Genomic DNA, 56,604 nt, shown 5'->3' with positions numbered 1-56,604 from the left:
TATGCCCTTGAACGCTGCATGGCGTAGCTTCCCGTCGTCCCTCCAGGCGCGATTCAAGCTCTGGCTTGATTCTCGGCTTCCGCTTCGAGACGCTCGACTGCCGCGGCAATGCGCTCTGGCTGTTCGTGCTCTAGGCCGACCACCTCGTTCCGAGTTTCACGCATCGAGACGATGATTTCATCGAGCTTGGCGTGAATTGCGCCGTGTCGCGATAGCCTTGGATCAAAACGACGCTGGTGATCACTATTGCAGCGACTGACAGCGCATATGTGATCACGTTTGTCAGACCGAAAGGCACCAAGGCGGTGCTGACAATCATTGCCACGATCATAAAAAAGAAGCCTGGCGGGCGAGAAAGGAAATCAGCCATTCGAAAAGAAATCGGTTCACTGTCAGTTCTCCCGCAAATCGGTGCTCTCCTTAACGCGTCAACAAAGATCTAGTCCGGCCTGAGGTGTTCAATGCCGGATAGCGCCCTCCATGCGCATGAACCAAGGTGATATATGGTCACTTCGTCGGCCGCGCCCTGACGGTCTTGAACGATGCATGCGATCGCTCCGACCCTCCAAATTCCACGCTGGTGTTGGGTTCTTCAATTACAACTTTCGCCGGTAAAACGGCGCGCACTATTAAAACGTAGGGTAGTTTTTATCCACTATCCTGATAGCTTCATGACGTTCGTGAGCGTGACTGAAAGGAATGTCAGGCTCGGTGAATCCATGCAGCAGACGACCACGCCGCACCCTCCTGGACGACCTGACGCCGGCTCAACAGAGAACCCGGGGTTCGCCCGACCCAAATCCAACAACGCGCAACAGTGGAGATCGTCATGACCGAAAACACTAAGACTCCTCCCGCTAAGAAGACAATCCAAGACCCACCCGAATACGCGGTTGCCCCCGGTGAAGCTACTTGGTCTGGCAGGGGAAAGGCTTCCGAGCAGCATAGCGGCGAGACCGAAGCCGGTTATCAACAAAACGGGCAGCAAGCCATAGTGCCCGCCGGAACCGGCAATCAGGCGAAGACGACGGAAGCTACAAAAGATTGGTTGGGCGGACCGCAAAACGGAGCCGAAGCACCTGCCTCCGACAACACCGAGAAGAGTGGTGATTGGCTGGGCGGCCCCCAAAACGGAGCTGAAGCGCCTGCCTCCAAGGAGAGTGGTCCGACAGGCTCGGGGAAAGCGCAGGGCGAAGGAGCAAGAAACCCCCAAACAGGCGAACGAATTGCAAGAAACCCACAAACGGGGGAGTAGCAGCCGATAATGCTGCGACTCATACCGTCGACGGCTCAAGCCGTTAATCGCCGTTTTAGCGTAGCGGCATAACCAAAGGCGGGCCTATGCCGGCCTCGATCAGTATCGCCGTCCCGTCGAGGTGCGCGGCGTCCAGGAACTCGGGAATTGCCGAATCCTTCGGGATCTTTGCAATCTTCGATGTCGAGACGGTGTTGCGGTCTCCGGCGATCGCGCCGTTCGTTACGCAGACGCTCTACCTTCGCCGCGCAAGCAACCCCGCCACCAACATCCCTTGGCTCGTGGCGGGGTCTGCTCTAAATTGCTCCTGAAAAGCTATATCGTTACTTTCGTGCCTTAGCGCGCTGCGAGCACATACAATAATTTGCCAAATGGCTTTCCCCCTCCACCAAGACGTCCGGATTAACTCGAAAGGGCGAAGAGTGCCTGAATCGCTTTACGAACATGAAGGACAGGGGCTGCTCGCAGTTCGGCAACACTGGGAACTTCGGTCGTGGTGGCGTGTTGAGCGACGATTGGCAGGGGTGGCTGGAGGACGATGATGGCGGTGGACGACAGTCCTCATCCTCAACCGCTACCGGAGCCCGCCTGAATGTGGCCAGCCTTGAAAATGGGATTATTCCGGAACATTCCGGCCAACACGGCGTTTGAGAGGCGTTCCCATTTCAGAAGGTTGTTTTCTCCTCTGGATGTCGACTCGCGAACTATCGCAGATGTCGGACAACTGCAGCGCTTCGTATCGCATCTGCCGGAGCGCTGCTTTTCTTTCGGTAAACCCAAAAATCTCGGGAACCATCCGCGGCGGACAGTCTGAACTCGCGTCGCCGGCAACAACGATCATTCTTCCCTCCAGACTTCGCGTCGGCCCCTTCGTTCGTTTCTCCGCAGAAGCCGACCGAGTGGCAGCGTCCTTCCCAGTTCCCGCCCCCCAATGGGACGCTGCCACCTTCAGAATCCAGCAGGAGCTTGCAACGTCATCAACACGAGTTAGGGAATGCCTAGGTCGTACTTTGAGCCCGAGTGTCTTCCCGATTCTTTCGTTAGCGCTGGAGTCCGGTAAGACCGAGAGATGACCTGACACAAACAGAGCTGCAGTGGAGGAGGTGGGTGACCGCTGCAGCTCCGGACGGGACGTGGTCATTTATGTAGATGGGCTCATTGCCCTGTTCCATTCAAGGGAACCGCTTCGTACGTCGCTATGGCTCTATTGTACCATCGACTGAAGCAAGATCAAATCTGCATTCACCTCCAGGCACCGGCCATCTAGACCGGAGACATCGAGCTAGGGATTGGCTACCTGCTTGGTCGGGTTCGTTACCGTACATTCTCCACTTGCGGTCGGCGAAATCCAAGCGCTTTATAGTGAACGCGCACCAATGCGGGGGCCTCGATCATGGATAGGAATGGCGCTTGTGAGCGGCTGCGAGACCTCCTCACAGATCTCAGGAATTATATTGAAGCCGAATTCGGTGAGCGTGGCGCAGGTTCCCGGGAACCAGAGTTGCAACATGAGAGCGTAGCAAAAATTATCTCAAACATTAGTGGCCTCTTTGAGCAGCAAGAAAATCTCTTGTCTAATCACGAATCTACCGCCCAGTACTTCGCGAGCGTTCTCGCGAATAATCGGTCGTTCTTGGAGAGCATAAATAACCAGAAGCTGAAAGAAACAGCACTGAAATTCATTGCCGATTTTGCAGAAAGCAAAGCGGCGGTCGACCAGCACGAGCGAATACGCATCAGGATCGATGTTGACCGTCGGTCGGGGCAATCGCCATTCGTGATAAACTCTTTCAAGGCGATACTCGGGAGCATTTTGATTTCGATGGCAGGCAGCGGGGCCTATGAAGCCTTGAGCCGCACACTGTTTCCGCCGAAGCCGGTGAGCCGCGAGGCAGAAAAAGACCCAAGGTTTCAGGAAATTCCTGACGTACCTGCGTCGATTCCCATAGATTATGCTGTAGTCGACGTGGACAATTTGAGGCTTAGAAGTGAACCGTCGCTAGACGCCAAAGTTCTCAGGCTGCTTGACCGCGGTACGAAATTGCTGAGGCACAGCGTTCGCGACGATTGGGTAATGGTTAGTGTGCTTTTTCCTGATCCAGAGAACGCGGTAGTCCAGATTGGCTGGGTGCACCAGAAATACATCTCCACCGTTCCAATTACGCAGATTCAGGTATTCTCTCTATACAAACCAGGCAGCGAGCCGGACTAAACCGCTGATCTTCCCACTGCACGATTCCACTTAGTTTCTGTCGCATTGCGCGCTGTCCAGCTGGCTGGACGATCGTGGCGGCGATACCTAGCCGCCACGATGTAGCATCAGAGACCGCTTGACGACATCTGCAAAGGTTACGCCCAGTGCCGCCCCGCCGATGCCTATGACGCCAAGCGCGCCGATCCCCATCAACTTCCATTTCTTGACGTCATCGGTGATCGGCTTCATCTCGGTGATGTCCCCTTGCATCGCTACCGTGGATCCTTCGAGCGTGCCGACGCGCTCGACCGCTCGACCAGTTCATCCATGCGCCGATGCATCGAGGCGCGACTGGCATCCGATTTGTCTTCCGACCTCCGGAAGTCTTCGCGGAGGTTCTTCACCTCCGCAAGCAGCGTCCCGAGCTGCTGGTGAACAGTTGCATCGATCATTCCCGCCCTTCCCCGTGTTTCGCGCATTCCGCCCTCGTCCAAACCGCCGCACCGCATATCCCGACGACGGTCCTGTCTATTTTCCGCTGATCCTCAGGCGTCGCGCCGCGGGCCCCGATCAGATCAGTGCCCACGACCCGGCGAAGTCCGCCGACACTTGCCAGCGCCAAAGTCCCACATCCCTGGAGGGCAAAGGTCAAAACGAGAGCCGACATCGCCCGCAGTGCGGCCAGCTTCATTGTTCTGCCCTTCGATGAAGGTCCTGACGTCGTCGCCGCTCTGCGGGTAGATCCAAGCAACAATGGCGGCAACGATGGCGAGAGCGGTGGCGGCCGCGATGAGGCGAGGAGTGGTAAACATTCACGCCATCCCCTCGACCTGCTTCGCCACCGCCTTACGGTCGGCGTTCTTCCGCCAGTAGAGAAAGCCGGCAATGCCTGCGAACGCGACGAGGATCAGGAGGAGGTTCTGCCACGGTATGCCGCCGATCGCGGCAAGCAACGAAGCGCCACCGCCGATGACAGACGGCGTGATCGCCTCTTTCGACTTCCACCACGGCGCATCGAGGCTCGGCGGCGTCACAGGAACCGGTACCGGCTTCTCCTCGGTCACCGGGGCTGCCTTGACTTCGGGCCGGGCCGCCTCGCCCGGGGTAAGCGCCACGAGCGCCGTATGCATCGCAGAGCGCGTTTTCGGTCCGACATCGCCGTCGACCTGTAGGCGCTGGTCAGCCTGGAACTGAAGGACGTTGTCGGCGCGGTAGCCGAGAAGGACGAGAGATATCCTGGCGAGCCGGTCAAACCGATCAGCCAGGCCGTTCTTGCCGCCGTTTATCTTTCTCGTAACGGTCTCATAGTCTTCTTCGTCGGCCCAGCGGTCAAGGCCGCGCGTGTCCCAATAGAACAGAGGCACGAGGCCTCCCAAGGATCGGTGTTGACTGCGTCCGGATCCTTGCGAAGTCCGGGCAGTCGAGGCCGGTGGCGCGGCACCAGTTGCGGAACTGGCGATAGTTGTCCTTGCCGGTAAGCTGCATGCCGGTTCGGCCGCGGTAGAGATAGCCGTCGCCGTCCCTCTCAGGCGTGTTGCCGAGATCGGTGCGAGCGTCGTATCGCTGCTGCGCCGGCGTCGGGCCCCAGATCTCGCGATCATAGCGGAAGTCTCCGCTTTCATGGATGAGCTGGGCGAAATACTGCGCGAGGCGGTGCGGCCGATCCATGCCGAAACGCTCTCCATACTTGTCCAGCGCCACGAGCACGGACGCGAGACTGCTCTCGTTCACCCTGCCCTTCGCGGCAGCGCGAACCTGCTGAGCGGTGATGGCGCTCATTGAAGTCTCCTGGTTGTCGTTGGGGAATATTCGGCGGCTGGTTTGTGGCGGCCGGCAGTGTTCGGGCTTAGACTGACATTGGTCGTCTTTGCCCCTCGCAGGCGGCCGGGAGGCTCGTCACAGGCCCGCGGCCCTTGACGGGCCTCGCCATTGATCCAAATCAATGGAAATGGGACTTGAAGATGGACGATAGCGAAACGAAAAGCGCCGGCCCAATCGAGCCCAAGGATCGCTTTACATACCTCGAAGCAGCTTTCGAAGACGGAGATCCGTCTCTAATCGCCCACGCGCTAGGAGATGTCGCCTGATCAATCGGAATGACGGCCGTCGCAAAGGACGCAGGAGTTACCCGTGAGGCACTCTATAAATCCCTTAGCGAACATGGCGATCCTAAGCTTTCCACCCTGCTCGGAGTAGCTAAGGCTCTTGGCATCAAGCTCACCGTTGAGGCGGTGGACAAAGGAAATAATTGCGCCGAAGCAAGGCTGGGGGCGGAGCGAACAAGACTAATGGATGGGCGGACTAAGCCCGATGGGCGAATGGCTGCAGGAAACTGATTGTGGTTTCCTGATCCCCAGCCGCCAGCACCCATCACTCCCAGGCGGTCAGAGGTCTGCCGTTGCCGGAGAAAGCGGCGGACCTCGGTCTTTTGGCGATCAGCCCCGAAGCAAGGTCCGAGCGCGGCGCCGCTCCCGTTAGCCCTCTCCGTCTCGCCGCCATTAACGGCAAAGATTGACCAGCGGTACTGATTGCCCTTGGTGATAGCCCGTGGCCTGAACTGACGACGTGAGATTGGCGGGGACATCCAGCGTCACGCTATCGACGGTAAGGGGTGGTGACGCAAGGTTACAGTATGTCGGATCATACTCGACCGAAGCCGACCGGCTGACGGCCGCTGTAACCACAAGCCGCCATACGACGCACAACGGCATCACGTCGTTTTTCGGCTTCGATAAGGTCACCATAAATCTCGATGGCGGCGTTTTCGAAGAAAGCATCTTGGCCAAAGGGACGTCGCCGCAAGCACCTGGCATCAATTTCACTGCCGGTCTTTCTCGCGTCAGCGACTCATCGCAGCCATCACGATCAGGCAATAAGTATTACTTAGTTATTTCTTGCTTTATTAGACTTAAGTAGCATAGTCTAACCTCCTTCGCTTTGGGAGGAGCAAGATGGTCGAACGCGTTGAAGTCGATAAGATTTCCAAGCAAACTACTACTAAGGTATGGAACGTACACGTTTTTTGCCAGCGGCAATGCTTGCCTCAAGAGGAGGAGAAGCGCTTGACCAGCCTTTTTGGCGATTTCGCGGAGGCTTCGGAGTTGCTTCACAATGCCAAGCGCGCGCCGAGGTGGCGGTACTGAGACTTAGTGATCACAAGGGGTGCGCATTGGCGGGATTGCCGACCGCTGCAGACAGTACGCAGCCAGCGTATACGTGCTGGCAGGTGGCAAATCCCGAGGGAGGTGCCCATGACGAACGACAGACCACTCGCAGATAAATCACCAGCTTGTTCAGCACCAACTAAAAACCGGTCTCTGCAAACGCGGCGACCGGTCTTTTCTGGGTTTACTCAGGTTTGATTGCAGGCCCGGGAATCGAACCCGGTCTTTCGTGGTTATGAGCCACGCGGCTTACCAGTTGCCCTGCCTGCGGAATTTGTTGCCGGGTGCGTCCACCTCCGGCAGCAGGGCGACAGATTTGGCCACTTGATTTGACTAAACTAACGCGCGAACCTCTCGTCCCCGTCACCATCGGTGGCTGGTACAACACTGTCGAACGCGAGGAGATTGCAATGCGTACCCTATTGATCCCGGCCGTAATGCTTATCAGCTCGTTTGGAGCTGTTGCTGTTGCAGCCGAAGGCGACGAGGCGCTCGCTACGGCTGACAAGGAACTGAATTCGACCTTCAAGGAAATCGAGGCTCGCATTGGCGATGACGCCAAAACGAAAAAGCTGCTTGTCTCCGCCCAAAGATCGTGGATTTCCTTCCGCGACAATGAGTGTGCATTCCAAACATCAGCTAGTGCCGACGGTAGCGCCTATCCTATGCTCGTCGCCGCCTGCAGAACCGAATTGACGACGGAAAGAACGAAGGCACTTAAGGCGTACCTCGATTGCCAGGAGGGTGATCTTTCCTGCCCGGTACCTTCGAGCCAATAAGGGTTTGAAGACGACGCGCATAGACGGTGGTCCCCACTTACCGGGCGAAGCCAACAAAAAGGCCGGGGCTCGTTGGCGGCCCCGGCCCTTTGTCTTTTCGCTCTCAAAACTCGTGCCAGTACCTCCGTGGTCACAAGTCGAAAGCAATGCGCGATTGCCGACGTATCCCCCCGCCGACAAATGCGCTTGTGCAAACTTTATAGAGGGCGGGGGTTTTCTGAACAAGTTGTCCATTCGGAGTATGCGCCGCCTGGGTTACGGGCGCATTTCTTCTACCGCCTATATCGGGCGGTGGCCCGGCGAGTGTTACCTCAGTAGAGGATCGCAACTGAACAGCCACACAAATCACTTGAGGAAACCTATACGGCTTTGCGCAGATTTTCAACCTCTGCGTCAGCGGTGAGCGCGTTCTATTCACTGATAATTTTCTGCACTCGCTCTTTGACCTGCGGGGTTAGAGAATCTATAGCCCTTTCGGCTTGTTCGACCATCGAGGGGCGGACTTTCCGGCCCTTCGGCAGGATCTTGCGGAGCTGGCCGCGCAAGTGATGGATTTGCTCGTGGCGCTCGTTCTCCTTCCGGCAGTGGTGCTCGTAGAGAAAGGCCTCCCGGCGCTCGTTCTCGGCGAAGTACAAGGCCTCTATGGTCCCGTCGGGGAATTCGAGCGGTCACAGTTGGCACCGCGCAAGATCCCCGTTGCGACTACACTGACGGGATCGGCATAGGGGGCGGTCGTTATGACCGCGCCCCTGCCACACCACCCGGCATGCGGGTCCGCACCGGGCGGTTCGAAGAGTTGAGGTCAGGCGAGGCGGGGGATACGGAGGGCATCCATCCACCTGAGGGCTAGGACCGAATTGAGCAACATGCCGCTGTTGCGCCACCATCTGCGGCTGTTGGCCGCGACCTGCCGTGCCACTTCGGGCTTGGCGCCCCTGGCAAGCAGGGCCTTGTAGGTGGTCTTGCCACGCTTCCAGTGCTTGAGCTGGGTCGCTCGCACCCGGTGACGCATCCACTCCTCCGGCGTAGTCGCCTCTGTTTTGAGATCGAGCACAGGATCACGTCGCGACACTTGGCTAGTTAGGCCAGCCTTACGCGATCGACGGGGCGAAGTCGGCGCACCTTCGTTATGACCCATTCAACCAGCCGACCGTAGCGGAACTTCAGGGGGCCAGAGTGCTACGTCCGCCATCCTCGTCCGCTTCCACTACCAGCCCGGCCCCAACGTGGCGAATCCCATCTCTGATGAAGGCAAGAGACGCATCGCTGGCCGCCTTGATCAATTCGCCGAAAGAAGGACGAATCTTTTGTTTATTGTCGTCTGCGCGTCGCGCCAGTTGCTGCTGGGTTTGGGAAGCGCTGCCGCTAACGGCAGCGCGAGATCAGCATGGTTGTCAAATAGCCATCTCAGCGAAGGGAGCGTGCCGCGGTAGCGAAGCTGGCGAGGTTTGCGGGGGCGGCACGCTTTGGGGAATCCGGTAGTCGTTGGTACTTCTGGCGGGGTGCGGCCGTTTCCGGCCGGTCGCAGTTTGCCGGCAACGAATTCATGTCCGGCATATCGGTCCCGGAGGTTCGCAAAGGTGAAGCGTCTTTCGACGAGGGTTGGCCAGAGCGTTTCGTGAATTTTCCTGATGCGCGGCTCACACTGTGACCGGAGCGCTTGGATGTCTCAAGCAATCGCCCCGGATCTCATTCGGCCCGTTCTTCGGCTGAGTTGCCGAAGATCTCTACCCGCAGTATCTCTCACCCGAGGAGTTCAAGCACCTTCGGGAAACGCGGATGATTACGGATGGGGTCGAGATCCGAGTCGTATTTTACCCACCTCTTTGTTTCGTGGGTGGCCTCGGGGAGAAGCTCGACTAGCAAGTCGATCGCTCGATCAGGCTCGCCCTGGAGCGAGTAAAAGCAAGCCACATTATATTTGGCCAGGCGATCGTCGGGATCGGTCGCCAAAGCGCGTCCCGCCCATTCCTTAGCACGATCAAGCTCGCCAAGTGCCGCAAGCCCCACAGCCCCCAAGTAGGCGGGTCTTGGATTTTCCGGACGCATCATGAGCTCACGCTCGGCGCGCGCGACGCCTTCCCGCGCCGCGGTATTCATTTCCTGCTCGCGTCCGAGCGAGCGGAGAACGTTAATGAGCACAAGCAAGGCCTGGTAATCGTCAGGTTTGAGGTCGGCGGCGCGCTGGAAATGCCTTGCCGCTTCGTCAAGTTTACCTTGGGTGAAGCAGGCGCGGGCATAGAAATAATGGGCTTCAAACAGATCGGGATCGAGGGTGATCGCCTGATCGAACTCCGCCATCGCTTCCGAATGTCGCTCGCGAAGCGACAGAGCGAGGCCGAGTGAAGCGTGCGCTTCTGCGAGACCACTCTCAAGATCCAGAGCCTTGGCGCTGGTCGCCAAAATGCCGTCGATCGACACGTCAGCGTTGTAGTGAAGGAAGAGGAAGGAATCGCAATCAGCAATTCCGGCGTAGGCCCGCGCATAACGCGGATCGAGTTCGACCGCCATGGCGAACATACGCTTCGCCAGAACGTAATGCGACTGTGAGTGCCAGTGCAGGAATTGCCGTCCTCGCAGGTAATACGCATAGGCCTCGAAGTTCCCGGTGGGCACCCGACCGATGTCCTTCTTCTCCTCCGGAAGCAGCTTGACCTTCAAGTGGTCCACAATGGTATGGGTGATCTCGTCTTGAAGGGCGAAGATTTCGGTGAGATCCCAGTCGTAGCGATCGGCCCAGAGAGGACCACCGCCCTTGCCCTCGACGAGTTGCGCGGTGACGCGCACACGTGAACCGACCCTACGCACGCTTCCTTCTAGGATATAGCCAACCCTGAGATCCTGGCTCACCTGCTGCACCTTCACCGGCTTATTCTTGTAGGTATATGCCGTATTGCGGGCGACAACGAACAGGCCGGAGATTTTCGAAAGGTCGGTAATTATGTCCTCGGTGATCCCGTCGCTGAAATATTCTTGCTCAGGGTCACCGCTTATATTGTTGAAGGGCAGCACCGCGATGGACGGCTTCTCGATCTCCCAAGGCTCTTGGGTGCCTGCATCCGAGCCGGCCGTTTTTTGGGCCGCCGGAAAATCCAAAGAAATGCTGTAGGCTCGCACCGGCCGGTCGATGTTCTTGAGCGCCTGCTCGCCCATGTCCTCAAATCGAAGATCCAGCCTGTTGCCGACGTTATCGCGGACGGCCGCAGATACCGCGATACCGCCAGGTGCCGCTATTTTTTCAAGTCGCACAGCCACGTTGACGCCGTCCCCGAAGATGTCGTCGCTTTCAACGATCACGTCTCCAAGGTTGATGCCCATGCGAAGCTCGATCCGACTTGGCCGCGGCACATCCACATTGCGCTCTAGCATTCCCCGCTGGACCGTCGCAGCGCAGGTGACCGCATTCACGACGCTTGGAAACTCCGCCAGAAATCCATCGCCGGTGAGCTTCACGATGCGCCCCTCATACTCGACGATCTTGGGGTCGATCAGGTCCTTTCGGTGCGATTTCCATGCCGCATGAGTACCTGCCTCATCCCGGGCCATGAGGCGGCTATAGGTCACTACGTCTGCGGCAAGGATGGCCGTCAGACGTCTGTGCATGGTCGGATCGTCCATGTGACCACCCAGTTTTCGTGTACTGCCACGCTCGGGGTGCCATGTCCCAGGCCAACCCAATAATACTCCAGCGGCTAGTGAATGTCTCTGGCTGGTGTGGCCAAAACGGCCAAACTTGCGCTTCCCTCGACTCCAAAAACACGCAGGGACTCGGAGTCAAGATCGAGAACGGCGAAGAAGGTATTTCGGTTCAGAAAATCTGAACCTCTGCCTTGATCTTTCCATGATTAGCTTTCGATAATACTCTTGCCAACAGGATCGCAGGGAGCGGCCAATGGAAGAGTTCGAGCCGGTTCTCGTCAGAAATGTCCATCACGCTGATTTGGAGAGGCTTTGCAAATCCGTGAAGACCTATGCGGGGTGCTATGTTCTCAAGGATCCAAGCAGCGAAGCGGAAACAGCCGGTCTCGACGCCCACTGCTGGTTCCCTTCACGCGATGACAGCATCCTGTTCCAACTCCAATGGGCTGCGCCTAACCAGGCCTAGGGAGCAAACCTTCTTGGACGATGAAATCGGCGCTCCGTCGTATTTGTTCGGCTCGCCATTTGGGGTAGGCGCAACACATCGACGGAATGATCATTCTCGTCGGTGACATGCGGATTTGCAGCCTCCGGCGAGCCGCCTATGGCGGCTAATCCGGTCGTGACGTCCTAGCCACGCCGGTGCATGTGACCTTGAGCATCTCGTCGGTCGCTCTCCGTTTATCGATCTGTTCGCGGTTGCGCCGATCACGGTCGCCTGCGGCACCTTCATCGCCTCACGGCCGGCCCCCGAATGGAAAGTCACCAGAGCCCGTCGCCCATTCAGTTACGTGCTCCAATGGCGGCTTGGGGCATAGCCTATCTCCGCCGCTTTGAGGTTTGGTGAGCCACCGACTTCATCTGCGACCAGGATCGACATAGCGACGATGAAGACGGCAACCCCGAGACCCGCTGGACTTCGACGTCCATCCCTCTCCCCTTATGCTACACAGGAGCAAGGCCACGGAGCCTAGCCTGGGGCAACGTAGAGCGCTTCGAAGAAAAGCTTTGAAGGCTCTCGTCCTTTAGCTTCAAAGAGGCAGATCGTTTCTCCGTTTCGATGGCACAGAGAAACGATCTAATCGGAAATCCGCTGGCACCGGCCGGTTCAGCCGGCGCGGACCGTGGCCTTGCCTTCGTCGACCAGACGCGTGGCGGCCTCGTCGATCGAAATGCGCTCAAAGGCAAGTTCATCAGCGATAGGGCGCAGCACGCGCTGGTCGAACTCGGTCGATCCGAGCGGCGCCGGCGACGGATAGCCGCCCACCTGATCCTTGAGGGCGTTGATGTATTTCACCGTTTCCGTCTCCGTCGGGTTGAGCGACGGCAGGATGGCTTCGCGAACCGTCGGCGACATGGGTACGCCGCGCTCGACGCCGAGGATCTTGCCGGCCTCGACATCGTTGACGAAGAAGTTGATGAACTTGGCGGCCGCTTCGCCGTGTTCAGTCGATGCACCGATGCTCCAGATCAGCGCCGGGCGATAGTAATGGCCGGAGGGGCCGCCCTTCTCGGCGCGCGGTAGCATGCCGATGCCGAGCTTGCTTTTCATAATGAGTTGGTAGCCGACCATCTGGTTGGAATAGGCCATGCCCATCGCCGAGTAGCCGAGCGCCAGGCAGTTGGTATCGATGGTGTTCTGATCGAGCGTCTGAATGTCTGCGCCGACGGTGCCGCCGCGCTTGCGCAACTCCTCCCAATAGGCGTACCACTCCTTCGCCTCCTCGACCCTGAAGCCGAGACCCGTGTCGGTGTAGAGACTGCTGCCACGCTGGCGGAGCCAGGCATCGAAGACATAGGCATAGCGTGCTCCATAGGGTCCGCCCCAGACATTCTTCTTGCCGGCCGCCTTGGTCATCTCGATGGCGATGTCGGCATATTCCGCCCAGGTGGTGTCGACTCCTGGCGGCGTGATCCCGGCTTTGGCGAAGGCATCGGCGTCATAGAACATCGCGAAGGAATTGAGACCGAGGCCGACACCCCAAAGCTTTCCGTCGACTGTCGTCAGGTTCAGCACGTCCTTGCCGAAGGCGTCGACGTCGAGCGCCGAAGAGATGAAGGGATCGAGCGCCATGCAGGCACCGCGCTTGGAATAGTCCGAAATTGTGCTGGGCTCGAGCTGGAAGATATCGGCAATGGCGCGGCCGGCCATCTGAGTGGCGAGCTTCGTCCAGTACCCGTCGCCGCTCAAGCTCTCGCCGACTATCCTGATATCCGGGTTCTTCTCCTGGAAAAGCTTGGCGACCGCCAAGGTCCGCTTCGAGCGGTCGTTTGATCCCCACCACATCGCGCGCAACTGCACGCTTTCGGCCGCAAGGGCCGAGCGGGAACCGAGGGCGATACCCGTCGCTGCGCCAGCCGCGCCGATCATGAATCCGCGTCTGTTGAGTAGCATGCTAGTCCTCCCCTGTGCTGCCCTGCGCGGCACTCTCCTCCAGCACCTGCAGGTTCCAATTAGCGCAAGAGCTTATGCAAAAATTTTCGTTGCGCAATATTTCTTTTCGGTCTTGCAAATTTGCATTGATTGCGCAATGTTTGCGTCATGATAGAAAGACCCTCCAGAAGACTCCGCCAAGCTGACATTGCCGCACAAGCAGGAGTTTCAGTATCTACCGTCTCACGCGTCCTCGCGAATGAGCCCGGCATCAGCGAGGATGTTCGGGTACAGATCCTCAAGGTCGCAAATGACCTCGGCTACCCCCTCAAAGCAGGTGCTGCGGCAGCACCTCGCGCGCTGGCGCTGATCGCGAGCAACGGCGTCACGGGCAGTCTGAGCGCATTTTATCAGGGCATTGTCGATGGCCTGCGCTCCGAAGCGGCCGAGCAGGGCATGTCTTTCGACATTCGCCTCGTGAACGAGGCGAAGGCTACGCCGCAAGCCGTTGGCGAACATATGCAATCGGTTGGTGCGCAAGGGCTTTTCCTGGTCGGCATAGATCCCTGTCAGGCGCTTGCAGAATGGTTTGTGGAAAGCCGCACCCCCGTCGTCCTCGTCAACGGCGTCGATCCGCAATTACGCTTCGACGGTGTCTCGCCGCCAAACTTCTTCGGCGCCTTCGCGGCGACGCGGATGCTGCTGGACGCCGGTCACCGGCGTATCCTCCACCTGACCGGATCGCATCGGCATACGATCCGCGAGCGCGTGCGCGGCTTCGAAGCGGCTGTCGCCTCCGTGGATAGCGGCCATGCGCGTGTCATCCGCCTGCCGTTCGCGAATAACTCCAGCGCCGAAGCCCATGCGGCAACGCTCGCGGCTCTTGCCGAGGACGAGGGTTTCACCGCTGCCTTCTGCATGAACGACTTCATCGCCGTGGGCGTTCTAGAGGCGGTGACCGAACTCGGCCGGCGCGTACCGGACGATTTCGCGATCATCGGTTTCGACGACCTGCCCTGCGCCGACATGGCCAATCCGCGCCTTTCGACAATGCGTGTCGACCGCGCAGCGCTCGGCCGCGAAGCGGTCGCCATGATGCAGTTCCGCTTCCGCCATCCGGACGTGCCCGCCCGGCATGTCACTCACGCCGTAGTCCCGGTGCCCGGCGGCACCATTGCCACGAAAGACAATCCATGACCTATGATCCCGCTAGCGCCAACCCGCTTGCCGGAAATCCGCTTGAGACACGCGGCGACATGGAGCGCGCGCTGCTCGATCTCTTCGATCCGCTGCTCCCCTACTTCTCTGGAGGAAATGCGCGAGTCCGTCTCGACGCCGCCGCGGCTCATTTCGACCGGGCCGCTGCCGATCTGGAGGGCTTTGCGAGGCCTCTCTGGGGTCTTGCTCCCTTTGCTGCAGGCGGCGGAAATTTCGCGCATTGGGACCGCTATGCGGAAGGGATCGCCAACGGCACCGACCCTGGACATCCCGAATATTGGGGACAAGTGAACGGCCGGGACCAGCGCATGGTCGAGCTGGCGGCCCTCGGCTTCGCGCTGGTGCTGGCGCCGGAGAAGCTGTGGGAACCCTTAAACGGGCGTGAAAGAGACAATCTCGTCTCTTATCTCCTCCATGCCCGCAAGTTCGACTATGCCGACAATAACTGGAAGTTCTTTCGCGTTTTCGTCGACATCGCTCTCGATCGCCTCGGCATCGAGCACGATCGCAGCCTGACGAAGGCCTATCTCACCGAACTTGACGGCTTCTATATCGGTGGCGGCTGGTATCGCGACGGCAATGTGCGGCGCGTCGACCACTACATCGCCTTTGCCATGCACTTCTACGGGCTGATCTATGCGCGCCTTGTCGAAGACGACCATGCGAAACGGTATCGCGAGCGGGCGGTCGCCTTCGCCCAGGATTTTCGCCACTGGTTTGCCGAAGACGGAGCGACCCTCCCCTTCGGCCGCAGTCTCACCTACCGCTTCGCCTGCGCCGGCTTCTGGGCAGCGCTGGCCTTTGCCGACCTCGAGGCTCTACCCTGGGGCGAGATCAAGGGGCTCTGCCTCCGCCACCTCAGATGGTGGGCAGACAAACCGATAGCGGATCGGGACGGCGTTCTTTCTATCGGCTACGGCTATCCGAACCTCTTGATGTCGGAAAACTACAATTCGGCCGGCTCGCCCTATTGGGCCTTCAAGGCTTTCCTGCCGCTAGCCGTCAGCGAAAACCATCCATTCTGGACGAGCTCGGAAGTCCCGCTCCGGCGGCTGGCCGAACCGGTTGCCCTTCGACATCCGGGCATGGTCATGATGCCCGTCAAAGGGGACGTGGTGGCGCTTTCCTCCGGCCAGGAAAACCGCCAGATGCGGTTCGGCTCCGAAAAATATGCGAAATTCGCCTATTCGGCGCGATACGCCTTCAGCGTCGAGAGCGACGAACGGGCATTTGCCGGCGGTGCCTTCGATTCGATGCTGGCATTCAGCGACGACGGCGTTCATTACCGGGTGCGCGAGGCCAATGAGGAGGTGCGGCTTGCGCACAATGTGCTGTTCTCCAAATGGTCCCCCTGGCCGGACGTCGTTGTCGAGACGTGGCTTGTTCCGGCTTCGCCCTGGCATGTGCGCGTGCACCGGATTGCGACGCCGCGGCCTTTGGAGACGGCCGAAGGCGGCTTCGCCATTCCCCGACGGGATTTCGAGACCGACGCGCTCACCGCCGCGGAAGGGACTGCCCACGCAATCGGCGCGGAAGATTTCAGCGGGATCCGCGATCTCGGTTCGACCGTCCCGCGCGAAGGCCGGATCCAAAAGGCGCCGCCCAACACCAATCTGATTGCCGCAAAAACCCTGGTGCCGCAGTTGCGGGCCAAAATCCCTTCTGGGGAAACCATCCTCGCCTGCGCTGTGCTTGCGGCCCGCAACACTTCCGTCGTCACTGAAGACTGGTCCAACCCGCCGGCGATGCCGGACATGGCGGCGCTCGACGCGCTTCGGGCGGAAGGCTTAACCGTCAGCGCAATGCAAGCGCCCGGATCAGCGCCATGACCCTCCCGACCGTCGCCTTTGCGATGCAGCCGGAAAGGACGCGTTATGTTCTGACGCCGGAGCTTCTCGCGCGGCTCGATGCCTTCGCCCGAATCCTGGATCAGCGGCCGATGACGGTGTTCGCCGATGAGCGGTCGCAGCGTTTGTTGGCCGAGGCACAAATTTTGGTGACCGGCTGGGGCGCGCCGTTCATCGATGCGGCCGTCCTCGCCCGGGCGCCGCGCCTTCGCCTCATCGTCCATGCCGCCGGCACGATCAAGGGGCTGGTCGACGAGAGCGTTTTCGATGCGGGGATCCAGGTCAGCCACGCGGCGGAGGCCAATGCCGTACCGGTCGCCGAGTTTACCCTCGCAGCCGTTATTTTTGCGGGCAAGCAGGTGTTCCGCTTCCGCGATGTCTATGCGGCCGACCGTGGACGCGAGCGCACCCAGATCGTGCAGGGCGAAGCGATCGGAAACCATCGCCGCACGGTCGGGATCGTCGGCGCATCGCGGATCGGACGCCGCGTGATCGAACTGCTGCGCCACCTCGACTATCAATTGCTGCTTTATGATCCGTTGGTCAAAGACGCCGAAGCCATTGCCCTCGAGGTAGAGAAGGTCGACCTCGATACGTTGATGGCCCGCTCCGATATCGTGTCGCTGCATGCGCCGCTGCTACCCGAGACCCGGCACATGATCGATAACCGCCAGCTCGCCCTTATGAAGGACGGCGCGACGCTGATCAACACGGCGCGCGGCGCTTTGGTGGATGAGGCGGCACTCATCGAAAAACTGCAGTCGGGCGCGATCAATGCCGTGATCGACGTTACTGACCCCGAAATTCCGGACGAAAATTCACCACTTTACAACCTGCCGAACGTATTTCTGACGCCGCATATCGCAGGCGCCATCGGTCTGGAGCGCATGCGCCTCGGTGAAATGGCGGTTGATGAAGTGGCGCGGTTCCTCGAAGCCAGGCCGCTCCTGTTCGAGGTCCACAAGCAGGATCTGGGGCGCATGGCATGAACGCTTTCGAAGCGGCTCTCTGCACGGTAACCTTCCGCAAGCTGCCCGCCGACGAAATTGTCGCGCTAGCAGCGAAGGCGAGGCTCGCCGCGATCGAGTGGGCGGGAGACGCCCATGTTCCTCCCGGCGACACGTCCACCGCCCGCACGGTCGGACACCTGTGCGAAAGCGCGGGTCTCAAGACTTCCTATGGCTCCTATGTCGCGCCGCCGACCGACGATCTTTCCGCCCTCGCGCCCGCACTGGCAACCGCGGTCGCGCTTGGCGCCTCCAACATCCGCATCTGGCCCGGCACGCGCCAGCGCGCTTCGAGGGATTACAGCGCCGATGAACGGCGCGATGCAGCGGATGCGATTCGCGACATGGGCGCGGAAGCCGCTCGGCATGGCATCACGGTTTCGCTCGAATATCACCCACAGACCCTGACGGACGAGACGAGCTCGGCACTCCGCCTTATCGAGGCGGTCGCGCATCCGAATGTGTATCTCTACTGGCAGCCGAGGCCCGGGCTCCCGCTCGTCGAGGCACTCACGGAGATCGCCAGCATCGGCGCGCATGTCTCCCATGTCCATGTCTTCGCCTGGGACCACGAACGCAAGCGCTTTCCCCTGGCATCCGCCGAAGGCTACTGGCAAACGGCTTTGGCCGCCATGCCGCAATCGCGCTGGACCGGCCGGCGATTTGCCATGCTTGAATTCGTGGCGGGAGACGATCCGGCGGCATTTCTGGCGGATGCGGCGACGCTGAGAAAAATCCTAAAGGCCGAGTTTCCGCCAGGCGCCTCTGCCATTGCAGACGGAAATTGACTGCTTTACCGGCCACCGTCTGTAAAGACGGCGAAACGCTTGAAGCGACGAAGTCCCAGCCTACTCCTTCACGTACCCGAGGCCTTCAACGATCTTTCCGTACCGGACACACATAATGTTTACCGCGGCGGCGCCTGCTCGATACCGCTGCCCGCCTCTTCTCCGCGGCGTGGGCATCGACCGCATCATCGCGGAAGCGTCAGGCCCTTGTTCAATGTCTGGTTCGCCTCCGCGACCAGCTTCGTGCGCCGCAGCTTGATCGTCCCAAAAGAGCCTATTTCTACCGACCAGCGACGTGCTAGGCTTGTTAAATGACGGCGGCCAACCGATACAGTTTTCGCAAAGCGACGGTGGATGATCTGCCGTTGCTTATAGCATGGCAATCGAACCCGCATGTCCGCGCATGGTGGGGCTCAGATGAGTCGTACGATGCAGCAGACTTGGCTGATCCTCGGGTGGCGCGTTGGATTGTTTCAACCGCCGAACGCCCCTTTGCGTTCATGCAGGACTATACCGTCCACGGCTGGGAAGATCACCATTTTGCTAAGCTTCCCAGGGGATCGCGGGGAATCGATCAATACATAGGAGACCCCGAAATGATCGGTCTTGGGCACGGATCAGCATTTATCGGAGCGAGAATGAGGGCTCTCTTCGATGCGGGTGTACCCGTTATCGCGACCGATCCGCACCCGGCCAATGAACGGGCGATTGCTGTCTACAAGAAACTGGGTTTTGAACCGTTCGGATCACCTCAAGAGACGCAGTGGGGCTTGATTTTGCCAATGCTTGCAAGGCGGTAAGCGGCACACCATCTTTCGCCGCTTCGACCGCTGAGACATGGCCGGCCGCGCAGGACCTATCCGCTCGTGGCTGAAACCAAGCGTGACCGTTCATGAATACGCAGCCTAGCGGAGTACGATCGTGGTGCCGCGCGCGGCAATTCGAATGTAAAAAGCTAAGTATGGTCGCAGCTAACGCGGTCCAACCCAGGGCCAATCTGGATTCCAGCCCGCTTGTTGTCTCGTATAGCCCTGCGTGCGATGATATGAGGCCGGGCGATCTAAAATCATGAATCGGCTCTAATAAGTTCAGAAAACCGCACTCACTTTTCCTCATCCAGCTCTGAGCTTCGCAAGCGGCGCCGCAGCCGACCGCAGTAGCGATTTTGAAATTATTGCGCCGGCGCTGGCCCGCTACTCACCAGTGAATTACGCGGCGGGCGGCAAGGGCCCCTGCAATGGCCAAAATTGCCACCGCCATCGTGTACCAGGTTGCGACGAAAAGCGGAGAGTCGTCCGTGCAATGCGAGGCATAGAAGGCCGCCGCAATGCCGCCGGCAGCCAATCCGGCAGCTGCGCCTGAAACCGCGGAATGAGAAGAAGCCCCATAACGCAGCGCAAGGAGCAGCAGAGCGAGGGGCCCGATGCCGATCAGCGGGATGAAGGTCAGGCACACGAGACTGTTCGTTCCGACGAGCCTCGCGGACCATGTGCTCGCCGGCATGGCGATGAGCTCGGCGAGGACCGCCATCGCGATCAGCGCCGGAGCGACGATCAGAGGGGGCAGCAAGTCACGCGGCTCGGTTTCCGGCCGCGACAGCGCACGCAGTGCACTGAGGGAGCTCACGGCAAGCGCGATCGCCACCACAATCTTGAACGGGAAGCGTAGCGTCTGCATTGCGCTTGCAATATCAGGCCTGGGCCCGAGAAGTACGAAGAAGACGCAAGCAGCGGCGGCGATGGCGATGACAGCGGCACCCGTCCAGACGAGAGTCATCGGCATTCCGCTTCGCTGGTTGTCCGCAGCCAAGGCCTTGATGAGTTCCTGCGTTTCCATATCACTTCCGTCCAAATCGCCTGGCGATGGCAGCAAGACCGCGGTGGAGCGCGACGCGAACTGCGGTTTCATTCATGTCGAGGCTTCTTGCAGCCTCGGCGATCGTGCGTCCCTCGACCGATATAGCAGTCACCACCGAGCGTTGGCCGGGCGTCAGCACCTCGAGCGCGCGGCCAATCTCCCAGTCCCGGGCGGTTTCCGCCTCTTCCGTCGCGAGATTGCCCTCAACCTCACTGAGTTGCACGCGAGCATGACGGCCATGTCGTCGTAAGGCGTCGACGAGCTTGTGCCTCGCGATTGCAAAGAGCCAAGGCTTCACGGGTCCGTCGGTCCGCCAAGTATGGCGCTTTAAATGGACCGCCAGCAGTGTCTCCTGGACGATGTCCTCGGGATCGAGACCGACAGACGCCACTCTCCGGCGCGCCCAGATGCGAACAACGGCAGCCGCACTTTGGAGGAACTCGCTGTAGGCCTTCTCGTTGCCACCGAGCGCCGTGCGAAGGAGCCCGGCGAGATCGCCGTCGTCCGCGCCGTTCACCTGCACTTCCTCCCAATTCGCCGAGTTTCGCTACTTGTTACATGCCCGCGCGGCAAATGTTTTGCCGCAGGTGGGCCGTGGGAGCAGAAACATCCGTCTTCCTAGTCTTCCCAAATTCGCCGCAAATTCAAATGGGGCGGCACTCACGAAAGCGTGTAACCGCAGAATGTAACATCGCTCCCGGTGGCTGCGAATGACGGACTGTGCGCCGAAGCGAAGGTGCATGCAGCAACGATGGAGAGAAGGATCATGTCTACCAGAAGTTCGATCAATACCGCCATGCTTGCCGGCGCTGTGGCGACCGCGCTGTCGTCGCTCGCAAGCGCCGCGCCGCTTTCGCAGGCCGAGGTCAAGGCTGCGATGGATGCAGGAAAGGAGAAGTGCTACGGCGTCGCGCTCAAGGGCCAGAATGATTGCGCTGCCGGCCCGGGCACGACCTGCCAGGCCACGTCGACTGTCGACTACCAGGGCAATGCCTGGAAATTCGTCGACGGCGGCACCTGCACGACGATGGAACTGCCGGGTGATCGCAATGGCTCGCCTGAACCGCTGACACGCGACCTGCCGTCTTAATCGCAACGACGAGCCGGAAAGTGGAGGCGACAGTGACGGAACTGACAATTCACGCGGATCGCGCTCAGCTGGGAATTCCTCTCTTTCCGGCGCATCCGGTCGATGGGCTGGCTGGCACCAGCTTTAAGCACCAGCATCTGCCCGCCATTCTCGCTGAAGACGAGTGGACTGGCGGCTTTTTCGAAGTTCATGCGGAAAACTACATGGGAGCAGGCGGCCCGCCGCATGCCGCACTGACGAAAATACGCGAGGACTATCCAGTCTCGCTTCACGGCGTGTGCATGTCCATCGGTGGGCCGCAGTCATTGGACAAAGGTCATCTCGCCCGCTTCGCTGCCCTCGTCAAGCGATACGAGCCGGCGCTCGTCTCGGAACATCTGGCGTGGTCGACGCACGACACGACCTACTACAACGATCTCTTGCCCTTGCCTTATACCGAGGCAAGCTTGCAGCGGGTCGCAGAGCACATCAACGAGGTACAGGAGGTGATCGGACGGCCGCTCTTACTGGAAAATCCCTCGAGCTACCTGCTCTTCAAGGAATCGACGATGAGCGAAACCGCGTTCATCCGGGGACTGGTGAGACGCACAGGATGCGGTCTGTTGCTTGACATCAACAATGTCTTCGTTTCGGCCACCAATCATGGCTTTTCCGCCCTAGACTATCTGTCCGACTTCCCGATGGCCCATGTCGGCGAGATTCACCTCGCCGGTCATACAGAGCAGCAGGATGACGAAGGCGATCTCCTGCTGATCGACAGCCACGACAAGCCGGTAGCCGACGCGGTGTGGAAGCTCTTCGACGTGGTGATCTCCCTATGTGGCCCGATTCCGACGTTAGTCGAATGGGATAGCGCGATACCGGACTGGCCAATATTGAAACGTGAGGCGCAGGCCGCCCAAATGCTCATGGACCGCCATGCTGCTGGCCTCCGACAGGAGACGTTGCATGTGCGAGGTTAGGGACTGTTTCCTAGAGGCAGCCGACGACCTCGACTATCCTGCCGCGTTCGTCGCCGGGCTACTCGATCCCGCTTGCCCAACACCGACGCTCCTTACAGGCCCTCACAGCAAGGCAGGCGACAGGCGTTTCAATGTCTACCGCAACAATGTGACGGTAAGCCTCGTCGAGGCGCTCGCTGCCACGTTCCCAGCGACGAGGCGCATCACCGGCGACGCATTCTTCCGGGCCATGGCCCGGTTCCATATCCGCGAGATGCCACCGAAATCGCCGCTCCTCTTCGAATACGGCCGGGATTTTCCCGATTTCATAGAACGCTACGCCTATGCCAGGCCGATGCCGTGGCTGGCCGACATCGCACGGATCGAGCGGGCCTGGCTCGACGCCTATCATGCGGCAGACGCAGCCGCCCTGCTGCCGCACGTGTTGGCGACGGCAAAGCCCACTGAACTCGCCAACCTGGTCTTCGAACCGCACCCGGCGACCGGCGTCGTCCGCTCCGCCTATCCAGCAGTGACGGTGTTCTTGGCAAATCGCGGGGATGGTCCAGTCGGGCGCATCGAGGCTAGTGTGCCGGAAACCGCGTTGATTACGCGGCCGTCGCTCGAGGTGGAGGTCCGCGCTCTTTCGCGGGGGGTCGACATCTTCGTCGGCAGTCTCCTTGAAGGCGAACCACTCGGACGTGCTGCGGTTGCGGGGCACGCTTGCTGCCCGACTTTCGATCTCGCGACCGCCATCAGGGTGATGCTGGAGGCCGGCGCTTTTGCGGCTATCCGCCATGGAGGGTGAAAAGGTGACCTCGGTACGAACCTTCCTCGCCAGACACAGAAACCGGAAAGTGAGACGTTGGGCGGCCAAGATCGATGGCATGATCGCCGCCATCGCCCCGGCATCACTCGCCCAACTCGCCTTGCGATTGGCGCTTGCCGTGCCCTTCTGGCGCTCCGGCCTGGGCAAATGGGATGGCTTTCTTGAGCTCAACGACGTTGCCGTTCTTCTGTTCACGTCGGAATTCCAGCTTCACCTGCCGGGAGGCCCCTATCCTTTCCCGGCACCGGCGGCGACTGCCTTTGTGGTTGCCTCCGCCGAAGTTATGCTGCCAATCTTTTTGGCCTTGGGCTTGGCGACACGCCTTGCCGCGCTTGGGCTCCTCGCAATGGCCATCGTCATCCAGCTCACCGTTCCGGATGGCTGGCCCATTCATCTGACTTGGGCGGCGATGGCGCTTGGTTTGATTACCTGGGGCGCGGGGAGGCTGTCGCTCGACCACTGGCTGGTGTCACCGGGTGGGTCAGCACGATAAGCGGCCGGAGCATAATCCGAAGCCGAGCTGAGCTGGACGCGGCAAGGAGCGTATCCTGTCTGATGCAACAAGGACTTCCTTAGAGAGCGGGCGCCTCGACCGGACATCCATGCTGCAGCCGATAATCAGCATGCGCATCATCGGTTCCGAGTCGATCGACGGTCAGCTCGTACGCAGTTCCTTCGACACTGCTTTACCGAATAGACTTCGTCAGCGACCGTTCAGGCCGGAAACGGTCCGCTCATGCTGCCGACTTCAAGAAGTCGAGGACGGGAGTCGTGCGCTTCGGATCAATTTCGTAAGTTTCGGCTGTCACGACCCTTTGCACGACGAAGGGGTCGGCCGCGATACGCGCGTCATACGCATCACGACTTTCCCCATGAGCGAGTATCGCGCCTCCCGCCGCGGCCTGGAGCGAGCCGACGCAGAAAAACACGCCGTCGGCGAAGCCCTGCGCGATCCAGTCGTTATGCGCCGACATGAAATCTGGCGCGCCGGTGCGATTCTCGGCAAATCTCAAGAAAGTAACGAACATCGATGCTCCGTATTTGGATTGCGAGGGGCCAGCAGGGACGCTAGCCATTGTTCGATCCCGGCCACCTCGTTGCGGATGAATGCCTCGTCCTTGAAGGCGGTCGCCATCACCGCCACCCCCTGCGACCAGGCTAAAAGATGCAGCGCCAGCGTTTCTGCCCGATCAACGGCACCAAGCTCACGGAGCTGTTCGGCGAGCCACTCGCGGTAAAGGCCCAAAATTTCGGTCGCGCGGCCCTGTGCGGTGTGGTCGAGCTTGGCGAGTTCAGAGCACAACGTTCCAACTGGGCAGCCGAAATTCATAATCTGGGCTCGGTTGACGATCAGCATATGAACGAACAACAGGATGCGCCCGCGCGGATCTTCGCCTTCCATCTGCCACCCGTCGAGCATGGAGCGGGTCAAGTCCATTCGGCGGGCGATCACGGCATCCAATATGTCGTCCTTGGTCTTGAAGTGATGATAGAAATTCCCGCGCGAAATGCCCACGGCTTTGGCGATTTCGGCAAAGGACGTTGCCTCGAATCCGCTCTCGTGGAAGAGGGCATCCGCCTTTTCGACAATCAGGTCACGGGTTGACTGTGGTGGCATTCGTCGCGGCATTCTTTTTGACACGCGAATACTGGGACGATCGTCCTAGTATTGTCAAGGCGCAACGAGCACCTCTTCCACATTAGCCTCAAGGCCGATTAGAGCAGCTTCCGCAGCCTGCCGCGGACTGGTTTTCTTCATAACAACGCCATTGGTCATGTCGGTGTCAATGAAGGTCACATGCAAGCCAAGCACTGCCGTCTTGTGGCCGCGAAGTTCGATAGGCAGGCGCGGGATAAGCCATTGATCATCGCTCCGCCGTTCCTGGTACTCTGTGCGCCGCGTCTGGTATGACTTGAATCTTGGCTTTCGTGCACTTCCGCGTGGAGGACGGACACTTGCACTAGCGCCGCTCGATCTCTTAATGATTTCTTTGTGCGGCATCACTAATGTGCCTCCTAGTCGGCGAAGCGCGATCGCGGGCTAGTCGTTTACACGTGCGAATATTGGATTCTGCCGATGGGCGGTGCGATCTCACTTCTGGCGGTGAATTTCATCGTTGCCCAGATCTTCGTGGCTGCGTTTCTGATCATTTCTGTGAAGAGCCGCTCGGGCCGGGCGGCGGCTTGGTGCGCCGCAGGTTTCGCCGTAGCCTCGCTTTCCGCGATTTGCGAGGCCGTCCTGCCATTTACGCCGATGCGAAGGCTCTTTGCCGTTGGCGCCTTTGCAAATGTCCTTGCCGGTTTCTGCCTCCTGCGTATCGGCCTTGGCGTCTTTTACAGCGTTCCGGCGAAACCGCCGGTACTTGCGTCCTTTTTCATCGGGTCGGTGATCGTGGATCTTTTCATCTATGATCTTCCGCGAGGAACGTTGCTGCACGCCTTTTTCTACCAGATGCCGTTCTTCCTGATCCAGGCGTGGTCCGCCGCCGCGATTATCCGGTCGCGACGTCGATCTTACGCGGATGGGATACTCCTTTGCATGCTGGCGCTGAGCGCGCTCTATTTCCTTGTGAAGATCTATGCCGCAGTTGCGGCAGGCTCTGGTGCCACGGCGGCGGATTATCTCCAAAGCCCGTTCGCCCTGATTTCGCAGGCGCTCGGAGCAATGCTGATCGTCGGCACGGGCGTGGCGATGCTTGGGGTCATGGTCAAGGACGTCGTGGACGAGGCTCGCGCCAGTTCCGAGATCGATGCCCTCTCGGGTCTTTGCAATCGACGCGGGTTTTCGAGCCGCGTCGCGCCTCTTCTGCGCGACCTGAGCGATCATGACGTCGGAACGCTGATCCTCGCGGACATTGATCGGTTCAAACTTGTTAACGATACCTTTGGCCATCATACGGGCGACGAAGTCATCCGAGAGTTTTCGCATATTTTGGCTGATGTAATGCCTCACCGTGCGGTGGCGGGGCGCGTCGGGGGTGAGGAGTTCGCCATATTTCTTCCGCGCGTGGGATTGGCCGATGCGCGCATAGTAGCCAACGGAATTCGTTCGGAGCTTGCGGTGAAACGGATTAACGGCCTTCCGGAAGGCGTCGCAGTGACGGCAAGCTTCGGCGTTTCTGCGGTAGCGGCGGGTGAGTTATTAGACGCGGCAATGCGGCGGGCTGATAATTCGCTTTATGCCGCCAAAGCTGGAGGAAGGAATCGTGTAGAATGCGCCGAACCACCCATCCGGGTCATCGCGTCTGCCGATTACCATAGGTCTGGAAAGTATCGACCGACGTAAGGCCAGGCGGGCAATTGATCTCGACCCCAGCTTACTCCAATCCTGGCGACCGCACGACTAGCGTCATTGCCGCGATGGCGGCTTGCGCGTGGCGCCTCGCAACCGAGCTTACGATTGGGTGAGTGGCACTCAGCAGCCCCCTGAATCCAACGCGTCTACTTTCCGGCTGTCGACCCGGTCACTCAGAATGACTCGGCCCTCTGCACACTAACCTGGATCTTCGAAGCGTCGGTGGAACTGTTGTGGCTAAGGCGATTGCTGACGTCCTGGATACGTTCATCCGAGCGCCGATAGACCTTGAGCTCCCGTCCGCGAAACTGCCCAAAGCAAGCGCCTTGTTGCTGTCTGGCCGTACCCAGCACCGCGACGTCCTTCGTCGCCCGCTCTTTGTTGGACAGAAACGGCGGACCACAGACTCCGCCGCGACAGCGTTCAACGGTGAAGTGGCGGCGGTCGGCTCGGACCAACGGTGGCTCATACCCAATAGGGTGCTATTCCGTAGTAGTCGTAAACGCGGCGGCCGCTCTCAGGACTCCAATCGTAATCCTGGCCCGCAGGATATCTCGGAGCACCCTCGACCTGCTCCTTGGTGATGTTCACTTGGAACCCACCGAGGTCGGTATTGTAATCAAGCATTTCCCATGGAAGCGGGTAATGCTCATGTCCAATACCAAGTATGCCGCCGAAACTCATCACAGCATATGCGACGCGGCCGCCGCGCTTTTCCAGGATGATCCGCTCGATAGAGCCGACGTTTTCCCCATTCATGTCATAGACGGCGGTGCCTACCACCTTATCGCTGGCGATAAGATCGTGTGATTCGTGTAGATCCGGGTTCACCATCTTCGTTCCTCCTTAAGGCTGGCGTAACAGAGCAGGTGCCTAACGGGGCTTCAGGCAACTTGTTCCTTCGATCGATGCATCCTCACCGAGACGTGGACCTCCGGGGGGCCAGAATCATTGGCGAGGCGCCCGGATAGAGCAATCTTCGCGGGCTGAGCGCTGCACTCGGATTCGAGGGCAGAGCTTTGGGGTTCGGAGCTCCGCCGATGGTCTATTCGGCTTGCCGACGACCGGATGCCTCTCTGCCAGGGGTAATCTCCTGCAAAGGCGTAAATAACCTCAAACCTTCGACTACTTTTGCCGTGGCGCCGAAAGCTGTCTTCCTGCCGAAACCAGCTTTCCGGCTCGCTTGGCGCTAACCGCCTCAACCAATGTTCGCGCCGCGTTGCGTACCTCTTCCTGCACCGCCTCGTCGGCATCCAATTCTTCATGGCTCAATGCGTAGGGTTTCCAATAGCCGATATACCGATCCAACTCCGCCAATGGACCGGCGGGTTCCAGATGCATGTAGCAAAGCCAGTCTGACAGGCTGCGCCGAACGTTCTCCGCTCCCTCCACGTCACCATGAACGATAACTGAAAAGAGCCGTCCTGCGAGATGCCGAGGGTAGTTCCAGCCTTCGAGCTCGAGCGCCTTAGCAAGCTTCGCATCTTTACCCTGCGTTGCGGTCGGATCCGGGTTGCCGCCGTCAGCGCAAACCAACCGGTCCATCATCAGTTTTATCGGGGACGAGACCTGGTACCAATTGACCGGGGTGACGATCATGATGCCGTGGGCCTCGACCCACATCGGATAGATCTCGTTCATCCAGTCGTCGACCTGTCCAAGCGAATAGTTGGGATAGCAAGAGCATGGCCAGTGACAGAGCGCCGGCGAAGTGGAAAAGCAAGCCTTGCAGGGATGGATCATTCGCCCGTATTCGGAGGCAAGGCGATGTAGTTCGAGGACTGTCGTCTTGACCCCGGCCGCCTGATCGATCGCTTCTTGTGCGACCCGCATCAGCCGATAGGATTTCGACATTTCGCCGGGACAAGTGTGCTCGCTACGGGACGACCCGCTGATCAATAGGATGCGCGCTGGACCCCTGGCATCCAGGTGACGCAATTGCGCGGCGTGAACCGCATCACGCGCTGCAAGCCAGTCGATGGAAAGCTCGTACTCCGGATCCTTGAATGGGGCGCCGGCCTTTTGGGTGCGAGGCGCTTTTCGCTGATGCTCATAGGCATCCCAAGCCGCCGAGGCTACCTTATCCAGTTCCGACCGAAGACTGTCGAAGGCAGGATCCTGAAACCGATTGAGGAAGCGACGGCGAAACTCGGCTTCCTCCAACCGCGGACTTGGCGTTCCCTTTCGCGGCTCCAGCAGCGCCGGTGAAAGCGTTATCCGAGAGTTTTTTACCATCATCCCACGACCGTAGAGTGGCAGGTCTGCCTGTAATCGAGCAGGAAGGCATTTGTTCCGGGCGCCGATTTTCCGTGACCCCGAGAGCGATTGCCGAAGTCGACGCATCAAGCTCAGGCGCGTTCGCGCTGAGGCAGCCGAACACAGAAGTTGAAGCTTACAATCGGCCCCGCTGTCGGCCAACGATGGTCGGTCGCGCACACTCTCCGACAGACGGGATTTCAGCCGGTCTTTCCAGTGGCGCAGCAGCGAAACAATCTTCCTCCCCAACGGTTAAAAGCTGATCCCAGGAATGGGGATTTGTTGCCCCTTATTGGAGTGCGCCGCTTGGACATAGAGCAGGCTATTGATTGCCAGTCTGCCGAAGATGTTGATCCTTGGCTGTTGGGGCCAACGTAGCCGCGCTGAATGGAGCCGTCGTTTGTTGTAGACCTCCTCGACTTCGAAGGGTTCGAACAACAATCGGATATCTGTGCTCGCGATCGCCTGAAATACGCAGCCTGGGTTTCCATGCAATTGCGGAGCGTTTCCCATTCTCGCGGGACCCTGAGCGCGGCATCTGTCCCATCCTTCGGTTGCACAGGACGTCGACAAGGCGCACGTCCTTATCGGCGCATTTTTCCGTTGTGGACCCGGCAGAAATTAGCTCGTCAGGTCGCGGAATCACGCTTGCAGGGCTGACCCCTCGACGTCCCATTTGGCCCTTGGTTCACTTCGGAAAACCCCTAAATTGTTACTGGAATGGCTAATACCTTCGTATAAGATCAAGCATGCAACGACACATCTTCTAGCCTAGCCATTGCTTGTAGTGGGCTTTGCGGTGGACCGTATTTCCGTGTCCTTGCTCTATATTGCGGAACTCCAATTGGTACAGAAAGCCCTGACCGGAAACGGTCAGGGCTCCAGGCTCTGTCGACCGCTTCGTCGCCCGCCAGATGCCGGGCACTCGGTGCTCCAACCTGTAAACAGTGTCCTCCGCGCGGAGACTGCTCGAAGCAGCCTACCCTCCTGTATGAAGCACAATCGCCACCGATCATCAGCGCCGCTGTGATTGGCTGCAACCATCGGGAGCTTACAAGGGCGACGGCGGCATGTTCGAGGCTATAAGCACTCCTGCGGCCGTCCCAACAATATCCTGCTGCGTGGCGGGCTTTGCGATGACGACGGCGCCGTTGCTTTTCTTTCGCATGTCGTCGGGTAGCGTTTGGCCACTATAGAAGAAGAATGGAATGCCCCTCTCGTTGAGGAGATCGATGACCCTCTCGGTGGTTGTCGTACCCAAGCGAATGTCGAGCACCGCGAGCGCCAGCGCTTCATTTTTCGCCGCCACCAATGCGGCCTCAAGGGTCGCGCAGGGTCCCACCACCTGAGCTCCAACATCGAGAAATGCTGCTTCCAAGTCGAGAGCGATCCAAATCTCGTCCTCGACCACCAGAACTCTGACGCCCTCAAGAAGCCCGCGGTCGTCACTTTTCCGCGCCATCTGGCCGGATCTCCGGAAGCTCGATGTCGATCGTGCAGACGACGCCATCCGGTTGGAAATCGCGATGAACCGTAGATCCTGGCAAGCTCTTCTCGATCAGAACGCCGCCGAAACCCTGCTCGCTCGGCGGCTCGACCGGCGGGCCACCGCGTTCTTGCCAGATAACCCCAAGGTTCCGGCCGTTGTTCCCGAGTTTCCAACTGAGCCTGACCTGTCCGTTTCCAGTAGAAAACGCGCCGTATTTCGCGGCATTGGTCGCGAGCTCGTGGAGCACGAGACCGAACGGTGTAGCGAGGTCCGGCGGCAGCGTCACTGGCTCGCCCTCGATCTGCAGTCGGCGCCGATCGCTGCCGGCGTAGGCATCGAGTTGCCCTCGCGCCAACGCGTCAAGCTCGGCGCCGCGCCATTCAGAATCGACAAGCAGCTTATGGGCACTCGCAAGTGCTGCGAGGCGCCCTTCAAAACGCTCGACGAAGTCCTCGCTCGATCGGGTTGTGCGGAGCGTCTGGCGCGCCAGCGACTGGACGACGGCGAGCGTGTTCTTCACCCGATGGCTTAGCTCGTTCAACAAGAGCTGCCCGCGCCGCTCCCAGCGTTTGCGGTCGGTAATGTCGCGGGTGCTTTCCAGCACAAGGCGGCGCTCGCCAAACGGCACGAGCTCGATTTGACTCTCTACCGTCAGAACGCGACCGTCCTTCGTCGTATGGTTCAGTTCGCCGCTCCAACGGCCCCTTTGGCCGAGTGTTCGCCTGAGCTTGTCAAAGGACGAGCCGGGAACGGCCGTCTTTAGCAGTTCTTCCTTGCGCCTTCCAAGCGCCTCCTCACGCGAATAACCATAGAGTTCCTCGCTGCCGCGATTCCACTGCATTATGCCACCGTCAAAGTCCCACACGAATATCGGTGAGCGCGAAAGCTCGACGAGCCGCATTTCCTGCTCAAGGCGTTGCCCGCTCTCCTTTGCCACCTCTTCGGCATGGCGCCGCTCGCTGATGTCGACGAAGGTCACCACAACGCCGTCTATCTTGTCTTCCATCGTGCGGTAGGGGCGCATCCGCACTAGATACCAGCCATCATTGCGGCTCTTCACCTCGTGTTCGACTGGTCTGAGCGTCTCCAGCACCGCCCGCGCGTCATCAGAAAGTCTCTTATATTGAAGGTGATGTGTGAAATCAGTGATCGGCCGCCCTTCGTCGTTCGGAGTGACGTTGAATATTTCCGTCAACCGCGGGGTAAACCGCTTGATACGGAGGGATGGGTCAAGAAAAAGCGTCGCGATATCGGTTGCGGCCATCAAGTTCTGTAGGTCGCTGTGAGCCCGCGATATGCTTTCCAGCTTCAGCTTGAGCTCATTGTTGACAGTTTGCAGCTCCTCGTTAATGGATTGTAGCTCTTCCTTGCTCGTTTCCAGTTCCTCGGCCGTCGAACGGTATTCCTCGTTCATCGACTGCAGTTCTTCGTTGGCAGCCCGCAACTCCTCAGTAGCAGTGTCCGACTCCTCGCTCGTCAGGCGAAGCCGGTTTTGCGCGAGCTGCAATTCCTCTTGCAAGCGGCGGATCGCCTCGTCGATCGTCGGGCGCCCGTCAAGCGTATCGAGCACGACCTCCTGGGTCTTGTCGATGGCTTCGCCTTCGATAAACAGCACAAGAGCATGCCGCGTACGCTCCGTCCCCTGGACCACAGGCTTCACTTGCAAGTAGACGCGGTGCGGCTGTCCATCGAGGTCAGCAAGAATGGGCATGCTCAACGTGGGTTCATTCCGCTCGAAGGCCCGGTGCAGCGCTGCTCTTAGATCGAAGCGAAATTCCTCACGCACGAGATCCGTGGCGCCGGTACTGACGGGCCCTCCCGACGGCTTGAGGAAGCGTCCGGCATTTTCCGAAAGATGAATCGCGTGATGACTTTCATCGACCAGCATGCTCGGCGGCGCGATTTTCTCGAGCATCTGGCGGTGTACAGCTGCGTCGCTGACGTGCCCTGCCGGCGACGTCCGACTGATGGTCGATTTCATTTCCGGCTTATGTGGACCAAGCAGCGCCGGCAGCACCATGGGTCGAGCACCGCCGCCCGCTACAGCCCTGTAGATACGTGCCTCGCGATCCACAGTGAGGAAGAGTCCGGGGTAGTCAGCACTTTCCGACGATCCGAGGAAAAGGAAGCCACCTGCGTTGAGCGCGTAATGAAACGTGTTGCACACCTGCTGTTGAAGCTGCCGATCGAGATAAATCAGCAGGTTTCGGCAGGAAATCATATCGAGATGGGAGAAGGGCGGGTCTCTGAGCAAGCTGTGGCTGGCAAAGAGAACCACATCGCGCAACTCGCGGCGCACTCGATAGTGATCTCCCTCACGCTGAAAAAACCTGCGCAGTCGTTCCTCCGAGAGATCGCCTTCGATAGTCGATGGGTATCGTCCTTCGCGCGCGATGCGCAGTGCCTGTGCGTCGAGGTCCGAGCCGAAGACCTGGATTTCCGGCGAAAGGTCGCGGCGTGCCGCCTCCTCGAGCAGAAGCATGCCCATCGTATAGGTTTCCTCACCGGTGGCGCAGCCCGGAACCCAGACCCTGATCGCGTCGGCAACTTCCTTTCCATCAAACAATTGCGGGATGACTGTTTCGGCAAGAGCCTCGAAAGCCGACGGACCGCGAAAGAACGTCGTAACCGAAATCAAAAAGTCGCTGAACAGCGCCTGGGCTTCTTCGGGATTCTCACGCAGGTAGTTGTAGTAGTCCGCAAAGGTCTCCCTCCTGGCGACCTGCGCTCGCCGTCCGATGCGCCGCAGAATCGTAGCCCGCTTGTATTGGGAGAAATCATGTCCGGTTCGGCCGCGCACATGGGCCAGAATTCGCCCGATCATATCGTCATCGTCTGCGCGGAACGGGTGGGACGGAAGCTGATCACGGCGGGCGAGCAACTCAGCCACCCGATGAGGAAGCGCTCGGATAGGCAGCACGAAGTCTGCAACCTCAGTGTCGATGGCATTGCGCGGCATGGAGGCATATTCTGCCTCTTCGGGATCCTGAACGAGCACGATTCCGCCCGCCTCCTTAATAGCCTTCACACCAATCGCACCGTCCGCCCCGGCACCAGTGAGAATGACCGCAAATTCGCTGCCATGCTCCTCGGCAAGCGACCGAAAGAAAAGGTCAATGGGCGCGCGGAGGGCATGCGGCTCTTCGAAGGGGAGCGCGGCTATCGTACCGTCGGCAATCTTAAGCCGACGGTTCGGCGCGATGACGTATACGTGGTTGCTTTCAAGGCGCGCTTGGTCCTCGACCTGCGTAACCGGCATGCGCGTCCGTGCCGCCAAAATGTTCGCAAGCTCGCTTCTGGCGTGCGGATCGAGATGGACAATGACGACGAAGGTGGCGCCCGTGTCATTCGGCATAAGATCAAAGAAGGTTTGAAGAGCCTGGACGCCACCCGCAGAAGCTCCGATTGCGACGATCGGAGAATCCAATTCTCGATCCATGCTCATCCTCCCGGCACCGCACAGGAACAGCCGCCTGTCCGGCTGTGGCTTCCTCTGCGGGGATATCGGCAACCTGCGAGGCCGGAGGTGGCCACTATTATACGCTTCCGGCACGATCCCTTATATCAGCTGACATATCGGCGCCGATAGTGTCGGCTGGGAAAATCTTCCCTTCCCCGACTAAGATTCTCACCGCGATCGAACTTATCCGTTCGTCGAACGTTTTTGCCCGATGGAGCATACTATGGGCCGCCGTGACGTCATAGCCATAGGAGGTTCGCTTGGCGCGGTGGCAGCCCTGAAGCACTTACTTGGCAAACTTCCGGGCGACTTCGACGCCGCTGTATTCGTCGTCATACATGTCGGCGCACGCGGAAAAGATCTACTCGCCGAGATATTCAACGCGCATTCCGGAATTCCCGTAACGACTGCAGTCGACGGGGAGGTTATAGAGCGCCGGCACGTCTATATTGCGCCGGCAGACCACCACCTCCTCGTCATTGACGGCGTCATCCGGCTTGGCCGCGGGCCGCGCGAGAACCTGGCCCGACCGGCGGTTGACCCTCTCTTTCGATCAATCGGTTTGAATTACGGACCGCGGTCAGTCGCTGTCGTACTCACGGGGATGTTGAACGACGGGGCCGCTGGCCTTGCCGATCTCAAGCGGTGTGGTGGGGTGACAGTCGTCCAGAACCCGAGCGATGCAGTTGCGCCGGACATGCCAATGGGCGCCCTAAGAGCAAGCGATGTCGATTACCGCGCTCCTCTCGACGGTCTCGCTGCACTCCTCGTTGAGCTCACCGGCGAAGAGGCCGGTCCGCCAATTCCCGTCCCCGCCGAAATCAGACTTGAGGTCGATATCGCGTTCGGCCGACAGATCGGTTCCGAGACAATGCTAACCATTGCGAACCCGGTCCCGATCTCGTGTCCGGCCTGCGGCGGCGTACTCTCGCAAATCAAGAGTTGGCCGCCCCTGCGGTTTCGCTGTCAAGTCGGGCATGCCTATACGTCCGAGGCTTTAGCTGCGGAGTCGGAAGGAGCCGTCGACGAGGCTCTGAGAGTTGCCCTTCGGATCATCGAGGAAAGGGTGACTCTCAGCGAAAAAATGGCGCAAGATGCGCATCGCAGCGGGTTCGCCGCCGCCGCCGCCGCAAACAGAAGGCGGGCCAATGAAGGAAGGGAGCATGCGGAAACACTGCGCCGCGCCATCCTTGGCAGCGCGCCGGATACAACTGCAGGCAAATTGGAGGATGCCGATCTCGCCGTTGCCAAGCATCCGGATCCAATCGACCCGGAATCATCTTGATCAGCAGCTTCCTTCGGCAGCCGCCACCGGCAATAAATCGCGCAAATGCGGCATTCAGGCGCTTGCAGGGTCGGTCGAACGGTCGTTCACAAGGTGGTCAACAGCAGTTATCATCTCCGCCATCGCGAACGGCTTCTCAAGCATTATGCTGTTCGGGACGCCATTGATCGCCCACTCGGCCGCGCTGTCCCCGCTGATGTAAACGACAGCCATTTCCGTAGCGGGGGGGGGGAATCCGTCAGATCCGCTGCGCCAAAGACTCTCAAGGGTGCGGCTGCTCTCTGCCCATTGCAGTTACCGAGCCTGCTCGTGCCACGGTGCAATCGGCCCAAAGGGGGGATTTTATAGTCTTTCGGGCCAGCTGCCTTTCTGCTCGCAACCTGGAGAACGGCCACGCGACCGAGAATCAGCGCGACCGCAAAGCCTCCAGAAGAAGCTGGTATGTCGGTGCCAGCCGCCTAAGCAGATCGGCCGCTTCCGCGTCTTTGCCGGTGACAAGGGGATACTGCAATGCCCCTATCAGGGCCGCTTGCTCCGAAGCAATATGAGCAGCGTCTGTATAGCCAATCCGGGAAAGGCAAGTGGCGGCATCCGCGAGCCGTCTAGCGCCAACGCGGACTGCAAAGTGGATCAGGTGTGCACGCAAGTCTTCGTCGCACCTCGCGTCGATCATGCTCGCCAATGCCTCGGCCGCCTCGCCATTACCGATGGTGCCTTCGGGGAGGTGTCGCGGCCTTTGCATGGACAACCACCTGATCGCGGCAGGCAGCGACGCTCTGATCACATCGTCTTCATCAACAACGCGTACTTGTCGGAAACCGAAACGCATGGTGAAGGGCGTTCCATAGTCGATGGTTTCCGCCTGCCATGCGGTCAGGAAATCGCCGATCGGCAATGTTGCGAATGGGTATCCCTGCGGATCATGCAACTGCACCCTATCATTCGCGATGCCGATGACGACGACGAAGTGATCTGCGCCGATTGGGCCGTCCTTGCCCGGTTGGTACCGAAGCCAGCCCATCTCTACCGGACCGACCCAGACTGGACCGTGGACGAGTTGAGATCGGAGTCGCTCGAGTGCATCTCCGGCGTTCCCGGCACTCATGACGGACGACGTCCAGCCCATGGCATCGAGAGCGGCATTGAAGCCAGCCTCAGGCGTCCAGCCGAAGGGATCGAAGAAGGGCAGAGACCCGCCGACGAGCTGCATCCCGAAAGGGCTACCTGTGGCGAACTCGATGCTTGCGGTGGATGGAGCGTGTTTGCCAAACATCATCGCGAAGGCGTTCGCGTAGCAATATGGACCGGAGCCTATATACGGAAAATGCTGCATGAACTTGCCTCTCAAATCTGGTTCCGAGGCAATGCAAGAGGGGCATTTTCATCAAAATTGTCAACGACCAGTTTTTTTGAGCACGTGGCAGAGCTCAACAGCTGATGGAAAACAGATTCGATCCGGATACCTCGCTTTCGATTTGCTTGAAACCACGAGCAAGGTAATAAGGTGAGTTGTCAGGCGTTGCACAGAGATAGCAAAATGCGTGTTCCCGCGCCGAAGCCTCTTTTTGGGCGGCTTCCATCAACTTCGCTGCGATACCGCGCCGTCGCATGTCCGGCTCAACTCAAAGAGCGGCAATCCACGGCGTGTATTGTGGCCGATCATCAAGATCATTTTCGATCAACAAGACTGATCCAAGATACTAGCCTTGCTCATGGCAACAAGAGCGAGCGGGATTCCATCGCCCTTAATCATTCGATCGAGGTGAGCCCGATATTCGGCCAAAGACACGCCGCTTTCAGTCACTACGCGTTCCAAGCACGGACAGCGCGTTTGCCGACATTTCCGGAAAGGGAAAGGCGGTTCCAAGCGACACGAGGTCAAGGAATTCCGATAACATCGACACGTCGCCGTCGACATACTCGACCATCGATCGGAATCAGTCCGCCACGTGCTTCAGCGTTATTACTGGGGCAATGGGCGAGCGGGTCGCCAGCCACGGCTGTGGGCGCCTGCCGTGGCGGCACCGGCTTCAAGCCGGATGATGCAGGACGCTGAGCCCGCCATCCACCGTCAAGCACGTCGCGTTCATGAAAGGGCACTCGTCCGAAATCATGAAGACGGCGGCGCGGGCGATCTCTTCTGCCGTCGCAATGCGGCCGCCCGGGTGAAGCTTCAGGGTTGCCGTCTCGGCTGCCGCCGGGTCAGGAAAGCTGTTCCAGTAGTCGTACGCCTTTTGGGTCAGGACATAACCCGGTGCCAGCGCATTCACGCGGACCCCCTTCGACGCATATTCGATGCCGAGCGCCTTCGTCATACCGATTAGCGCGTGCTTTGCCACCGGATAGGGGAATGTGTGCGGAATGATGGTGAATGCATGCGTCGAGGCGATGTTGAGGATCGCCCCGCCGCCCTGCTCGATAAGGCTGGGGAGAACCGCCTTGCAGCAATTCCAGGCGCCACGGAGGTTGATGTCGAAACAGCGCTGCCAATCGGCATTGCTCATCTCCAGCGGCTCCGAGAAGACGTTGACCCCTGCATTGTTGACGAGCGCGTTGATTGGACCGATCGACGAAGCGGCTGCCGACAGCGTTGATTCGATCGCCTCCGCATCCGTAATATCTGCCTCGGCGTAGGCGAGCGACTGCCCCTGCCGCTGCAAGCGCTTCGCCTCCTTTTCAAGCAGGGGACCGTCGCGGTCGAGGAGGAAGAGTGCCGCCCGCTCCGACAGGAACGCTTCGGCAATCGCAAGGCCGATACCCTGCGCAGCACCGGTCACCATGATCCGCTTACCCTTAAGCCGGTCACTCATCCCTGCCCCCTTCGATCGGCGCCTAGTTCTCACCACTCGGCCACACTGCCGTCCGAATGGCGCCAGACCGGATTGCGCCAGCGATGCCCCTCCTTCGCGCGTTCGATCACATATGCCTCGTCGACCTCGATGCCGAGGCCGGGCCCCTGCGGAATGGAAACGAAACCGTCTTCGTAAGCGAAGACCTCCTTGTTGGAGATGTAGTCGAGGATGTCGTTCGCCTCGTTGTAGTGGATGCCAAGGCTCTGCTCCTGGATGAATGCGTTATAGCTGACCGCATCGACCTGCAGGCACGCGGCAAGCGCAATCGGCCCGAGGGGGCAGTGCGGCGCCAGCGCTACGTCGTAAGCCTCGGCCATCGCGGCGATCTTGCGGCATTCGGTGATCCCGCCGGCATGGGAAAGATCCGGCTGGATGATGTCGACGAAGCCGTCGGAGAGAACCGATTTGAAGTCCCAGCGCGAATAGAGCCTTTCGCCGAGTGCGATCGGCGTCGAGCAATGATTGGCGATTTCCCTCAGGGCTTCGCGGTTCTCCGAAAGGACGGGCTCCTCGATGAACATGAGCTTGAACTGCTCAAGCTCCTTGGCGAGAACCTTCGCCATCGGGCGATGGACCCGCCCGTGGAAATCGACGCCGATGCCGACATGAGGGCCGATCGCATCGCGGATGAGCCCTATCGTCTCCACCGCCTTGTCGATCTTCTCGTTGGTGTCGACGATCTGCATCTCCTCACAGCCGTTGAGCTTGATCGCCTTGAAGCCACGGGCGACCACCTCGCGCGCATTGTTCGCGACATCGCTCGGGCGGTCGCCGCCGATCCAGGAATAGACCTTGATCCTGTCACGGCACTGGCCGCCGAGCAAAGAGTGGACGGGCTGACCGAGGGCCTTGCCCTTGATGTCCCAAAGCGCCTGATCGATGCCGGCGAGCGCGCTCATATGGATGGCGCCGCCGCGGTAGAACCCGCCTCGATAAAGGACATTCCAATGGTCCTCGATCAGGAAGGGGTCCTTGCCCACGAGATAGTCCGAAAGCTCGTGAACGGCAGCTTCGACCGTGAGCGCGCGCCCCTCGACCGCGGGCTCCCCCCAGCCGACGATGCCCTCATCGGTCTCGATCTTGAGAAACAGCCAGCGCGGCGGAACGATGTAGGTCGTCAGCTTGGTGATTTTCATGAAATGCGTCCAGTTTGTCAGAGAGTGCGGCTAATCGTTTGCGCGGTCAGGCGGGCGGCGAGTGCCGCCTTACGGCGACGGCGAGATCGCGGGCGGCGAGGTCCAGCAGCTGGCACGAACAGGCGCGTGCTGCTGCCGTGTCGCGCATCCGCAGCGCTTCGACCAATTGCCTGTGGATTTCCACGGCATCGCCACATGTGTCCGCCGCCTCGTTTGAGGCTTGCAGCGAGAATTTGAGGCCGGCCTGGATGATGCTCGCCAGCTGCTGGAACACCTGATTGTGGCTCGCCTTCAAGAGCGATTCGTGGAAGGCGACGTCCGCCGCCGTGAACTTCACGATGTCGCCATCGGCGTCTCTCATCTGCTGCCAGGCGCGCTCAATGGCGGCGATTTCCTGCACCGTCGCACGCGCAGCAGCCAGTTCCGCAGCAATCGGTTCGATCGCACGACGCGCTTCCAGAATACAGTTCAGAAGATCGAACTGAAAAATTCGGTCACCGATCCACTCCAGGACCTGCTGGTCGAGTATGTTCCACTCGTCCTTGCTGCAGACGACGGTACCAACGCGCGAGCGACCGCGCACCAGGCCCTTCGATTCGAGGATCTTCAGCGATTCCCGTATCACCGTGCGGCTGACGCCGTAGCGCTCGCACAGGTCGTTCTCCCGCGGCAGAAAGCTGCCTGCCGGATAGTCGTCACCGCAGATCTCGGCGGCGATCGCCCGCGTCACATCCTTCTGGACACGGGGCCGGCGAGAAGGCGCGCCGCTCGGCTCCGTCGATTGATCCTGCTGTCCTTGCACCGAAATCTCCATGCGCGGCGGTTATTTTCTTCGGACTTGAGGCGATGCTTATCGCAATTGAGCCGAGGTGACGACCCTTCGTTCGGCCGCTTTCTCAGACAGGCGCTTATCATTCATCATACCAGAGCAATTGACAAGTATGATCTTTCCATCATACACAAATGCGGCTGCTGGGAGCAGTTCGAATAGGGAGAGAAATCATGCGCTTTATCAAGGCCGTCGCTTTGGCCGGCACCGTCGCGATTTTTGCTGCAACATCCGCCTTCGCCGCCGACGTAAAGATCGGTTTCATCGTCAAGCAGCCTGAGGAGCCGTGGTTCCAGGACGAATGGAAATTCGCCGACGAGGCGGCCAAGGAAAAGGGCTTCACGCTCGTCAAGATCGGAGCCCAGGATGGCGAAAAGGTACAGTCGGCCATCGACAATCTCGGCGCCCAAGGTGCGCAGGGGTTCATCATCTGCACCCCTGACGTGAAGCTCGGCCCCGGCATCGTCGCCAAGGCGGCAGCCAACGATCTGAAGCTGATGACGGTCGACGATCGGCTGGTCAATGCCGACGGCAGCCCCATCGAGGACGTGCCGCATATGGGCATCTCCGCCACCAAGATCGGCGAGGCGGTGGGCGAGGCGATCGTCGCGGAGATCAAGAAGCGCGGCTGGGACATGAAGGAAGTCGGCGCGATCCGCGTTTCCTACGACCAGCTCCCAACAGCCGTGGACCGGGTTGAAGGCGCGCTCTCCGTTCTTAAGGCGAACGGCTTCCCCGAAGCCAATGTCTTCGACGCGCCGCAGGCAAAGACCGACACCGAAGCCGCTCTCAATGCCGCAACAGTCGTTCTCAACAAGAATGCCGGTATCAAGAAGTGGGTCGCCGTCGGTCTCAACGACGAAGCCGTGCTCGGTGCAGTGCGTGCCACCGAGACGGTCGGCATCCCCGCGGACAGCATGATCGGCATCGGCATCGGCGGCGCGGACTCCGCGATCAACGAGTTCAAGAAGCCTTCCGCGACGGGCTTCTTCGGCACCGTCATCATCTCGCCAAAGCGCCACGGCTACGAGACGGCCCTCAACATGTATGAGTGGATCGCCAACGGCAAGGAACCGGAAAAGCTGATCCTGACCGCGGGCCAGCTTGCATTGCGCGACAACTATGAGGCCGTCCGCAAGGAACTCGGGATCGAGTAGGCCCTGCCGACTGAAACGAGCCCGGCGTTGCCAAGCCGCCGGGCGTCCTTCTCGGAGCGCTGCAATGCAGGACTTTCTGGAATTCCAATCGATTTCAAAGGGCTATCCCGGCGTCCAGGCGCTGTCGGAGGTCTCCTTCTCTGTCCGAAAGGGCGCCGTTCACGGGCTGATGGGCGAAAACGGAGCGGGAAAGTCCACCCTGATACGGGTGCTCTCCGGAGACCAGGCGGCCGACACCGGCGAGATCCGCATAAACGGCGAGCCGCAGCACTATCGTTCCGTACGCGATGCCTTCAACGCAGGCGTCATCGTCATCCATCAGGAACTGCAGCTCGTACCGGAGCTGACGGTGGCCGAAAACCTCTGGCTCGGCCGTTTCCCCGGCAAGGCCGGCGTCATCGACCGTCGACAATTGATCCGCGTCGTCTCCGACAGACTCTCCGAAATCGGTATCGACGTCGATCCTGAGGCGAAGGTTGCGTCCCTGTCGATCGGCGAGCGGCAGATGGTCGAGATCGCCAAAGCGGTGATGACCGACGCTCGCGTGATTGCCTTGGACGAGCCGACCTCTTCGCTCTCATCGCGAGAAAGCGAAATCCTCTTCGCCCTGATCGACAGATTGCGGTCGAATGGTACGGTCATCCTCTATGTCTCGCATCGGCTGGACGAGATCTTCCGTCTGTGCAACAGCCTGACTGTGCTGAGAGACGGCCGGCTTGCAGCCCATCATCCGGACATCTCGAAAGTCCGCCGCGAGCAGATTATCGCTGAAATGGTCGGGCGCGAAATTTCGAATATCTGGGGTTGGCGCGCCCGGACGCTCGGAGCCGCGAGGCTTACGGTCGAACGCGTTTCCGGCGCCAACCTGCCCCAGCCGATCAGCTTTACCGTCCGCGCCGGCGAGATTCTCGGCTTCTTTGGCCTCATCGGCGCGGGCCGCAGCGAAATGGCCCGTTTGGTCTATGGTGCCGATCGCCGCCGGCAGGGCAAGGTTCTGGTGGACGGCCTTGCCGTGCCGGCGGACAGCCCGCGGCTGTCGATCCGTGCCGGCGTCGTTCTGTGCCCGGAAGACAGGAAGTTCGATGGCATCGTCCAAGGGCGCTCCATCGAGGAGAACATGGCGATCTCCTCCCGCCGTCATTTCTCGCCATTCGGGGTTGTCGACAAGGGTAAGGAGGCGGAGCTTGCCGAGCGTTTCATCGCGAAGCTGCGGGTGCGCACGCCCTCGCGTCACCAGGACATCGTCAATCTTTCCGGCGGAAACCAGCAGAAGGTGATCCTTGGACGCTGGCTGTCGGAAGAGGGCGTCAAGGTGCTTCTGATCGACGAGCCGACCCGCGGCATCGACGTCGGCGCGAAATCGGAAATCTACGAAATTCTTTACGAGCTTGCGGCTCAAGGCATGGCGATCGTCGTTATCTCTAGCGAATTGCCGGAGGTTATGGGGATTGCGGACCGCATTCTCGTGATGTGCGAGGGCCGGATCGCGGCCGAAATCGACCGGAGCGATTTTGACGAACACCGGATTCTCGCAGCAGCACTTCCGGATGCCTCAGCCACGACGGCCACCCTTCCCGAACAGGTAAGCTGACCATGACGACTTCCTTGAAAAAACTTCTTCTCGGCGAACAGGGCCTGCTGGTGATCTTTGCCGCCGCCTTCGTGGTGGTGGCGCTGACGGTTCCGAATTTCCTCACCGAACGCAACATGCTCGGCCTGCTGCAGTCAGTGGTGACCATCGGCGTCGTCGCCTGCACCATGATGTTCTGCCTGGCGTCGCGCGACTTCGATCTGTCAGTCGGCTCCACCGTAGCCTTCTCGGGAATGGTTGCCGTCATGGCGTCGAACGCGACGGGCTCGATCGTGCTCGGTCTTCTGGCGGCTCTTGCCTGCGGTGGGATCGTCGGCCTCGCGAACGGCATCGTGATCGCCCGTTTCCGCATCAATGCGCTCATAACGACGCTAGCGACGATGCAGATCGTACGCGGCTTCGCCTTGATCGCGTCGGACGGCCGCGCGGTCGGAATCAACGATCCGGCATTTTATCAGCTCTCCCTGTCGAAGTTCCTGACCGTGCCCACGCCGATCTGGGTGATGGCTCTCTTCTTCATCGTGTTTGGCTTCCTGCTCAACCGTACCGTCTTCGGCAAGAACACGCTTGCGATCGGCGGCAACCCGGAAGCCTCCCGGCTTGCCGGCGTGGACGTCGCGCGGATGCGCATCTGGATTTTCGCCCTGCAGGGGCTGGTATGTGCGGTGGCTGGGGTCCTGCTCGCCTCGCGCATCACCTCGGGTCAGCCGAATGCGGCCACCGGCCTCGAACTCTCGGTGATTTCCGCCTGCGTTCTCGGCGGTGTTTCGCTTGCCGGCGGCAGGGCGACCATGACCGGCGTCGTCGTAGGCGTTCTGATCATGGGAATTGCCGAGAATGTCATGAACCTGCTCAACATCCAGGCCTTCTATCAGTACGTGGTGCGTGGCCTCATCCTGCTGATTGCGGTCCTCCTCGACAACATGCGCTCTGTCGCCGGCAGGCCGCGAGCCTGAGCGGCAATGCCGGAGGTACTGCGTCGACAGGTGCTCGCCATCCTTATACAAGTGCGCGCTCGAGAGCGCTGCGATTTCGCAGCAACCATGCGACGCTGCGCGGTTGCCAAGCGATGCCCCAGACGCGCGGAACATGCTCGGTCTTAGGTGTGATCCCCTGTTCTGTGACCTCGTTCGCTGCGCTCTCGGCGGCGAACTCAATGATCCAGTATCCGAGCCGATGCCGTTCCGGCGCCGCGAGGCAGTATCCATCGGCGAATAGGCGCACTTGTCGCATCCGGCTTTCGGGTATCGGGCAGACGGTTCCTCTCGGCAACGTCGTCATCGTAGAGCTGCGCGTTGTTCCAGGCATGGCCAATTCGGTCAGCCTGTCGACCGGACCGGCCGCCTCCCAGTCGATTAACGCAACGGGATTGCCGTGGCGGGAAATCACATTCCAGGGCGCTGCGTCACAGTGGCCGATAATGTCCGCTTTGCCGATGCTGCGACCGAACCAGCCACGCCAGACGGCGTCGGGTGGTGGCCGGAAGGTTGCAGCCGCCTCATGTAACCGGCGAATGAGATCGCCTAATCCCCAAATCGCCTCGTCCGACCAGGGCGTCGGATTGATGACCTTCCCGTCGATATACGTCAGGACCTCACGGCCGTGCTCGTCGAACCCGTCACCGACGACGCAAGGCGCGCCTTCGAAGCCTACCTCCTGCAAATGCCTCAGCAGCGCATGAACCGACCGGGTCCAGGGGCCCGCCTCCCGCAGGACGACAGAGCCGCGGCGTGTGACAGCGGTTCTCTCTCCCCCGGCTAGCGGGATTTCGGCGTCCTCGGTCATCGCAGCAGAATAGCAATGACCGTGTCTCTAAGGCCAGGCGCTTTGAAGCCCGGCATATCGGCTCAAGTGGAGCTGCTGCGGTGAAATATATTTCAGTCTAGGAAATATATTGACACGCATCCTTTCCTAGAGTTACCTGCCTCTACCGGACTTCGAGGAGGAAGAACGGACTTCACGAACACAGCGGCCGCTTCTGCGCGCCGATGCGCTTTTTGGGAGGGGCTTCGGCCTCGAGGAGGATTCTTGCGCAATTTTCTCAGCACGACCGCCATGGCGGTCCTCGCAACCACGCTTCTTGCCGGTACGGCCACCGCCGCGACAGAAAACCCGTTCCGCTGCAAGCCGGGCGAAAAATACGTCATGAACGTGATGGTATCGGGCGTCGAATACTGGTTCCCGGTCTACGAAATGTTCAAGCAGGCAGGCCAGCAATTCGGCTGCGAGACGGAATACACCGGAACGCCGGAATATGACGTCAACAAGCAGATCGCCAGCTTCGATCAAGCCTTGGCGCAGAACCCGGCCGGCATTCTGGTTCACCCCATGAACTCGGATCCGTTCATCGAGCCTATCAACCGGGCGACCGACCAGGGCACGGCGGTCGTGACCTTCGCCGCGGATTCGCCGCTGTCGAAGCGCGTATCCTACATCACCTCGGACAATACCCGCGAAGGTATCTATGCCGCCGACAAGATCGCCGAGAAGCTCGGCGGCAAGGGCGAGTATGCGGTCCTCGAAAATCCCGGCCAGGACAATCACGACAAGCGCATCGCGGCCTTCATCGCCCGCATGGAGGAGAAATGGCCCGACATGAAGCTCGTCGGCCGGGCCGCTTCCAACCAGGACCCGAACAAGGCCTATCAGGGGCTCACGAGCCTCATCCAGGCCAACCCGAATCTCGGCGCGGTCTTCATGCCTGAGGCCAATTCCGCGATCGGTGCGGCGCAGGCTAACAAGGAAACGGGCGGCAAAGTGCTCGTCATGTGCGCCGACGTCAACGCCAATATACTCGACATGATCAAGGCGGGCGAGGTCTTCGGCTCGATCAATCCTAACCAGGGCATGCAGGGCTATATGGGCTTCCTGCTGCTCTGGCTCGCCAAGCACCCCGAACTCATCGACCCTATGAACGATGCCAAGCGCTCCGGCTTCAATGCGATGAGCATCCCCGTCGTCGACAACGGGCTGTCGATTGTCACGGCCGATAACGCCGACGATTTCTACTGGGACAAGTACCTGAAACGCCGCGGTACCAAGGGCATCGAGGAATAAGATCGCATGGGCGGCCGCCTGGATCTTTGCTCCGGGCGGCCGACGAAGCGGGAGGGGAAAACGCGATGACGTCAGAGACCGTGCTGGAGATCCGCAATGTCAGCAAGCATTTCGGCGCCGTCAAGGCGTTGACAGCCGTAGACTTTCGGCTCGCACGGGGCGAAGTTCACGCGCTTTGCGGCGAGAACGGCGCCGGCAAGTCGACACTGATGAACGTCATTGCCGGCGTGCTGCAGCCGTCGGAAGGGGAAGTCCTCATCGAAGGCGCCCCCGTAAAGATCGCCTCGCCCGCGGTCGCACAGTCGCTCGGCATCGGCCTCGTGCATCAGGAGATCGCACTCTGCCCTGACGCGACGATCGCGGAAAACATGTTCATGGCGGCGACGAACCGCCGTCGCTCGGCTCTGATGAACTACGCCCAGCTGGAGCGCGACGCGCAGGCCGTGATGAATCGTCTGGCCCCGATCGACGTCAGCCAGAAGGTCGGCGACCTGCCGATCTCCAGTCAGCAGCTCGTCGAGATCGCCAAGGCACTGACGCTCGATTGCCGAGTGCTAATCTTCGACGAGCCGACGGCGGCGCTGACAGAGACCGAAGCGCAGGTGCTCTTCGGCATCATCCGCGATCTCAAGGCGCGCGGCATCTCGATCATCTATATTAGCCACCGCATGGCAGAGGTGTTCAGCCTCTGCGACCGGGTGACCGTCTTCCGCGACGGGCGCTATGTCGCGACGGAAATGGTCTCGGACGTCACTCCTGACGATGTGGTCCGGCTGATGGTCGGCCGCGAGATCAGCCAGCTTTATCCCGACAAGCAGCCTTCCTCCGAACGCCTAGGCGAGCCGATTCTTTGGGTCCGCGATCTCGGCGCCGGCGAACGCTTCCGCGACGTCAGCTTCGAGCTCCGCCACGGCGAGATTCTCGGCGTCGGTGGCCTGATCGGCTCCGGACGGACGGAAATTGCCGAGGGTATCTGCGCGCTGCGACCGGTGACGCAAGGCGAAATCCGGCTGCATGACAAGGTGCTTCGTCTACGGCGCTATTCCGACGCGGCCAAGGCCGGCGTCGTCTATCTTTCGGAGGACCGGAAAGGATCCGGCGTTTTCCTCGATCTCTCGATCGCCCAGAACATTGCCGCACTCGATCTGAAGGCATTGACCTCTCTTGGCCTGCTCAACTCCCGCGAGGAAAGAGCGCTCGCCGAAGACCTGACCCGCCGGCTTGGCGTGCGGATGGGCGGCGTCGATATGCCGGTCTCTTCGCTGTCGGGCGGCAATCAGCAGAAGGTGGCGATCGCCAAGCAATTGGCGGTCGATCCAAAGGTGATCCTGATGGACGAGCCGACGCGGGGCATCGATGTCGGCGCCAAATCGGAAATCCACCGCCTGCTGCGCGAGCTTGCCGGTGCCGGCATCGGCATTCTGGTGATCTCGTCCGAACTGCCGGAGCTGATCGGCCTCTGCGACCGCGTCCTGGTGGTGCGCGAGGGCCGGATCGCAGGCGAGGTATCGGGCAACGAAATGACCGAGGAGGCGATCATGCGGCTTGCATCCGGCATCGGCCCGGCAACCGAAACGAACTTGAAGGCATCCGGGCATGCTGCCTGAAGAAGCAGGAGACAGGGCTATGGCAGTGGATACATTGGCGGTTGTGCAAAAAACGCGCAGGCCGACATGGAAGCGGATCGGCACGATGCGCGAGGCTGGACTGATTGCGATCATCCTTTCGCTTTCAGTGATCATGAGCTTCGCCTCGCCGCACTTCCTGACTCTCGGCAATTTCCGGGCGATGCTCATGTCCTTCTCGGTCGAGGGCATCGTCGTCGTCGGCATGACGATCCTGCTGATCGTCGGCGGCATCGATCTTTCGGTCGGCTCCGTCGTCTGCTTCTCGATGGTGCTCTCGGGCTCGCTCTTTCTGATGGGAGTCGATCCCTGGACGGCGTCGCTCGTCGGGATTGCTGCCAGTGCCGCCATCGGCTGCATCATGGGCTTCTTCGTCACCGTGGTCGGGCTCAACCACTTCATTACGTCGCTTGCGGCCATGGTGATCGTGCGCGGTCTCTGCCTCGTCATCACCAAGGGCACACCGCTTTCGCTCTTCACCTTGCCGCCGGCATTCAAGGCGGTCGGTCAGGGTACTTTCTTCGGGGTTCCCTATGTGATCCTGATCTTCATCGCTGTCGTCGGCGCCTTTGATTTCCTTCTGCGCCGGGCGACCGCCTTCCGCAAGGTCTTCTATACCGGCAGCAACGAGAAGGCCGCGCTCTATTCCGGCATCAAGACGAAGGACGTCAAGTTCTGGGTGACGGTGCTGTGTGCGACACTCTCCGGCGTCGCGGGGACGATCTACATGTCGCGCTTCGGCGCCGCGACGCCGACCTTCGGCGTCGGCATGGAACTCAACATCATCGCCGCGGCGGTGATCGGCGGCGCCTCCCTGAACGGCGGCTCGGGCACGATCCTCGGCGCCATCCTCGGCATCGCCCTGCTCTCCGTCGTCACCAGCTCGCTGATCCTGCTCGACGTTTCGGTGTACTGGCAGGATATGATCAAGGGCTGCATACTGCTCGCCGCGGTTTCCATCGATCACTTGCTGCACAAGCGGAAGGCTCTCTGACATGCCGAACGCCAAACCGAAATCCATGTCCGCCCCGCGCGAAGAAATCGTCATCGCCAGGCAGATGCATCAAGCCCTGGTGCTGCACTTCCTGGAGGGCATGACGCAGGCGCAGATCGCCGACCAGCTCGGAATCTCGCATGCGACCGTCAACCGGCTCATCAAGCGCGGCCGCCAGCTTGGTCTCGTCGAGATCAAGATCAAGTCGCCGGTCGAGCCACTGGTGGAAATCGAAGAACAATTGCTGGCGCTCGGAGGTATCCGCCGCGCGGTCGTCGTGCCGACGGTCTCCGACAACCCTCAGATCGCGCTCCAGTCGGTCGGCGAAGCCGCGGCACGGCTTATGCTCGAACAGATCGCCGACGGAGATACGATCTGCATCACCGGCGGCAAGGGGGTAAGCGCCGTCGTTGCCGGCCTGCAACCCTCGCGCCGCTTTGATATCGAGGTTATCCCCGCGACCGGCTGCGTCCAGGGCAAGCACTATACCGACGTCAACCACGTCTCCACCCTGATGGCGGACCGGCTCGGCGGGCATTCCTTCCAGATACACGCGCCGCTCTTTGCCGATAGCGAAGCGGAACGGAAAATGCTGCTCGGCATGCGCTCGGTTGCCGACGTCTTCAAGCGGGCGCGCGACGCGAAGATCGCCGTGGTGGGCATCGGCTCGATCCTCTCGGACGACTCCAGCTATTACGACCTGCACCCCTCATCCAGCACCGATCGCGAGGCGATCGAGCAATCCGGAGCCTCCTGCGAACTGCTGGCGCATCTGCTCGATGATCACGGGCGCGTCTGCGGCTACGGACTCAATCGGCGTCTGGTTTCGCTGACGCTCTCCGAATTCGCTTCGATCCCGACGAAGATCGGTGTCGCAAGCGGGCCTAGCAAGGCGGGGCCGATCTTAAGCGTCATGCGCGGCAATCATCTGGACACGCTCGTCACGGATCAGGCGACGGGAGCGCGCATTCTCGAACTGGCCAAGGAAGGCGGAGAGCGTTCATGAATGGACAACAAATCATGCGGGAGATCGGCCGCTCCGGGGTCGCGGCCTCTGCGGTCGGCCTCGGCACCTGGGCAATCGGCGGCTGGATGTGGGGCGGCACGGACGAGCGGGAATCGGTCGCCGCCATCCAGGCCTCTCTGGATGCAGGCGTGACGCTGATCGACACGGCACCCGCCTATGGGCTCGGGCGGGCGGAAGAGATCGTCGGCAAGGCGCTGTCCGGGCGCCGCGACAAGGCGGTTATCGCAACGAAGTGCGGCCTCGTCTGGCACACACAGCAGGGCAATCACTTCTTCGACCAGGACGGCAGGCGGGTCCACCGCCATCTCGGCCGGGAGTCGATCTTCCACGAGGTGGAACAGAGCCTCAGACGGCTCGGCACCGACTATATCGACCTCTACATCACCCATTGGCAAGACCCGACGACACCGATCGAGGAAACCATGCGGGCGCTCGAGGACCTGCGCGCCGCCGGCAAGATCCGGGCGATCGGCGCCAGCAATGTGAACCTGGAAGAACTCCAGATCTATGTGCAGATCGGCGGTCTCGATGCGATCCAGGAACGGTTCAGCATGCTCGACCGGGAGATCGAAGCGCAACTCCTGCCGGTCACGATGGCAAACGGAGTGGCGACGCTCAGCTATTCGTCGCTCGCTCTGGGCCTTCTCTCCGGCTCGATCGGGCCCGAACGCGTCTTTTCCGGCGACGACCAGCGCAGGAACAATCCGCGTTTCTCCGTCGCAAACCGGGAGAAGGTCACGCGCTTCGCCGAAGCGATAAGGCCGATCGCGCAAGAATACGAGGGATCGATCGCCCAGATCGTCATCGCCTGGACCCTGGCGCAGCCTGGCATCACCTTCGCGCTTTGCGGCGCGCGCAATCCCGCCCAGGCGCTCGACAATGCAGGAGCCGGCACGATCCGGCTCAGCGCGGAGGCCCTCTCGGCGATCGATGCTGCGATAGCGGCCGAGCTGGCAAACATGGACAGGTAACGGACCGCCCCATGACAAGGACAGAGATTTTGGACGGGCTCCGCCAGAGCCCGAAGGTGGACGTCTGCGTCCTCGGCGGCGGCATCAATGGGCTCAGCGTCTTTCGCGAGCTCGCGCTGCAGGGGGTGCGCGTCCTGCTCGTCGAGAAGCACGATTACTGCTCGGGCGCGAGTGCCGCGCTGTCGCGCATGGTGCATGGCGGCCTGCGCTATCTCGAAAACGGCGAGTTTACGCTGGTGAAGGAGTCGCTCGTGGAGCGCGACAGGCTGCTCAGGAACGCGCCGCACCTCGTGTCGCCTCTTGCGACGACGGTTCCCGTCTTTGACATATTCTCCGGCCTTGCCAATGGCATCGTCCGCTTTCTCGGCTTGAGCCGCCGGCCGAGCCGCCGCGGGGCCATCGCGATCAAGGCCGGGCTTTCGATCTACGACTTGCTGACGCGCAAGCGGGCACTGATGCCGCGCCACCGGTTCCGCGGCCGTCGCGCGACGCTGGCGAAATGGCCGGCGCTCAACCCGAAGATATGCAGTTCCGCCACCTATTACGATGCCTGGGTGAGCCACCCCGAGCGGATCGGCATGGAGCTCCTGCAGGACGGACTGTCCGCCTCGACCGAGGCCGCGGCGCTGAACTATGCCGAGCTTCGCAGAAACGAGGCCGGCACATACATCATTGCCGACGACGTCGAGGGGGTCAGCGTGGAGATCGAGCCCAGTCTGATCGTGAACGCGACCGGTGGCTGGATCGACATCACCAATGGCGCTCTGCTGCCGCCCGACCACCGCTCCGCTCCGCTGATGGGCGGCACGAAGGGATCGCATCTCATCATCGACAATGTGCATCTGCGCGACGCGCTCGGCGATCACATGATCTATTACGAGAACGAGGACGGCCGCATCTGCATCCTTTTTCCCTATTTCGGCAAGGTGCTGGTCGGTTCGACCGACATCCGGGTCGACGATCCCGGGACGGTCAGGTGCGAGGAAGAAGAACGCGACTACATCCTGCAGTCGCTGGCCTTCGTCTTGCCCGGCATCGAGATCGGGCCGGAGGAAATCGTCTACCAGTTCTCCGGCGTGCGACCGCTGCCCGCCAGCAGCGACAGTTTCACTGGCCGCATCCCGCGTGACCATTTCTGCACCATGATCGAGAGCGCCGGCACGCCGGTACTTTGCATGATCGGCGGCAAGTGGACGACCTTTCGCTCCTTCGGCGAACTTGCCGCCGACACGGTGCTGGAACGCCTCGGCCTTCCACGCCGCGCCTCGACGGCCGACCGCGCCATCGGCGGGGGGCGGCGATTTCCGGCCGACTGCGAAAGCTGGATTGCCGCATTGGCTGCTCGCTGCGGCCTGCCGCCGCCGCACGTCGCCGAATTGTTCTCCCGCTACGGAACGGAAGCGGAGGCGCTGGCGGCTTTCATAGGCCAGGGAAGCGATGCCGCGATCCCTGGCGCCGGTCATACGATGCGGGAACTTCTGTTCCTGATCCGCAACGAGGCGGTCGAGCATCTGGACGATCTGCTCTTGCGCCGCACGACGCTCGCCATCTCGGGCACGCTCTCGCTGGCCATTCTCGACGCTGCGCTTGAACTGCTGACGGGGGAGAAGGGTTGGTCCGAGGCGCGCAGCTTGAGTGAGCGGAACCGGTGCCTTGCGCTCCTGCGAGACCGGCACGGGGTCGACGAGAAAGCCCTTGCAGCCCGAATGCCACCCCCATTGGCTAAGGCCGTCGCGGCGGGGTGATACCGCAATCTTTTGCCGTGGCCTCAGTCCAGGCTACCGCGCAACCTACGAGGAAGGAGAACTAGCATGAGAACCAATAGCAAGGTGCGGATGAACCGCCTGTTCAACCGCGGACGCTGCCTCGACGTCGCGATCGATCACGGTGTCTGCAACGAACCGTCTTTCTTGAGCGGACTCGAAAACATGGAGACCGTGGTGAAGGCACTCACCGCGGCTGCGCCCGACGCGATCCAGATGAATTACGGCCAGGCCGATCTGCTGCAAGATCTTCCCGGCAAGGACAAGCCGGCGCTCGTCATGCGCATCGACATGGGCAATCCCTATAACCGCATCCGCCACCGCGACATGTGGGCGGTGCTGCAGAACGAAGCCGAGCCGCTGATCGGGGCGCTGGCGATGGATGCGGCCTGCGTCGTCGTCAACCTGTTCATGCTTCCGGACGAACCGGATCTTTTCCGCCAATGCGTGCAGAACATCGCCCGCGTCCGGGCCGATTGCGACAAATACCGCATGCCGCTGATGATAGAGCCGCTCGTCATGCAACCGGTGACCGAGCATGGCGGGTACATGGTCGATGGCGATGCCCACAAGATCGTCACGCTGACACGGCTTGCCCGGGAGATGGGCGCCGACATCGTCAAGGCGGACCCGACCAACGATGTGGACGAATTCCACCGGGTGGTCGAAGCGGCGCGTTGCCCGGTTCTCGTCCGCGGCGGCGGCAAGGAGGATCTGAGATCCGTCCTCGACAAGTCGGCGGCCTTGATGAAGCAAGGTGCGATGGGCATGGTCTATGGACGCAACATCTATCAGCACTCCAATCCGAAAGCCGTGGTGCGCGCATTGATGGCGATCGTGCACGACAATGCGAGCGGCGAAGAGGCTTTTGCACTGTATCGTCAAAGTTGATCGGATAACGGACCTTGGGAGGGGTTCAGCATGGGAGATTATCTATTGGGCCTCGACGCCGGCAACACCGTCATCAAGGCGGTGATCTTCGACCGAAAGGGCAAGGAGATCGCTTCGGCCGCGGCGGAAGGACACAGCCGGATGCCGTACCCCGGGCATGTCGAGCGCGACCTGGACGAACTTTGGGAGAATGCCCGCCGCGTCATCCGCAGATGTATCGATGAGGCGGGGATTGACGCCGGCGAACTCGCGGCGATCGGCTGCGCCGGCCATGGCAACGGGCTGTACGCGCTCGACCATGAGGGGCGTCCGCTTCTTGGCATCCAATCGCTCGACACCCGGGCGGCGGCGCTTGTCGAAGAGTGGACGTCGCAAGGTGTCGGCGACCGAACCTATCCGATCGGCCAGCAACGGCCCTGGCCTTCGCAGACCCCCACCCTGCTCGCCTGGATGAAACGATACCGACCGGAGGTTTTCGCCAGGATCGGCACGATTTTTCTCTGCAAGGATTTCATCGTCAACCGGCTGACAGGCGCCCGCGTCAGCGACGTCTCGGACATGACCGGCTGCGGTTTGCTCAACGTCGCCGGCCGGCACTACGACCGGGAACTCATGGCAGCTTACGGGCTCTGCGAATCCATGGACCTCCTGCCGTCGCTGGTAGAAAGCGCCGAAATTGCCGGCCGCATCACCGAAGCGGCCGCGGCCGGCACGGGTCTTGCCGCCGGAACGCCGGTGGTCGGCGGTCTCTTCGACGTGGTCGCCTCGGCGATCGGCTCCGGGGTCACCCGCACGGGGGCGGCTTCGATCATTGCCGGAACCTGGAGCATCAATCAGGTGATCATCGAACGCCCGGAGCTCCAGGGACCGGTGTTCATGTCATCGACCTTCGACCGCGACCGCTACATGGCGATCGAGTCCAGCGCGACCTCCGCCGCGAACCTCGAATGGCTGGTGCGAGAGTTCTTTTCCGAGGTGCGGTCCGATGGGCGCTCGCCCTTCGACCTCTGCTGCGAGCTCGCCTCCTCAAGCGATCCGGCCTTCGACGACCCCATCTATCACCCCTATCTCTACGGCGCCCAGCAGGACGGCAGCGCGCGCGCCGGGTTCTATGGGATCGCTGGCTGGCACACGAAAGGCCACCTCGTCCGCGCGGTTCTCGAAGGTGTGGCCTTCGGACACCGCCAGCACATCGAGACGATGCGGAAAGCAGGTGCGGCCTTCGACGAGGCGGTACTTTCCGGCGGCGGCTCACGCAGCCTCATATGGCCGCAGATCTTCGCCGACGTCATCGGCGTTCCGGTCTCCGTCGCCGGCTCGCGTGAGACGGGCGCCCTGGGCGCGGCAATCGCCGCCGGCACCGGCGTCGGCATTTTCTCCGACTTCGCCGAGGGTGCGGCCGCGATGGTGAAAACCGAGCGGCACTACCTTCCGAACAGGGCTCTGGAGCCGCATTATGCCCGTAGATACGCACTTTACAGGGACATCGCGGACGTCATGACGCCGCTCTGGCGACGGCTTTCGGCAATGCAGGCCGTCACGGCGGGAGTTGCGGCGTGAACGCGCACATGAACGAGACGATCGCCGACGCGGGCAGTTACGATTTCATCGTCATCGGCGCCGGTTCCGCGGGCTGCGTGCTTGCCAACCGGCTTTCCGCCGACCCGAAAAACCGGGTCCTCTTGCTCGAAGCCGGCGGCAGCGACCGCTATCACTGGGTGCATGTGCCGATCGGCTATCTCTACTGCATGGGCAATCCGCGCACCGACTGGATGATGAGGACGGCCGCAGAGCCCGGCCTCAACGGCCGCAGCCTCCCCTATCCTCGCGGAAAGCTGCTCGGCGGCTGCTCTTCGATCAACGGCATGATCTATATGCGTGGGCAAGCGGCCGACTATGATGGCTGGCGCCAGGCCGGCAATACCGGCTGGGGCTGGGACGATGTCCTGCCCTATTTCCTGAAATCGGAGGACAACTTCCGCGGCAAGTCGCCGATGCATGGCGCCGGCGGAGAGTGGCGGGTCGAACGGCAACGTCTGTCTTGGCCGATCCTTGACGCCTTTCGCGATGCCGCCGAAGAGCTTGGCATTCCGAAGGCCGAGGATTTCAACACCGGCGATAACGAGGGATCCGGCTATTTCGAGGTAAATCAGCGCGGCGGCGTGCGCTGGAACACGAGCAAGGCCTTCCTGCGCCCCGCCATGAAGCGGCCAAATCTCCGGGTGCTGACGGGCGCCGAGACAGAGCGTCTGATCTTCGACGGCCGCCGGACGAAGGGCGTGCGCTTCCGATTGAACGGCCGCATCCAGGTGGCGCGCGCCACGCGCGAGGTCATCCTCTCTGCAGGCGCGATCAACTCGCCGAAAATCCTCGAACTATCCGGGGTGGGCCGACCGGAAGTCGTGTCCGCAGCCGGCGCAGAGGTGGTCCACGACCTCCCCGGGGTTGGCGAAAACCTGCAGGATCATCTTCAGATCCGCACCGTCTTCCGGATCGAAGGCGCGAAGACGCTGAACCAGCTCTATCATAGCATTTTTTCCCGTATCGGAATGGGCGCCGAATACATGCTGAGGCGTTCCGGTCCGCTCTCCATGGCGCCGAGCCAGCTCGGCATATTTGCAAAGAGCAGCCCGTCGGTCGCGACCGCCGACCTCGAATACCATGTCCAGCCACTGAGCACCGACCGGCTGGGAGAGCCGCTCCACAGATACCCGGCCGTCACGGTCTCGGTTTGCAATCTGAGGCCGGAAAGCCGGGGGAGCGTGCATGTCACGACAGCGGAATCATCCGCCGCGCCGGACATCCGGCCGAACTATCTGTCCACCCCCGGCGACCGGCTGCTTGCGGCACATGCGATCCGTCACGCTCGCAATCTCATGGCGACGAAGGCCATCGCAAGATTTAGGCCGGCAGAAATGCTGCCGGGCTCGGAGTTCCAAAGCGAGGATGAGCTCATCCGACGCGCCGGCGACATCGCGACGACGATCTTCCACCCGGTGGGCACCTGTAAGATGGGCAGCGATCCGATGGCGGTGGTGGACCCTTCGCTCAAGGTTCATGGTCTTGATGGCTTGCGTGTCGTCGACGCCTCGATCATGCCCAGCATCGTCTCCGGAAACACGAACTCGCCGGTCATCATGATTGCGGAAAAAGCGGCGGAGGCCATCCTCCACCGCTAGATCACGATTTCGGAACCCAGGCGAAACCGCACGCGCCGTCCTCATCCGCTCCATGTGATGGGTCTGGTTTGGATGATGCATTTCAGGAATTGGTCCCCGCATGCAGCGTGAACGTGCGGCCGGTCAACGTCAAAAGCCGCTGGAATTGACCGACGCTGCGGCCGCGCGGACCCGGATTGATCCTGCTTCAATCGTTTCGTGTGAGGCACTATCTTCATCGTGCTGGGTGCTGGACTGCGCCGCCAGCGTCGATACCAGTTCGTTCGAAGCTGGCTTTCTCATTTGACGTGTGCACCCTGAGTTTCAGGCTGGCCGACTGGCTGCTTCTCATAAACATTGGTTGCACCCCGGCCCAATGCTGATCAGCACCTGGCGTCTTTGCCTTTGGCCGACCGGGGCGGCCAAAGGCGCGCGTTCCTCCCCCGAGACTGTCAAAGCCGGTCGAGGCGCAGCATCGACGTGCTGCCTACCCATGCATCACGCCATCGGCGCGACGTTTTTTCAGCCAAGACTTCGTCGCCGCGTGCGCGATAGACCTCGCTTAGGCCGAACAGGGCCCAGCCATTGTTCGGAGCAAGGACGAGGCTCTCGAGAAAGGCATTTTCCGCCCCATCGAGATCGCCGACGCGCAACAGAGCCGCTCCGAGCGACTGACCGATCGGGTAGTACCAGTGGCGCGGCTCCATATATGAAAGGCGATCCTCCACTTTCTTTGCATCCGAGAAGGCGCGAGCGGCAGCCGGCCAATCGTCAGCCGCCTGTGCA

50 protein-coding genes, 1 tRNA gene and 7 pseudogenes (1 of these 58 running past the window's edge) are annotated in these 56,604 nt (G+C 60.6%); 31 read left to right on the top strand and 27 right to left on the bottom strand.

Features of this window, described 5'->3' with window-relative positions; translation table 11 throughout:
• Positions 1-53 precede the first annotated feature (53 nt).
• Positions 54-370, bottom strand: a pseudogene (locus tag M1D43_RS19750) (low affinity iron permease family protein).
• 459 nt (positions 371-829) lie between these two features.
• On the opposite strand from M1D43_RS19750, the gene M1D43_RS19745 reads away from it, so the two are divergent.
• Positions 830-1,255 carry a hypothetical protein gene (locus M1D43_RS19745; protein ID WP_164828661.1) on the top strand — a complete coding sequence of 142 codons (426 nt, stop codon included), beginning with the start codon at positions 830-832 and terminating at the stop codon, positions 1,253-1,255.
• A 70-nt stretch (positions 1,256-1,325) separates the two neighbouring features.
• A pseudogene (locus M1D43_RS19740) lies at positions 1,326-1,509 on the top strand (hypothetical protein); the annotation flags it as partial.
• Positions 1,510-1,871: 362 nt separating this feature from the next.
• Here the strand turns inward: M1D43_RS19740 and M1D43_RS19735 are convergent.
• Entirely contained in the window at positions 1,872-2,096 is a 225-nt protein-coding gene (locus M1D43_RS19735) for a hypothetical protein (protein WP_158528764.1), read from the bottom strand.
• A gap of 552 nt (positions 2,097-2,648) precedes the next feature.
• On the opposite strand from M1D43_RS19735, the gene M1D43_RS19730 reads away from it, so the two are divergent.
• Positions 2,649-3,467: an SH3 domain-containing protein gene (locus M1D43_RS19730; protein ID WP_127643122.1), complete on the top strand. Its 819-nt coding sequence runs from the start codon at positions 2,649-2,651 to the stop codon at positions 3,465-3,467.
• A gap of 87 nt (positions 3,468-3,554) precedes the next feature.
• Here M1D43_RS19730 and M1D43_RS19725 read toward each other — a convergent pair.
• From M1D43_RS19725 to M1D43_RS19715, 3 genes and pseudogenes are all read right to left on the bottom strand, one after another.
• A pseudogene (locus tag M1D43_RS19725) lies at positions 3,555-3,901 on the bottom strand (DUF1515 domain-containing protein).
• Positions 3,898-4,140, bottom strand: coding sequence for a hypothetical protein (locus M1D43_RS19720; RefSeq protein WP_127604001.1), 243 nt, complete (start codon positions 4,138-4,140; stop codon positions 3,898-3,900). Before M1D43_RS19720 ends, M1D43_RS19725 begins: the two are co-directional and overlap by 4 nt.
• A gap of 121 nt (positions 4,141-4,261) precedes the next feature.
• Positions 4,262-5,228 (bottom strand): annotated as a pseudogene (locus M1D43_RS19715) (glycoside hydrolase family 19 protein).
• A gap of 182 nt (positions 5,229-5,410) precedes the next feature.
• Here M1D43_RS19715 and M1D43_RS19710 point away from each other — a divergent pair.
• A pseudogene (locus tag M1D43_RS19710) lies at positions 5,411-5,689 on the top strand (addiction module antidote protein); the annotation flags it as partial.
• Positions 5,690-6,400: 711 nt separating this feature from the next.
• Positions 6,401-6,592: a hypothetical protein gene (locus M1D43_RS19705; RefSeq protein WP_127518643.1), complete on the top strand. Its 192-nt coding sequence runs from the start codon at positions 6,401-6,403 to the stop codon at positions 6,590-6,592.
• 220 nt (positions 6,593-6,812) lie between these two features.
• Here M1D43_RS19705 and M1D43_RS19700 read toward each other — a convergent pair.
• Positions 6,813-6,882, bottom strand: a tRNA-Met gene (locus M1D43_RS19700).
• A gap of 141 nt (positions 6,883-7,023) precedes the next feature.
• Between M1D43_RS19700 and M1D43_RS19695 the strand changes: the two genes are divergently transcribed.
• Positions 7,024-7,392 (top strand): lysozyme inhibitor LprI family protein, encoded by a 369-nt coding sequence (locus tag M1D43_RS19695; RefSeq protein ID WP_017264107.1) that lies wholly within the window; start codon positions 7,024-7,026, stop codon positions 7,390-7,392.
• A 410-nt stretch (positions 7,393-7,802) separates the two neighbouring features.
• Here the strand turns inward: M1D43_RS19695 and M1D43_RS19690 are convergent.
• From M1D43_RS19690 to M1D43_RS19680, 3 genes and pseudogenes are all read right to left on the bottom strand, one after another.
• Positions 7,803-8,060, bottom strand: a pseudogene (locus M1D43_RS19690) (hypothetical protein); the annotation flags it as partial.
• A gap of 134 nt (positions 8,061-8,194) precedes the next feature.
• Positions 8,195-8,413, bottom strand: a pseudogene (locus M1D43_RS19685) (group II intron reverse transcriptase/maturase); the annotation flags it as partial.
• A 722-nt stretch (positions 8,414-9,135) separates the two neighbouring features.
• Positions 9,136-11,010 (bottom strand): TPR end-of-group domain-containing protein, encoded by a 1,875-nt coding sequence (locus M1D43_RS19680; protein ID WP_127643045.1) that lies wholly within the window; start codon positions 11,008-11,010, stop codon positions 9,136-9,138.
• Between the two features lie 274 nt (positions 11,011-11,284).
• Here M1D43_RS19680 and M1D43_RS19675 point away from each other — a divergent pair, with 274 nt between their 5' ends.
• A complete protein-coding gene (locus tag M1D43_RS19675; protein ID WP_127620927.1) occupies positions 11,285-11,497 on the top strand; it encodes a hypothetical protein in 213 nt (70 codons plus the stop codon).
• A gap of 642 nt (positions 11,498-12,139) precedes the next feature.
• On the opposite strand, the gene M1D43_RS19670 is transcribed toward M1D43_RS19675, so the two are convergent.
• The gene (locus M1D43_RS19670) at positions 12,140-13,426 is read right to left on the bottom strand and encodes an ABC transporter substrate-binding protein (RefSeq protein WP_127636738.1); all 1,287 of its coding nucleotides are present in this window, start codon (positions 13,424-13,426) and stop codon (positions 12,140-12,142) included.
• 147 nt (positions 13,427-13,573) lie between these two features.
• Between M1D43_RS19670 and M1D43_RS19665 the strand changes: the two genes are divergently transcribed.
• From M1D43_RS19665 to M1D43_RS19645, 5 genes are all read left to right on the top strand, one after another.
• On the top strand, positions 13,574-14,602 hold the full coding sequence (locus M1D43_RS19665; protein WP_010975396.1) for a LacI family DNA-binding transcriptional regulator: 1,029 nt from the start codon (positions 13,574-13,576) through the stop codon (positions 14,600-14,602).
• Positions 14,599-16,452 carry a DUF2264 domain-containing protein gene (locus tag M1D43_RS19660; RefSeq protein ID WP_127643044.1) on the top strand — a complete coding sequence of 618 codons (1,854 nt, stop codon included), beginning with the start codon at positions 14,599-14,601 and terminating at the stop codon, positions 16,450-16,452. The genes M1D43_RS19665 and M1D43_RS19660 overlap by 4 nt, the downstream gene beginning before the upstream one ends.
• Positions 16,449-17,459, top strand: a complete 1,011-nt coding sequence (locus M1D43_RS19655) for a hydroxyacid dehydrogenase (protein ID WP_127643043.1) — start codon at positions 16,449-16,451, stop codon at positions 17,457-17,459. Before M1D43_RS19660 ends, M1D43_RS19655 begins: the two co-directional genes overlap by 4 nt.
• Positions 17,456-18,265, top strand: coding sequence for a sugar phosphate isomerase/epimerase family protein (locus M1D43_RS19650; protein ID WP_127643042.1), 810 nt, complete (start codon positions 17,456-17,458; stop codon positions 18,263-18,265). Before M1D43_RS19655 ends, M1D43_RS19650 begins: the two co-directional genes overlap by 4 nt.
• 311 nt (positions 18,266-18,576) lie before the next feature.
• Positions 18,577-19,065 carry a GNAT family N-acetyltransferase gene (locus M1D43_RS19645; RefSeq protein ID WP_318862947.1) on the top strand — a complete coding sequence of 163 codons (489 nt, stop codon included), beginning with the start codon at positions 18,577-18,579 and terminating at the stop codon, positions 19,063-19,065.
• Positions 19,066-19,462: 397 nt separating this feature from the next.
• Here M1D43_RS19645 and M1D43_RS19640 read toward each other — a convergent pair whose 3' ends face one another.
• Both M1D43_RS19640 and M1D43_RS19635 read right to left on the bottom strand, forming a co-directional pair.
• On the bottom strand, positions 19,463-20,101 hold the full coding sequence (locus M1D43_RS19640) for an NrsF family protein (RefSeq protein WP_127643040.1): 639 nt from the start codon (positions 20,099-20,101) through the stop codon (positions 19,463-19,465).
• 1 nt (position 20,102) lies between these two features.
• Positions 20,103-20,639 (bottom strand): sigma-70 family RNA polymerase sigma factor, encoded by a 537-nt coding sequence (locus tag M1D43_RS19635; RefSeq protein ID WP_127643039.1) that lies wholly within the window; start codon positions 20,637-20,639, stop codon positions 20,103-20,105.
• Positions 20,640-20,888: 249 nt separating this feature from the next.
• Between M1D43_RS19635 and M1D43_RS19630 the strand changes: the two genes are divergently transcribed.
• The 4 genes from M1D43_RS19630 to M1D43_RS19615 are packed head-to-tail and all read left to right on the top strand — an operon-like array spanning position 20,889 to position 23,475.
• Complete coding sequence (locus M1D43_RS19630; RefSeq protein ID WP_164873285.1) at positions 20,889-21,212, top strand: BufA1 family periplasmic bufferin-type metallophore; 324 nt, start codon at positions 20,889-20,891, stop codon at positions 21,210-21,212.
• Between the two features lie 32 nt (positions 21,213-21,244).
• Complete coding sequence (bufB, locus tag M1D43_RS19625; protein ID WP_127643037.1) at positions 21,245-22,174, top strand: MNIO family bufferin maturase; 930 nt, start codon at positions 21,245-21,247, stop codon at positions 22,172-22,174.
• A complete protein-coding gene (locus tag M1D43_RS19620) occupies positions 22,161-22,961 on the top strand; it encodes an HvfC/BufC N-terminal domain-containing protein (RefSeq protein ID WP_127643036.1) in 801 nt (266 codons plus the stop codon). The genes bufB and M1D43_RS19620 overlap by 14 nt, the downstream gene beginning before the upstream one ends.
• A complete protein-coding gene (locus tag M1D43_RS19615) occupies positions 22,936-23,475 on the top strand; it encodes a DoxX family protein (RefSeq protein WP_013850979.1) in 540 nt (179 codons plus the stop codon). Before M1D43_RS19620 ends, M1D43_RS19615 begins: the two co-directional genes overlap by 26 nt.
• A gap of 241 nt (positions 23,476-23,716) precedes the next feature.
• Here M1D43_RS19615 and M1D43_RS19610 read toward each other — a convergent pair whose 3' ends face one another.
• Genes M1D43_RS19610 through M1D43_RS19600 form a run of 3 tightly spaced genes read right to left on the bottom strand, consistent with a single transcriptional unit; the run spans position 23,717 to position 24,984 of the window.
• A complete protein-coding gene (locus M1D43_RS19610; RefSeq protein ID WP_017276267.1) occupies positions 23,717-24,010 on the bottom strand; it encodes a YciI family protein in 294 nt (97 codons plus the stop codon).
• Positions 23,992-24,600 carry a TetR/AcrR family transcriptional regulator gene (locus tag M1D43_RS19605; RefSeq protein WP_017276268.1) on the bottom strand — a complete coding sequence of 203 codons (609 nt, stop codon included), beginning with the start codon at positions 24,598-24,600 and terminating at the stop codon, positions 23,992-23,994. The genes M1D43_RS19610 and M1D43_RS19605 overlap by 19 nt, the downstream gene beginning before the upstream one ends.
• A 54-nt stretch (positions 24,601-24,654) precedes the next feature.
• Positions 24,655-24,984 (bottom strand): Rossmann-fold NAD(P)-binding domain-containing protein, encoded by a 330-nt coding sequence (locus M1D43_RS19600; protein ID WP_234844525.1) that lies wholly within the window; start codon positions 24,982-24,984, stop codon positions 24,655-24,657.
• A gap of 75 nt (positions 24,985-25,059) precedes the next feature.
• Between M1D43_RS19600 and M1D43_RS19595 the strand changes: the two genes are divergently transcribed.
• On the top strand, positions 25,060-26,268 hold the full coding sequence (locus tag M1D43_RS19595; protein WP_498814425.1) for a GGDEF domain-containing protein: 1,209 nt from the start codon (positions 25,060-25,062) through the stop codon (positions 26,266-26,268).
• Between the two features lie 474 nt (positions 26,269-26,742).
• Here the strand turns inward: M1D43_RS19595 and M1D43_RS19590 are convergent, their stop codons facing one another.
• The 4 genes from M1D43_RS19590 to M1D43_RS19575 form a co-directional block, all read right to left on the bottom strand.
• Complete coding sequence (locus tag M1D43_RS19590) at positions 26,743-27,111, bottom strand: PRC-barrel domain-containing protein (protein WP_017265287.1); 369 nt, start codon at positions 27,109-27,111, stop codon at positions 26,743-26,745.
• A gap of 291 nt (positions 27,112-27,402) precedes the next feature.
• Positions 27,403-28,440 (bottom strand): flavodoxin family protein, encoded by a 1,038-nt coding sequence (locus M1D43_RS19585; RefSeq protein WP_033050530.1) that lies wholly within the window; start codon positions 28,438-28,440, stop codon positions 27,403-27,405.
• 1,144 nt (positions 28,441-29,584) lie between these two features.
• On the bottom strand, positions 29,585-29,995 hold the full coding sequence (locus M1D43_RS19580; RefSeq protein ID WP_017265291.1) for a response regulator: 411 nt from the start codon (positions 29,993-29,995) through the stop codon (positions 29,585-29,587).
• On the bottom strand, positions 29,979-33,461 hold the full coding sequence (locus M1D43_RS19575) for a chemotaxis protein CheB (protein ID WP_498814424.1): 3,483 nt from the start codon (positions 33,459-33,461) through the stop codon (positions 29,979-29,981). Before M1D43_RS19575 ends, M1D43_RS19580 begins: the two co-directional genes overlap by 17 nt.
• Positions 33,462-33,705: 244 nt before the next feature.
• On the opposite strand from M1D43_RS19575, the gene M1D43_RS19570 reads away from it, so the two are divergent.
• On the top strand, positions 33,706-34,767 hold the full coding sequence (locus tag M1D43_RS19570) for a chemotaxis protein CheB (RefSeq protein ID WP_498814423.1): 1,062 nt from the start codon (positions 33,706-33,708) through the stop codon (positions 34,765-34,767).
• A gap of 54 nt (positions 34,768-34,821) precedes the next feature.
• Here M1D43_RS19570 and M1D43_RS19565 read toward each other — a convergent pair whose 3' ends face one another.
• From M1D43_RS19565 to M1D43_RS19540, 6 genes are all read right to left on the bottom strand, one after another.
• Positions 34,822-34,980: a response regulator gene (locus M1D43_RS19565; RefSeq protein WP_164836941.1), complete on the bottom strand. Its 159-nt coding sequence runs from the start codon at positions 34,978-34,980 to the stop codon at positions 34,822-34,824.
• Between the two features lie 193 nt (positions 34,981-35,173).
• On the bottom strand, positions 35,174-36,100 hold the full coding sequence (locus M1D43_RS19560; protein WP_127577826.1) for a YobF C-terminal domain-containing protein: 927 nt from the start codon (positions 36,098-36,100) through the stop codon (positions 35,174-35,176).
• A 94-nt stretch (positions 36,101-36,194) separates the two neighbouring features.
• Positions 36,195-36,347, bottom strand: a complete 153-nt coding sequence (locus M1D43_RS19555) for a GNAT family N-acetyltransferase (RefSeq protein WP_234841073.1) — start codon at positions 36,345-36,347, stop codon at positions 36,195-36,197.
• Positions 36,348-36,797: 450 nt separating this feature from the next.
• Positions 36,798-37,577 (bottom strand): SDR family oxidoreductase, encoded by a 780-nt coding sequence (locus M1D43_RS19550; protein ID WP_127577828.1) that lies wholly within the window; start codon positions 37,575-37,577, stop codon positions 36,798-36,800.
• A gap of 29 nt (positions 37,578-37,606) precedes the next feature.
• Positions 37,607-38,755, bottom strand: coding sequence for a galactonate dehydratase (gene dgoD / locus M1D43_RS19545; protein WP_498814420.1), 1,149 nt, complete (start codon positions 38,753-38,755; stop codon positions 37,607-37,609).
• 46 nt (positions 38,756-38,801) lie between these two features.
• A complete protein-coding gene (locus M1D43_RS19540) occupies positions 38,802-39,569 on the bottom strand; it encodes a FadR/GntR family transcriptional regulator (protein WP_127577831.1) in 768 nt (255 codons plus the stop codon).
• Between the two features lie 188 nt (positions 39,570-39,757).
• Between M1D43_RS19540 and M1D43_RS19535 the strand changes: the two genes are divergently transcribed.
• From M1D43_RS19535 to araH, 3 genes are all read left to right on the top strand, one after another.
• Positions 39,758-40,741, top strand: a complete 984-nt coding sequence (locus M1D43_RS19535) for an arabinose ABC transporter substrate-binding protein (protein ID WP_010975369.1) — start codon at positions 39,758-39,760, stop codon at positions 40,739-40,741.
• A gap of 64 nt (positions 40,742-40,805) precedes the next feature.
• A complete protein-coding gene (araG, locus tag M1D43_RS19530) occupies positions 40,806-42,332 on the top strand; it encodes an L-arabinose ABC transporter ATP-binding protein AraG (RefSeq protein ID WP_015008510.1) in 1,527 nt (508 codons plus the stop codon).
• Between the two features lie 2 nt (positions 42,333-42,334).
• On the top strand, positions 42,335-43,288 hold the full coding sequence (araH, locus tag M1D43_RS19525; RefSeq protein ID WP_015243318.1) for an L-arabinose ABC transporter permease AraH: 954 nt from the start codon (positions 42,335-42,337) through the stop codon (positions 43,286-43,288).
• A gap of 43 nt (positions 43,289-43,331) precedes the next feature.
• On the opposite strand, the gene M1D43_RS19520 is transcribed toward araH, so the two are convergent.
• On the bottom strand, positions 43,332-44,117 hold the full coding sequence (locus M1D43_RS19520; protein ID WP_498814419.1) for a phosphotransferase: 786 nt from the start codon (positions 44,115-44,117) through the stop codon (positions 43,332-43,334).
• 243 nt (positions 44,118-44,360) lie between these two features.
• Here M1D43_RS19520 and M1D43_RS19515 point away from each other — a divergent pair, with 243 nt between their 5' ends.
• From M1D43_RS19515 to M1D43_RS19470, 10 genes are all read left to right on the top strand, one after another.
• Positions 44,361-45,389 carry a substrate-binding domain-containing protein gene (locus M1D43_RS19515; protein ID WP_127625180.1) on the top strand — a complete coding sequence of 343 codons (1,029 nt, stop codon included), beginning with the start codon at positions 44,361-44,363 and terminating at the stop codon, positions 45,387-45,389.
• 65 nt (positions 45,390-45,454) lie between these two features.
• Positions 45,455-46,996, top strand: coding sequence for a sugar ABC transporter ATP-binding protein (locus M1D43_RS19510; RefSeq protein WP_498814417.1), 1,542 nt, complete (start codon positions 45,455-45,457; stop codon positions 46,994-46,996).
• A 19-nt stretch (positions 46,997-47,015) separates the two neighbouring features.
• Positions 47,016-48,008, top strand: a complete 993-nt coding sequence (locus M1D43_RS19505) for an ABC transporter permease (protein WP_122103455.1) — start codon at positions 47,016-47,018, stop codon at positions 48,006-48,008.
• A gap of 1 nt (position 48,009) precedes the next feature.
• On the top strand, positions 48,010-49,014 hold the full coding sequence (locus M1D43_RS19500; protein WP_015008513.1) for a sugar-binding transcriptional regulator: 1,005 nt from the start codon (positions 48,010-48,012) through the stop codon (positions 49,012-49,014).
• Positions 49,011-50,006 (top strand): aldo/keto reductase, encoded by a 996-nt coding sequence (locus M1D43_RS19495; RefSeq protein ID WP_318852788.1) that lies wholly within the window; start codon positions 49,011-49,013, stop codon positions 50,004-50,006. Before M1D43_RS19500 ends, M1D43_RS19495 begins: the two co-directional genes overlap by 4 nt.
• Before the next feature lie 11 nt (positions 50,007-50,017).
• Positions 50,018-51,751 (top strand): glycerol-3-phosphate dehydrogenase/oxidase, encoded by a 1,734-nt coding sequence (locus tag M1D43_RS19490; RefSeq protein ID WP_498814415.1) that lies wholly within the window; start codon positions 50,018-50,020, stop codon positions 51,749-51,751.
• Between the two features lie 66 nt (positions 51,752-51,817).
• Entirely contained in the window at positions 51,818-52,660 is an 843-nt protein-coding gene (locus tag M1D43_RS19485; RefSeq protein ID WP_498814414.1) for a class I fructose-bisphosphate aldolase, read from the top strand.
• 30 nt (positions 52,661-52,690) lie between these two features.
• Complete coding sequence (locus M1D43_RS19480) at positions 52,691-54,220, top strand: FGGY-family carbohydrate kinase (RefSeq protein WP_498814412.1); 1,530 nt, start codon at positions 52,691-52,693, stop codon at positions 54,218-54,220.
• 8 nt (positions 54,221-54,228) lie between these two features.
• Positions 54,229-55,839, top strand: a complete 1,611-nt coding sequence (locus M1D43_RS19475; RefSeq protein ID WP_498814507.1) for a GMC family oxidoreductase — start codon at positions 54,229-54,231, stop codon at positions 55,837-55,839.
• 100 nt (positions 55,840-55,939) lie between these two features.
• Positions 55,940-56,125: a hypothetical protein gene (locus M1D43_RS19470; protein ID WP_498814410.1), complete on the top strand. Its 186-nt coding sequence runs from the start codon at positions 55,940-55,942 to the stop codon at positions 56,123-56,125.
• A 145-nt stretch (positions 56,126-56,270) separates the two neighbouring features.
• Here M1D43_RS19470 and M1D43_RS19465 read toward each other — a convergent pair whose 3' ends face one another.
• Positions 56,271-56,604: the end of a tetratricopeptide repeat protein gene (locus M1D43_RS19465; RefSeq protein WP_498814506.1), read on the bottom strand. Its footprint extends 1,388 nt past the window's final position; only the last 334 of its 1,722 coding nucleotides appear in the window; the start codon falls outside the window, past its right edge; the stop codon is at positions 56,271-56,273.

Source organism: Ensifer sp. R1-3 (assembly GCF_056739175.1).
This window is presented reverse-complemented; position numbering and strand designations above follow the sequence as displayed.

What these genes read in the sequence shown, in the direction of transcription:
- M1D43_RS19745 (WP_164828661.1), top strand. Translation starts at nt 830, where the DNA reads ATGACCGAAAACACTAAGACTCCTCCCGCTAAGAAGACAATCCAAGAC.
- M1D43_RS19735 (WP_158528764.1), bottom strand. Translation starts at nt 2,096, where the DNA reads ATGATCGTTGTTGCCGGCGACGCGAGTTCAGACTGTCCGCCGCGGATG.
- M1D43_RS19730 (WP_127643122.1), top strand. Translation starts at nt 2,649, where the DNA reads ATGGATAGGAATGGCGCTTGTGAGCGGCTGCGAGACCTCCTCACAGAT.
- M1D43_RS19720 (WP_127604001.1), bottom strand. Translation starts at nt 4,140, where the DNA reads ATGAAGCTGGCCGCACTGCGGGCGATGTCGGCTCTCGTTTTGACCTTT.
- M1D43_RS19705 (WP_127518643.1), top strand. Translation starts at nt 6,401, where the DNA reads ATGGTCGAACGCGTTGAAGTCGATAAGATTTCCAAGCAAACTACTACT.
- M1D43_RS19695 (WP_017264107.1), top strand. Translation starts at nt 7,024, where the DNA reads ATGCGTACCCTATTGATCCCGGCCGTAATGCTTATCAGCTCGTTTGGA.
- M1D43_RS19680 (WP_127643045.1), bottom strand. Translation starts at nt 11,010, where the DNA reads ATGGACGATCCGACCATGCACAGACGTCTGACGGCCATCCTTGCCGCA.
- M1D43_RS19675 (WP_127620927.1), top strand. Translation starts at nt 11,285, where the DNA reads ATGGAAGAGTTCGAGCCGGTTCTCGTCAGAAATGTCCATCACGCTGAT.
- M1D43_RS19670 (WP_127636738.1), bottom strand. Translation starts at nt 13,426, where the DNA reads ATGCTACTCAACAGACGCGGATTCATGATCGGCGCGGCTGGCGCAGCG.
- M1D43_RS19665 (WP_010975396.1), top strand. Translation starts at nt 13,574, where the DNA reads ATGATAGAAAGACCCTCCAGAAGACTCCGCCAAGCTGACATTGCCGCA.
- M1D43_RS19660 (WP_127643044.1), top strand. Translation starts at nt 14,599, where the DNA reads ATGACCTATGATCCCGCTAGCGCCAACCCGCTTGCCGGAAATCCGCTT.
- M1D43_RS19655 (WP_127643043.1), top strand. Translation starts at nt 16,449, where the DNA reads ATGACCCTCCCGACCGTCGCCTTTGCGATGCAGCCGGAAAGGACGCGT.
- M1D43_RS19650 (WP_127643042.1), top strand. Translation starts at nt 17,456, where the DNA reads ATGAACGCTTTCGAAGCGGCTCTCTGCACGGTAACCTTCCGCAAGCTG.
- M1D43_RS19645 (WP_318862947.1), top strand. Translation starts at nt 18,577, where the DNA reads ATGACGGCGGCCAACCGATACAGTTTTCGCAAAGCGACGGTGGATGAT.
- M1D43_RS19640 (WP_127643040.1), bottom strand. Translation starts at nt 20,101, where the DNA reads ATGGAAACGCAGGAACTCATCAAGGCCTTGGCTGCGGACAACCAGCGA.
- M1D43_RS19630 (WP_164873285.1), top strand. Translation starts at nt 20,889, where the DNA reads ATGTCTACCAGAAGTTCGATCAATACCGCCATGCTTGCCGGCGCTGTG.
- M1D43_RS19620 (WP_127643036.1), top strand. Translation starts at nt 22,161, where the DNA reads ATGTGCGAGGTTAGGGACTGTTTCCTAGAGGCAGCCGACGACCTCGAC.
- M1D43_RS19610 (WP_017276267.1), bottom strand. Translation starts at nt 24,010, where the DNA reads ATGTTCGTTACTTTCTTGAGATTTGCCGAGAATCGCACCGGCGCGCCA.
- M1D43_RS19605 (WP_017276268.1), bottom strand. Translation starts at nt 24,600, where the DNA reads ATGCCACCACAGTCAACCCGTGACCTGATTGTCGAAAAGGCGGATGCC.
- M1D43_RS19600 (WP_234844525.1), bottom strand. Translation starts at nt 24,984, where the DNA reads ATGCCGCACAAAGAAATCATTAAGAGATCGAGCGGCGCTAGTGCAAGT.
- M1D43_RS19595 (WP_498814425.1), top strand. Translation starts at nt 25,060, where the DNA reads ATGGGCGGTGCGATCTCACTTCTGGCGGTGAATTTCATCGTTGCCCAG.
- M1D43_RS19590 (WP_017265287.1), bottom strand. Translation starts at nt 27,111, where the DNA reads ATGGTGAACCCGGATCTACACGAATCACACGATCTTATCGCCAGCGAT.
- M1D43_RS19580 (WP_017265291.1), bottom strand. Translation starts at nt 29,995, where the DNA reads ATGGCGCGGAAAAGTGACGACCGCGGGCTTCTTGAGGGCGTCAGAGTT.
- M1D43_RS19575 (WP_498814424.1), bottom strand. Translation starts at nt 33,461, where the DNA reads ATGGATCGAGAATTGGATTCTCCGATCGTCGCAATCGGAGCTTCTGCG.
- M1D43_RS19570 (WP_498814423.1), top strand. Translation starts at nt 33,706, where the DNA reads ATGGGCCGCCGTGACGTCATAGCCATAGGAGGTTCGCTTGGCGCGGTG.
- M1D43_RS19565 (WP_164836941.1), bottom strand. Translation starts at nt 34,980, where the DNA reads ATGGCTGTCGTTTACATCAGCGGGGACAGCGCGGCCGAGTGGGCGATC.
- M1D43_RS19560 (WP_127577826.1), bottom strand. Translation starts at nt 36,100, where the DNA reads ATGCAGCATTTTCCGTATATAGGCTCCGGTCCATATTGCTACGCGAAC.
- M1D43_RS19555 (WP_234841073.1), bottom strand. Translation starts at nt 36,347, where the DNA reads ATGGAAGCCGCCCAAAAAGAGGCTTCGGCGCGGGAACACGCATTTTGC.
- M1D43_RS19550 (WP_127577828.1), bottom strand. Translation starts at nt 37,577, where the DNA reads ATGAGTGACCGGCTTAAGGGTAAGCGGATCATGGTGACCGGTGCTGCG.
- dgoD (WP_498814420.1), bottom strand. Translation starts at nt 38,755, where the DNA reads ATGAAAATCACCAAGCTGACGACCTACATCGTTCCGCCGCGCTGGCTG.
- M1D43_RS19540 (WP_127577831.1), bottom strand. Translation starts at nt 39,569, where the DNA reads ATGGAGATTTCGGTGCAAGGACAGCAGGATCAATCGACGGAGCCGAGC.
- M1D43_RS19535 (WP_010975369.1), top strand. Translation starts at nt 39,758, where the DNA reads ATGCGCTTTATCAAGGCCGTCGCTTTGGCCGGCACCGTCGCGATTTTT.
- araG (WP_015008510.1), top strand. Translation starts at nt 40,806, where the DNA reads ATGCAGGACTTTCTGGAATTCCAATCGATTTCAAAGGGCTATCCCGGC.
- araH (WP_015243318.1), top strand. Translation starts at nt 42,335, where the DNA reads ATGACGACTTCCTTGAAAAAACTTCTTCTCGGCGAACAGGGCCTGCTG.
- M1D43_RS19520 (WP_498814419.1), bottom strand. Translation starts at nt 44,117, where the DNA reads ATGACCGAGGACGCCGAAATCCCGCTAGCCGGGGGAGAGAGAACCGCT.
- M1D43_RS19510 (WP_498814417.1), top strand. Translation starts at nt 45,455, where the DNA reads ATGACGTCAGAGACCGTGCTGGAGATCCGCAATGTCAGCAAGCATTTC.
- M1D43_RS19505 (WP_122103455.1), top strand. Translation starts at nt 47,016, where the DNA reads ATGGCAGTGGATACATTGGCGGTTGTGCAAAAAACGCGCAGGCCGACA.
- M1D43_RS19500 (WP_015008513.1), top strand. Translation starts at nt 48,010, where the DNA reads ATGCCGAACGCCAAACCGAAATCCATGTCCGCCCCGCGCGAAGAAATC.
- M1D43_RS19495 (WP_318852788.1), top strand. Translation starts at nt 49,011, where the DNA reads ATGAATGGACAACAAATCATGCGGGAGATCGGCCGCTCCGGGGTCGCG.
- M1D43_RS19490 (WP_498814415.1), top strand. Translation starts at nt 50,018, where the DNA reads ATGACAAGGACAGAGATTTTGGACGGGCTCCGCCAGAGCCCGAAGGTG.
- M1D43_RS19485 (WP_498814414.1), top strand. Translation starts at nt 51,818, where the DNA reads ATGAGAACCAATAGCAAGGTGCGGATGAACCGCCTGTTCAACCGCGGA.
- M1D43_RS19480 (WP_498814412.1), top strand. Translation starts at nt 52,691, where the DNA reads ATGGGAGATTATCTATTGGGCCTCGACGCCGGCAACACCGTCATCAAG.
- M1D43_RS19475 (WP_498814507.1), top strand. Translation starts at nt 54,229, where the DNA reads ATGAACGAGACGATCGCCGACGCGGGCAGTTACGATTTCATCGTCATC.
- M1D43_RS19470 (WP_498814410.1), top strand. Translation starts at nt 55,940, where the DNA reads ATGCAGCGTGAACGTGCGGCCGGTCAACGTCAAAAGCCGCTGGAATTG.